Genomic DNA, 55,120 nt, shown 5'->3' with positions numbered 1-55,120 from the left:
GGCTTCATTTTTCTTACCTATTGTCAAGTGTTTTTTTATTAATTTTTCATATTTCCTTAAGTTGACGACATTGAGCGTCTGCCCCCTTACATACATGTAAAGGTTCAGTCTGACCTACAAAGTACTTTCCTTCTATAGATTTAGATAAAGAAACTGGAATACTAACCACTTCACGTGTTTTCATAGCCCTACTTAATAAATAATTAGTTTTATCTTCTGACATAAATATATCTCCTTAATTCTTTTTGGAAATTAAATATAGAATATAATATGATTTAAGTCGAAGATTGTTACAAAATTAGTTTGGAAAATGTAATTTGTCGAAAGTACAGTTCCATAGATAATAATAAAAACAAATCCCTATACAGTAGATTTCTTAGGTCTAAGGTATAGGGATCTTTATTTTAAAGAACTAGATCATATCACGTGAGCTTTTTTCAGTAACCTTAGCTTTAGACGGACTTAATAATGAGCCATTTTTAGTAAGAAAGATATTATTTGATATAATAACATCCATCAATGCCTTAACTTGTTCTTTAGTTAAGCCGTCTTTAACACCTTGTATAGTTAAAGTTGCCTTGCTGCCATTTGATGTCACGAAGGTTAGGGTTAAAGATCTCTCCATAACTTACACCCCCTATTCTTCATCTGGAGTTTTTTCAATGCTTATAATCTTGTTAAGCAAAAACTCTCCAGTTTCTGTTTCTAAAATCTCTGAAATTGCATCTGCCACGTTATAAATATTTTCATAGGGGGCATCTAGTCTTATACCGGAGAATGTTCTTTTCTTAAAAACTTTTTCTCCTTTTGAGTCTACGCCATTTTCAATTTCGATGGTTAAAGATAATGATTTTAAATTATCAATTATCATTTTAACGACCTCCTAATAATTATTTATAAGATTATATTATGTTTTAAGTCGAAGATTGCTACAAAATTAACTAATAAAATAGAATTTGTCGGTTTTAGGGCGGTATTAAGAGATAAAAGGAGTTTAATGAAGCTGAGAATAAAAGTGTGAAAATGTCAAAATAGCTAAGTGTCAAAATGTCAAAATGTCAAAGTGTCAAAGTGTCAAAGTGTCAAAATGTCCAAATGTAGAAATTATTTCAATATGTTCACATAGAATATAGAGAGTAAAGAAATTGGGGACTTAAGGAAGTTTTTTATGGGAAAGAATAAAAAAGAAATGGATACACAAATAGGTGTCGATAATGGTAGTGATATTTTAAGTGAGGCACATTGGCATGATACTGATGAAGTTAAGGGTGAAATTATAGATGAGTTTTACTTTGGAGAGAAACCTAAAGAAGAGTCAAAGAAAGTTGATAAAAGCAAAGAGGATGAAACACTTACAAGGGTTGATTATAATGATATAAATAGTGAAAATTTATATAAACAAGTAGATCTGAATATATTTGATATAGGAAATGAAGCAGAAGTATATAATGTGAGTAAAAATATTAAACTTAGAAAATCTACTGCTAATATGGTTAGTGATTTAAGAATGATGCATCCTAATGCTAATGTTCGAATTAGCAGAATAATAGATGATTCCATAAGACATTATTATAAATTTATAAAGGATCAAGGAGGATTTGTTGTAGAGAAGATTGAGTTGAATGCTTCTAGAAGTGCAGGTTTAGCTAAGGCGACTAGAGATATTATCTATGATGAAAATTATGTGATTCCCTTTGACGACAAGGTAAATATTAATGGAGGAATTGAAGAGCTCAGTGGAGATTTGATTAAGGAATATTTTAGAGTATCAGAAAGTGAGCTTTATTGGGAAGCTAGTAAGTTTTCATTAGAAGCTTTAGGGAAAAAGCTTAGAATAGTTGAAAATTCTAAAGCGGGATTAAAAGTTAAAAATGTAGGTTTGCTTATGTTTAGTAATTCTCCTCAAAAGTTTTTTCCTATGTGTCAGATTGAAGTAATAGATTTTACAAAGAAATCTTTTGAAGCAGATTTTACGGAGAAGATTTTTACAGGGTCAATATATACTCAGTTAATAGGTGCTTTAGTATACATTAGCAATTCAGTTATAAAAGAAAAATTTATAAAAGTTAATGATAAGTCTGAAGAGGTAAGAATATTTAGCTACCCTTATGAGGCTATTAAAGAAGCTTTGGTTAATAGCGTTTATCACAGAGATTACTTAGGAAATGATCCTATTGAGGTCAGAATATATAAAGATGAAATAGTAATAATTAATTATCCAGGTGCAGACAAGTCCATAAAGCTTGAGGATATTAATGCAGGAAGAGTTTTTGCAAGAAGATATAGAAACAGAAAAATAGGTGAGTTTTTAAAAGCTATGAAATTAGCACAAGGAAAAGCTACAGGTTTATCTAAAATTATTGATGTTATGAAAAAGAATTATTCACCAAGGCCTGTTTTTGAGATGGATGATGAGAGAAGCTACTTTTTGGTTAGGTTAGCTATAAATAGTTATTTTTAGCCTAATTATTTGGTTAGCTCCTCTGTAAATTCTTTTATATAACTTACCACTTCATCAGAATTTGACCAATGAATATAATGTTGTGAGTCTTTAAGTTTTATATGGCGGCTATCTGTTGACCAAGATGAAAGCTCTTCTTGCACTTTTGTCCACTCTTCTCCACTATCAGAGGATAATACAAGTATTGGGACATTGATAGTAGAACCATAATTAAGAACTGTTTTTGCATTTTCATTTATAGATTTTAAATTGCTTAAGTTTATTGAAGACCCTGTATATTTATAGTACATTGACTTATCAACTTCTTTTAAGTTTTCTAGAAGGTTTTTATTTCTTATATTTTCACCATACAGTGGAAGAAGTAAAGAGAAATTACCTAAAAGTCTGTTGATTCCTAAAACACGAAGAAGGGATGTTCCTCTATTAAAAGCTATAGAGGATATTTCAGAAGAGGTGCTATAAAATTCAGGGCTTCCCCCATCTAGAAACACTATTCCAGCAACTTTATCTTTATATCTTTGAGCAAAATTAATTGCTTCTAGTGATCCTAAAGAATGACATACTAATATTAGGGGGTTAGTTTCTTTGCTCAAAGAATCCACTATAGTTGATAATTCATAAGTCAAATTATCTATATCCCTACTAGCCTTTGTTTTAGAACTCCAACCATACCCAGCATGGTCAAAAGAAATTGTTTTTGAGTATTTAGCTAAAGTGTCTTGTAAATAATAAAAATCTGTATAAGCAGAAGGTGTGCCTGAGCCTGTAATGAAAACTAAAGTGCTATCACCATCACCTTTAACATAACAATGAGCATCATAATTACCAGTGTTAACATATGTTCCAGGAGCTTGATATTTATTGTTTTCATACTTTTGCATGACTCCTTGCCAAACAATACCTATAAAAAGTAGGAATATTATAATAAATCTCTTTGATTTTAGTATCTTTTTCATATATTCTCCCATAATTAGCTTTATTTTATTATTTAAATTATACCATATCATTTATAGGAGCAATAAAAATAAAAACAGCAGTATATTTAAGATATAACCGCTGTTTAGCTATAATATTATTTTTTAGCTCTAACTTCATTTTTAAATACACCTTTATGGGCACCAGAACAAAATGGAGGATTTGTTGTTAAGCCGCATCTACATAAATAACATCTTCCCTCTGGCCATACACCTTGAGGTTTTTCCATAACATTTCCTTCACCATCGAGTATTTCTACATCATCTAAATCCCCTGTAATAAGTAATGGAGCATTGTCTATAGCTTGAATTTTAATTTTACCCATATTGCTACCTTCTTTCTAAAATTTTTAATATCTTAGTGTAGTATATGTACATAACTAAGTTTTATTATAAATTTATGCTTTAAAGATAGCTTGTTAAAATAAAATTTTTTAGTAGCTTCTACTAAATATAATCTCATTGATTTAATGGCTAAATTTAGATTATAATCATCAATATATTGGGATGATTAAAAGGAGAGAGATATGAAGCTAAAAGTGTTAGTAGATAATAATACATATATTGATCAATATTATTGTGGAGAACCAGCGGTGTCATATTACATTGAAGATGAAGGTATTAGATTATTATTTGATTTAGGATATTCAGAGTTATTTATCAAAAATTCTAAGGCACTAGGTATAGATTTAAGTGATTTGGACCATATAGTAATTTCCCATGGGCATGATGATCATACTGGTGGTTTAAAACATTATTTTGAAGAAAATAATAAAGATAAAATAACTATTACAGCACATCCAGATGCTTTTAACGAAAAATCTTTAGGCAATATTAAAATCTGTTCACCTATTTTAAAGGAAGACTTAAAAGAAAAGTGTAATCTGAACTTATCAAAGGAACCAGTTAAGGTTAGTGAAAATATAACTTTCTTAGGAGAGATACCACAAATGAATTCCTTTGAATCTAGAAAATTAATTGGGAAACAGGTAGTTGATAACAAATTAATTGATGATTATGTTGTTGATGATAGTGCAATTGTTTATAAAAATAAGAAGGGAATATTTATAATTACAGGATGTTCTCATAGTGGAATATGTAATATTATTGAGTATGCCAAAAAAGTCTGTAAAGATGATAGAGTTCTAGGGGTAATAGGTGGGTTCCATCTATTCGAGGTAGATGAGCAAGTTAGAAATACAATTAATTACTTAAATGAGAATAATATTAATGAACTATATCCTTGTCACTGTACTTCTTTTGAGGTTAGAGCAGAAATGTATAAGAGTTTGCCAGTGAAGGAAGTGGGTGTGGGGTTAGAATTAATTTGGTGAGAAAAAGAAATAGATTAGAGTTACATCCTTCTATTTAAATATTTTGTTCAAAACAGTATAATATATAATTATGGATATAAAGTATATATAAATGAGAAAGGATAAGAAGATGAATAAGAAAATACTAACGATGGAGCTATTAGTGGGTATATATGGGGTATGTAGATTAGATAAAAATGAGTTGATTCCTAATTGGGCACAAAACGGAGATTTTTTTTCTATAACAAGAACAGCTGATGAGTTATCAATAGTTTGTAGTGAAGAATTCATTCCTTCTGATGTAAAGTGTGAAGGGGATTGGAGAATTCTTAAAATAAAGGGTCCGTTAGTTTTTTCTTTAGTAGGAATACTGGCATCTATCAGTACAATTTTGGCTCAAAAGGGCATAACTATATTTGCGATTTCTACTTATGATACAGATTATATCCTTGTTAAAAACAAAGATATAGATAATACTGTAGAAGCCCTTGTTAATGAAAGATATGAAGTTATTTGTTAGTTATACCATATTGAAAAGCTGGAGTGTTAAATTACTTTAGCTTTTTATTTTTTTCTTTTTTTGCAAAGTATACTTTACAAATAATGCAAAGTATACTATACTGAAATTGTAAAGCGAACTTTGCAAGGAGGAGACTAATGAAGACTAGAATTCAAGAGTTAAGAAAAAAGCATAAAATGTCGCAAGAAGAATTAGCTATGGCGGTTGGAGTTACAAGGCAGACTATTACATCATTAGAAGGTGAAAAGTATACAGCTTCTTTAATTCTAGCCTATAAAATAGCTAAAAATTTTGGGCTTACAATAGAAGAAGTATTTGATTTTTCGGAAGTGGAGGAAGTGTAAAAATGGAAAAGTTTAAAAATGTGTTGAGTAAAAGAATTGTTGTTATGAATACTTTTAATCTTTTAGCTGTTAGTTTTATAGCTCTATCAAATATTTATAGGTCTACTATTTATACAAAAAACGTTGATATAGCTGATATGATTCATGGATTTCAGGTGGGAATATTTATAGGACTAGAGTTCATGATGGTTATGTTTGTTTTTAGATATAGAAAAGCACTTAGGAGTGAAACAGAACTTAAAAAGTTATATATTGAAGAAATGGATGAGAGAAGAAAGCTTATTAAAGACAAAATAGGAGGGACAGGACTTAATATTTGTTTAGGTGGAATTGCAACGGCAACTATTATTTCTGGATTTTTTAATGAAGTAGTATTTTTATCATTAATGGGAGCATTGATCTTTATGGCATCAGTAAAGGGAATTTTAAAAGTTTATTATAGAAATAAATTTTAAGGAGGGTTTTTTATGAGAGGAATGAAGTCTAATAAATATTTACTTTTTGCTAATTTAGCAGCTTTGATATATTTTTTGGGAAGAGGGTTTATAAATATTCCTGATGTGGTTGAAGGATTTTGTGTAGGGCTTTCGATTGTTTTATATTTAGTTGGGTTTTATGCGTTAAATCATGATATTAATAAGTTTAAGGATAAGAAGAGAAACTTATTTAAAAAAATTATTAAATATTAAAAATAAAAATGTTTAAGAATGTCCGAATTTATGAACATTCTTAAACCTACATATTGGTGCAAGGAATATCGGACTCATAGTTTATATTTCCTTTAAGATTAATATGAAAGGGGAGATGGATTTGGACTGGATTGAGAGAATGAACGCTGCTTTAGAATATATAGAAACAAATATTCAAGGCGAGATTATTTATTCAGAAATTGCAAAAAGGGCCTATTGTTCTGAATATCATTTTTCTAGAATGTTTTCGGCAATTAGTGGAATAACTTTATCAGAATACATAAGGCGTAGAAGATTGACTCTTGCTGCCTTTGAAATTCAAAAAACTGATATGCGTATACTAGATATAGCTGTTAAATATGGATATGAATCTGGGGATTCATTTTCAAGAACATTTCAAAAAACTCATGGAATAAAACCTTCAGAGGCACGTAATTCAGGAGCCCAATTAAAAGCTTTTCCAAAAATCTCTTTTCAAATATCTATAAAAGGAGATAAGGAAATGGAGTATAGGATTGAGAATATTGATTTCGAGATTAGAATAGTAGGGAAGAAAGGGTTAGTAAAGACCAATAGAGCCTTTAAAACTATACCTACTCTTTGGAGCAAATCCAAAAAAGAAGGTTTCACTCAAAGATTAATTGATATGTCATGGGAGAATCCTAAATGTAAAATGGAAGGTCTACTTGGAGTTTGTGGAAAAGAAGCTGCCATTATGGATGATGAATTTGAGTATTTTATGGGAGTAAGGTATACGGAAGATAAACAAGAAGACTTGGAAGAACTTATAATTCCATCAAGCACTTGGGCAGTTTTCCCTAATATCGTGGAAGCCTGGAAGAGATTATATTCTGAATGGATTCCTACGTCAGGTTATGAACTTGGGAATCTTCCATGTATAGAATGTTATTATGGCGCTGGTCATAAACCAAGACATGAACTTTGGGTTCCTGTTGTACCTAAATAAGTACCTTCTATCACTTGACTTTTAGAGAAGTGGCGCTAGCCACTTTTTTTATCGTCAATAAGCCTATACTTACCTTTTTCCAGTCTTTCTAAAAGCTTTTTTTCAACAAGACTTTTTAATATTCTTTGTATCTGACGTGTACTAATATTAAAGGTTAACGCTATATCTCCCATGTGTTCAATTACTTTATCAGTATAATTTAGTTTAAAATATTCAAAAATACGGTCTTCTAATGAAGCACTATATTTATTATCAGTAGAAGAGTGGTTCATTTTATCAGCAAGGGACTTAATTATGAATCTTAAAAAACTATTGTCATTTTGTAAAAGATTTTTATATTTATGAAAAGAGATCCCAATGCAATATACATCACTAAGTGCTTCTACATAATTTTGTGAAATAGTGTAACCTGCAAATTCCATATCACCAAGTGCGCAGAAATCATTTTGTTTATGAATTGAGTAAATCATACCATTATCAAGTATTGAATAAATTCGTATAGAACCGCTTACTAGAAAAAGAAAATAATTCAAAGGATTTATTGAGTTAACAATAGTTTCTCCTTTTTTATATTCAAATAAGAAAAACTCTAGGTTAGGAGTATCAAATAATGACAGTATATTATATTTATTTAGGTACTCATTTAATTTTTCTTGGGATTTGATTGTTTTCATATAATACCTCCATTTTGTATATGATTATGACACGTGTCACAACTAAAAGCAATTTAAATTGATATTATATTTTTGGAGGCGGTGAAAAATATGGAAAATGAAGTATTTGAGAAATTTAGTGTTCCTAAAGCTGTACTTACACTTGCAATCCCTACGATGTTGGGACAACTATCAACTATAATATATAATGTTACAGATACATATTTTGTATCATTAACTAATGATGAGTATCAGATTGCTGCTGTTACTTTGGCATTGCCAGTATCATTGATAATTATGTCTTTAGGAGCTGTATTTGGTTATGGGGGAAGTAGCTATATATCTCGTTTGTTAGGACAAAAAGAAGATGAAAAAATAAAAAATGTATCTGCTTTTTGTGTTTATAGTGGTTTAATATTGTGTTTATTAGTATTAATTGTTGGTATTGTAGGGTTAAGGCCCATAACTTATTTGACTGGTGCAGGGGATGAAAACTTTATTCATACTTATAACTATTTAAAAATCATCATACTTGGAGCGCCATTCATATTTTACAGTAATATGCTGATTCATATAATTCGTTCTACAGGTATGGCAAAAGAAGCGTCTATGGGGCTAATAATTGGAACAGTAACTAATATTATTTTAGATTATATATTTATTGTGCCCTTAAGTATGGGGGTAGCAGGAGCAGCCCTAGCAACTATTATTGGAAACATTATGAATGTATTATACTATTTATATCTTTTTGGCAGAAAGAAATTAGTTTTATCTATTTCTCCTAAGTATTTTAAAATATCCAAGGAAATAGTGTCTAATGTAATAGGGGTTGGTATACCTGGTGCTATGGTAACTGTGCTGCTATCAATTTCAAATATTATACTTAATAATACTATCTCAACCTATGGATCAATAGTAATTGCAGCTTATGGAATTGCAAGCAAGGTGAACTCTTTTGCAGTAATGCTAACTGTTGGTTTGGCTCAGGGGGTAGCACCCTTAATTGGATACTATTATGGTGCCAAGAATTACAAGAAATTGAAGGAAACTATTAGATTTACTACAGGAGTTTCTATTACAATGGGGTTATGTTTTACTATTATATTCATATTAGCTAGAAATCCTATAGCGGCATTATTTATAAAAGATGCTGAATTTATTGGTGTCACAACTACTTTTTTATGTATCATTACATTGTCTAATCCTATACTAGGTATAAGCAATCTTGTTAATGCTATGTTCCAAGCGGTAGGAAAACCAATGCAGTCCCTGATGATTACATTATCTAGACAATTAATAGTATTTATCCCGGTTCTAATTATTACTAGTAAACTTTTTGGAGTAAATGCGGTTATTGGCTCTCAAGTCATATCTGATGTTATTGTTACTGTTATTGCACTATTGCTTTATAAAAAGTTTATTTCATCAAATTTAGTTAATGAAAATATTGTTGTAGAAGCGTAATTCTATACAAATAATTTTCTAGTATTTTCATAACATTATTATGGAGCTGGTCATAAGCCAAGACGTGAACTTTGGGTACCAGTTATAGCTAAAAAATGAGGTCATGCTTTATAAAGGCATGACCTTAAATCTTTATAGACTATTTGTTTTTAATTATGATTTTGAATTCATCTAGATTTATTTTGTATTCTGTAAGCATTTCTATAACTGTGTCTCTAAAAGAATTTTGAGGAGATTTTTTCTCAAGCGGTTGGATATTTTTTACGATTTTATTACTATTTTTATTTGATCTGTATTGCTTTGTTAGGATTGCTGCAGTTTTTACGAGTAAGTCGTCCCAGTCTTCAACTAAAACATTGTGATTGTGAAGTGTAAATCCTTTAGGATCTTTTAGTGAAAAGTCTTTATATATTTCTATTTGTTCTTCTGTAGTAGCTTGAGAGGGAGAAGTTTCTTTAGCAGTATTTACTGATTCTTCTTTAATTTCATTAGTTATGCTTGCTGCTTTAGAAACTTCAGTAGGAGCTTCTTTTCTCATGTTGCTTTCATATTCATCTTGCATCCAACTAACATAGTTGTTTATGTTTTGAACAACGTCGTAGATAGCTATTGCAGTATCTCTGTGCTCCTGGCTTGTTGTAAATTCTCTGTTCTTTTTGATTATTTCGCTTGACCTATCTTCAATGTAGTTTATAGTATCTTCTAAAATATCAGCTAAATTGTTAAGACCATTTTGAATCTCTATAGACATAGTTGGAAAATTCTCTATTAGGTATTTAACAGTATCTCCTTCAAATAAGGATAGATTCCTTCTTTGAGATAAACTTTTTTTCTGAGAAAAGCTTGGCTCAATTTCTTTAACTTCTACTTTAGGTTCTGGCATAATAGGCACCTCTTTTTCTTTAATTTCATTTCTTTTTAAAAATCCCATTAATTAATAACCTCCTGTTTTGTAAATTAAATATTTGTATACTACTTTATCAGCAGTATAAGTTTGTACATATACATGAGTACTCACAAAGTGGTCTATTTATTTCTTAAATATAAAAAACTTTAGAAGAAATCAGTTTGTCTATACTTATAATTGTATTTGTAATGCTACTGCAATACAATAGCAATATGTGAAAATTATGGAATGTTGGAGGGGCAATAATGATTAAGAAGGTATTGGCATTTTGTGTAAGGGAAAAAGAGAATAAATATGAGATTTTAGTGTTAAGCAAGATAAATGGAAAAGGAACTGAGGTTCCAGGAGGATCTGTAGAAGAGGGGGAATCTTTAGAGGAGTCTGTGAAAAGAGAATTGTTTGAAGAAACAGGAATAGATGTTATAAAAGATATACAGCATATTTTAACTATTCCATTTCATGCAAAATGGAGAGGAGAGTGGCAAGAAAGAAATATATTTAAAGTAGAGCTTAAAGATAATATAAAAAATGAGTGGATACATGAAATTTCAGATGGGGTAGAGGATAAAGGTAAAAAAGCTAAAATTTATTGGCTGGATAGTGAGTTAGCTAAAAAAGAATTGTTGTGGGGGCAAGGAGCTTTTATTGAGGAAATTTTGAAGAATTAGTAGTATTAAAAAGAAGTATCAGAATGCTGGTATTTCTTTTTTTTGGGAAATTATATAAATTTGTTGCAAATATCGAGTATCGATAATATAATAATATTATCGATACTCGATATTAAAGAGGTGATAAGAAATGGCAAGAGAACAGCTTCAGACTCTGACTGAACCAATGTATTATATATTGATGGCTTTACTTAAAGAAAGATGTGGGGTAGACATCATGGAAGCTGTATTAGAAATATCTAATGGTCGTGTAAAGGTTGGACCGGGAACTTTATATGCTCTCCTTGGAAAGTTTGAAAAGGAAAATATAATAATGGAGACAGAAGTTCAAGGTAGAAAAAGAAGTTATATAATCACAGATAAAGGCAAGGAGATACTTGTAGAAGAATATAAAAGATTAGTTACTATGGTGAATGATGGGTTATTAAATATGGAGGGAGAACTATGAGAAATAAAAAAACTGTTTTTTTTCTTTATGAACCATATGAATGTTCTGCATTAGAAGAATATTTTGAGGCTATGGCTGAATCAAGATGGTTAATCAAATCTATAAATAGACCATTTCTAAAATTTGAAAAAATAGAATCTAAGAAACTAAAATTTTCAGTTGATATATTAAATAAGATTTCAGCTTATGATCCAGAGGACAGTGAGGATGCATTAGATTACAGGGAATACTGCGAAGCTGCTGGATGGAAGTATATATGTCAAGATAAGAAAATTCAGGTATTTTATGCTGATGAATATAACAAGGCTATAGATATTCATACAGATGAGAGTGAGAAATTTAAGTCGGTGGTTAAGGCGTCAGTGGGAAATGTATTTTCATATATTACTACTGTTGCTTTATGGATTTTTCTTATTTGGATTAGTTTAAGGAGAGGTGATATAAGTTATGATATAACCTCAAATTTAATGATTGCAACTTTAGTGTCAGTATGTATCGGAATAGTAATATATGTTAGTAAAATAATGAGTTTTATTATATGGTTTTTTAAGGCAAAGAGACAATTAAAAGATAATAAATCTATGCCCTATAATAATTATAAACAAGTAAAAATAAAAAATAGTTTATCGATTTTTCATATACTGATTTGGTTCGGTTTATATTGTTTTTTATTAATTCGTGATGAAAGTAACTATGAAAAAGGGAATAGTGTATTAGTAATCTTAATGATATCAGCAGTTATAATATCTGTATTTGTAGTGAGATACATTAGAAATAAAAGATACTCTAGGGAAAAGAATATTACCTTAACTATAAGTGGAGCAGTTGTAGCAATATTTATATGGCTAATACTTGCAGGGATATCAATTTCAATAGATGCTTTAAATGAAGATAATATAAATGAAATGGCAAAGACTAGGAGTAAACTTACAATTAGTGATTTTGGATATAAGGAAAATGAGAGTGATTTTTATGGGGATTATCAGAAGAGCTTACTTGCAGAACGAGTATATTACTCAAATCGTGATGAAAACAATAGTTTAAGTTATACAGTTTTAAATAGTAAGTATCCTTGGATTGTTGAGTTACAAGAAAATAGGATAATAGAGTGGGTTAGTAGATTTGAAGAAGATTTAAAGATAACTAATACGAACCTTTCAAGTGATATTAAGGTATATTCTGATAAAGAAAATAAAGCATATATCTTTGTGACAAAAAACAAGGTAGTTGATATGTATAGAAATCTTTCTGAAACTGATGATGACGAGTTTTTAGATGTAGTATATGAGAAACTGTTAAAGGAGAAGTAGGGTATGAGAAACAAAAAGACGGTTTATTTTCTTTATGAGCCTTATGAGTGTTCAGCACTAGAAGAATATTTTGAGGCTATGGCTGAATCAGGGTGGCTAATTAAATCTATAAATAGACCATTTCTTAAATTTGAAAGAATAGAACCTAAGAAACTAAAGTTTTCAGTGGATATATTAAATAAAATATCAAAATATGATCCCGATGATAGTGATGATGCACTAGATTACAGAGAGTACTGCGAAGTTGCTGGATGGAAGTATGTATGTCAAGATAAAAAGATTCAAGTGTTTTATACTGAGGAATATAACAAGGCTATAGATATTCATACAGATGAGAGTGAGAAGTTTAAATCAGTGGTTAAAGCTTCATTAGGAAATATGTTTTTGTATTTTTTTCTTGTGTTGTCATGGGGATTTAATATTAAAATGCTAGTCTATGGAGATATAAGTCATGCAGCAACATCTAATTTTTTTATATTTTCATTGCCGCTAATATTTAGCCTTATATTAATATACTCTTCTAAGCCAATTAACTTTATTATATGGGTTTTAAAATCAAGAAAAAGATTAAGAGAGAACAAATCTATAAAATATAATGATTACAAGCAAGTAAGGTTAAAAAATATCTTGATATCTTCAATTACTATGATTCATACTGTGCTATTTGTAGTATTTATACTTAGTGATGATAATGTCACTATAGGTGGTAGCGTAGTATCTTTAATACTAATTTTTAGTGCAATTATAGGACCTATATTTATTACTAGATATATTAGAAAGAAAAGATACTCTAGACAGACTAATATTACTTTAGCTATAGGTGGGGGATTTGCATTTATATTTATATTTATGTTTATAGGCATTACTGGAGTAATATTTTCATTTGGTACTTTAGATAATTACGATAGAAATAAGGTTCCAGAGGATAAGATTGAACTTACTATTAGTGATTTTGGATATGAGGAAAATAATGATGATATGTATGTTGATTACAGTAGAAGTATGGTCGCTGAAAAATTAGTATATTTTACGTCTAGTAATGAGGAGGATGGATTAGATTATACATTGTTTAAAAGTAAGTACAGTTTTTTGATTAAGCTTCAAGAAAAGAGTTTGGTAAAGCAGATTGGTAAGATTATGGATGACCTAGAGTTGTTGGATACTAATCTTCCAAAAGATATTAATGTGTATACCTATAGAAATAAAGAGGCATATATATTTGTGTCAAAAGATAAAGTATTGCAAGTAGATGATGATTTTAAGGATATGAACAAAGATACATTTATAGATGTAGTATATGAGAAGTTATTAAGGGAGAGTTAGGGTATGAGAGATAAAAAAACAACTTTATTTATATATTCTCCTTATGAATGTTCAGCAGTAGAGGAATATCTAGAGATAATGGCGGAAAAGGGATGGATGATAGAATCACTAAGAAAGCCCTTCTTTAAGTTTAAGAGAATAGAATCTAGGAGATTAAAATTTTCAGTTGATATATTTGAAGGGATTTCTGCTATTGATCCAAGAAATAGTGAAAAAGCTTTAGATTATAGAGAATATTGCGAGGCTGCTGGTTGGGAATATGTATGTCAACAGGATAAAATTCAGGTGTTTTATACTGAGGATTATGATAAAACCATTGATATAAAGACTGATAATAATGAAAAATTTAAGACGATAGTTAAATCATCTATGGCAGGAATATCAAATACATTATTTATTGCAATTTTAGCTATTTTGAACATTTGTATACAAGCACTTTTTAATATTGATGGTATGCTCACTTCAAATATTGGCGTACTTGCAGTAATTTTGACTATTGCTTTGATTATTTATAGCTTTATAAGCTTGGCCAGTTTCTCTAAATGGGCTATAAAAACCAAAAAGGTATTAGAGGGTGGTAGATATATAGAATATAATACCTACAAGCAATTAAAAAGCAAAAATATTTTTATAAAAGCATATGCTGTTTTGATTGCTTTAGGGGTTCCGTTATTTATGATCTTTGAAAAAAACGGAGATAAAACTGTAAATATTGGGACGGCAATAGCTTTTATAGTTGTAATTATTCTTCTAAGATGGGTTAAATATATTAAGGATAATGAGAGATTTTCTAAGGGTACTAATATTGTACTTAGAATTGGAGCAGAGGCTCTTACAGTTGTTATTACTTTAGCGTTTTTTGTGGGGCTAGTGGTTTTGGTTATAAGTAGAATTGATGAGCAGAAAAATGTAACTGAAGAGTTTAATCTTAGAGTAAGTGATTTTGGATATGAAGAGCATGATGATAGATTAATATCCTACACTAATTCAAGTATAGTTGCTGAAAAATTAAATTATAACTATGGAGATTTATTAGATTATACAGTTTTTAATAGCAATTATAAACTAGCTATTAAAACACATGAAGTTTGGCTAAAGAATAGGTTAAAGGAATTTGACCTAGAGCCTATGGAGACAAAGCTACCTAAAGAGGTTAGAGTTTATGGGAATGAAGGTAGGACAAGATATATAATTACTTCAGATAATAGGGTTTTAGAATTGTACAATAGAATGAAAACAGATGATGAGGGTGCGTTTTTAGATATAGTATATGAGAAGTTATTAAAGGAGAATTAGGAATGAAGGAGATAAAGACAAGGTATTTTACTTTTGAGCCTTATGAATGTTTAGCTGTGGAAGAATATCTAGAGAGTATGGCGAAACAAGGATGGTTATTAGATACTATAAATAGACCTTTCTTTAGATTTAAAAGAATAGAGCCTCAAAACCTAAGGTTTTACGTAGATATACCTAATGTAAGGGAAGATAGACTTGGAGATTATATAGATTATTGTAGAGCAGCAGGGTGGAGATACTTAGATAAACTAGATAGCAATTTTATATTTTATACAGAAGATAATGGCAAGTCTATTGATATTCATACAGATCAGAAGGAAAAGTTTAGGGTGGTTTCTAAAATGTCCCTATCCAATATTGTTCTTAAAATAATACTAATATTGATGTGCGCTTATTGGGTTTATACGTGTTTATTTGTGATGGATGATTTTTTAGCTTCTAATTTATCGATAATAACCTTTTTAGCAATAAGCGTTGGAGGAATTAGCAGTACTATTAAAGTAATTAACTTTTTCTTATGGAGAGTAAAAGCAAAAAGAAGTTTAAGCAAAAATGAATTTATGCCATACAATAATTATAAACAGCTTAAAAGGAAAAATATATTTTCTAACCTAGGTGCTTTTGGCTTAATATTTTTTAATCTTTTAGCTGTTATTAATGAAAATATACACAATACAAAAGTCATAACTATATTTTTTATATCATTAGCAATATTTGTGGCAGTTATGGGGGTTATTATACACTTTTTTAACTCTAAAAAATATTATAAGTATTCTAATGGAATATTGACTTTAGGATATTCAGTAGCAATTATATATATTATAGGGGTAACAATTTCTTTAGGGTTATTTTCTACGGTTAAAAAATTTACTGGAGTAGATCAAGTTAAAATGAGCATTGAAGATTTTGGGTATAAACAAGAGAAAGATCCATTCAATGTGCATGATAAAAGTATAATAGCTGAAAAGCTAGATTATAGTTATTATGGGGATGAAAATAGTTTTAGTTATACATCCTTTAAAAGCAAATCTTTCGCTGTAATTAAGTTTCAAGAGGTAACACTTTTAAGAAAACTGAAAGGTTATGGAAGTGATTTAGAGTTAAAGAAAACTAAACTTCCTGAGGACATTAGAGTTTATAGCGATGATGAGAAAAAATCATATGTTGTAGTGTCAGAAGATAGAGTAATAGATACAAGAAAAGAAATGGACAACATTAGCGAAGATGAATTTTTAGAAAAGATTTATGAAAAGTTAATATTAGAATAAACATAAAAAGCTCTTGCAAATTAAAGTGAATTTGCAAGAGCTTTTAATTAATCTAGTAATCTTTATTTCCCCAAGTTTCAAAGTGGATATTGTCCTCATTAAACCTGTCAGTTGTAGCTCTATTTTCATCAGGATACCCTATAGAAATAACAGCCAAAGGAGTAATAGTTTCTGGAAGATTAAAAATTTTCTTTAAGCCTTTAACTCTACCTTCTTCTGGGTAAATTCCAAGCCAAACTCCACCAAGACCAATTTCTTCAGCTCTTAAAAGTAGGTTTTCTGTAGCAGCAGAACAATCTTGAACCCAATAGCCAGGGAACTTTTCTTTATCCTTATTACCACATACTATTATTGCAACAGAAGCTGTTTTTAAAGGCGTTGAATATTTACTAATTTTCATGATTTCTTCAAAGGTATCTTTATTTCTAACTACTATGAAATCCCAAGGTTGAGCATTACCAGCAGAAGGAGCAGCCATAGCAGCTTTTAATAAATCTTTAACTTGGTCGTCACTTACCTGTTCATTAGTATATTTTCTAATACTTTTTCTGTTATAAATTATACTCATGGATAAATCTCCTTTTTAAATAGATTATTTACTTTATGTTATCATATAGGGATATTTAGCTCAAATATGATTATTTCTATAGATACCACAGTAAATCATAATAATTGTATAGCATCCAGTTTAAAATTATTAGAAATTTTCCCATCAACTATAGTGACAATACTTCTGCACTTTTTTGCTACGTTTATGTCGTGAGTTACAACTATTATAGTTTTACCTTGTTCATTTATTTTGCATAAAAGGTTTATTATCTCTTCACCAGTTTTCTGATCAAGGTTACCAGTAGGTTCATCTGCTAGAATCAAGCTTTGTTCGCCTACTAAAGCTCTAGCGATTGCGACTCTTTGCTGCTGTCCTCCTGATAATTCACCTGGGACTTTGTTTGCGTGATCGCTAAGCCCAACTTTATGGATATACTCTTTTGCTTTAATAATTCTTTCTTTATGAGGCATTTTTCTATAAGTTAATGGAAGCAGAACATTATCAAGTACTGTATAATCCTTTAATAAGGCAAAATATTGAAATATAAAACCTATATGTTTATTCCTAAACTTATGTATGGTACTAGGTTTTATTTTTTCAAAATAATGACCTGCTAAGGAGTAATAACCGCTGGTTGGAATGTCGATTAGACCCAATATATTTAACAGAGTACTCTTACCTGAGCCAGATGGTCCCATTACTGCAACCATATCGCCTTCCTCAATACTTATATTTATTCCATCTAATGCATAAGTTTTAGTCTGCTTACTATTATATATTTTCTTTATATCTTTAATCTCAATAAATGACACTATTCCATTCCCCCTATCAAATCTTTTAACTGAAGTTTTTTTATGAATAACTGAAAGACAATAATATTTGATACCATAACTATAGAAAAAGTAATTAAAAACAGTATAAGTAAAATAGGAGGAGTTAATTTCACATCAAAAACACCTGCAATTCCACTTATATCTGCATACTTAAAAACATCTGCATATTTTATACGAAAATATGCTAAAGATAATAAAAATCCTATAGATACTGATATAAAGTTTTCAGTTATTATTTGTTTAAATAGACCTTGCATACTTTCTCCAAAAGCTAATTTTATACCAAACTCTCTTTTCCTAAGGAGAATTGAATATAATGTAGTGATGACTATCCCTAGAATAAAGAAAATTGTAATGATTATTTCCATTACTACCATAGGTTTTTCTGTTTCATTTTCTTGTGTAGAGGTATCATTTATAGATTCACCTAAATTTTTTATATATAGTTGCAAGTCTTGTCCTTTATCAGTAAGCATCTTATTTATTTTATCTGCAGTTTCCTTGTTTTTTATTTTTAACATAGTTTCTTGGACTAATTCCAGATAGTAATCTTCAGGAGTAGGATTAGTTTCAGAGGTTTTAGGAATAAACATTCTTTTATCAAATTTTGAATATATATACCCATCATTTTGAGTAGGGATAAATTTTTCTTTTTTTATAAAACCATAAACTATATATTTATCGTTTATAACATCCCCTATTTCAAAATATTTTTCAAAAAATGAACCTAATATTACTCCTCGTTTTCCAGAGACTTTCGATTTGAAATCTTCAGAAGTAAATCCCTTTCCCTTATAGATAAAGTTTTTCAACATATCATAATAACCTTTATTTATTGTTATAGTTTCAAAGGTTGGTTTATCTCTATGAATTTCTGGGCTAGTAAGAGTATCTTTTAAATCTTCAGTAATTTTTCTTGAGCTATTAAGTAGCTCTTCTTGCATAACAGAATAGGTACCGTAATTATCTATTAAGTTACTATTATTGAGTTCTTTATATACATCCTGCACTTTATTTTTAATATTTTCTTCTAATACCATAGAGCTCATTCTATTATTAGTACGAAGTATATAGGTTGTATTCATATCTAACAAGCTGTTATTATTATTTTTCAAATAATTCATTGAATAATAAACATTAACTGATAGGATAATATGAAATAAACCTAAGGCAAGCTGTAAAATTATTAAAAAAGTTAATATTTTTCTATTCCATAATTCTTTTAATGAACTTTTAAATCTTATCATTTCTCTACCCTTTTTCCTTTAATGCTTCAGCTGGCTGAAGTTTTATTATATTATTTATAGGAAATGCGCAGGTAATCAGTGATAATATTAATGAAAAAACTAACCCTATCAAAATATTTTCAGGGTCTATTTGAATATTAAAATTCTTTATATTTATATCAGCAATATTTAATATAGATTGAAATAGTAAGGTTATTAAAACAGCCGCTAAAGAGCAGACTAAAAGCTGACCCCATATATAGATAAAAATATTAAGATTACTCCCGCCAAGGGCTTTTCTTAAAGAAATATCTTTTCTTTTAGTATGAATCCATAAAAAACTTATTATTATTAAGTTAATCATTGATATCAGTAAGAGTCTTATGGGAGCACCTAAAAGTTCTTGCAAATTTCTATAGGCAAATTTATTCTTTTCAACTTTTTCTTCTATTATCTCAACATTCTGATTCAAGTTAGAAATAAAATTAGCTATTTCAGTTTTAGGATCCTTATTACTTCTTATGGAAATGCTTAAAGAAGACTGACTTTTTATATTTTGAAGAATTTCATCAGGAAGGTTATCTAATTTCATAAAGATTTTATTATTATATCCTATAGTATCCTCAAAGCCGCTTATTCCAACAATATTATAGCTCGTATCGTTAATTCTAAAAGTATCAGAACAATTAAGACTATATATATCTTTTCCCACCAGTAAAGCATCTTTTTCACTCTTATTAAAATATCTGCCTTCAATTATAGGAGGTTTCCAATTATTATCACTTAATAATACTATTAATGAAATAGGAGGGAAACCCTCTTTATTTAAATTAATATTTTCAATAATTGCACTGGATTTAACAAAATTTTTTTCTGAAATTTTTTGTAAAAAGTTTATATCTATGTTACTAGGATTATTTACTTGAAGTGTATAATAGTGCTCAAATTTTCCATTTTTATTTTCATAAGCTTTTTGAAGAAAGCTATTTCTAGTAGAAATAGCTATTGAAGCTGGAAGTATAGAAAATATAAAGCCTATAAGCAACAAAATAAATATTATCTTAGTATTTTTAATATCCTTAAATAAGGTTCGCATTTAAACCTCCTTAAAAGGCAACAACAAATTATATGAATTCATTGCTGCCCCAATATTTAATTACTAATAAATAGAAATATTTAATGTTCTATATGTCTCAGTATCTCCAGGATAACTCCACTCATGACTTGAGTAAGCACTAGAAGTCGGACTAGAACCATATACCGTACTCATACATACAGCAGTTCCACCGGGATATGATGAAAAAAATGAATTTAACTGACTACTATTCATTTGATTAAAAGAATTTTGTCCGTTACTAAAATGATTACCAGAAGCAATATATCTAATTGCAGTCTCATTTGTTTTTGTATAAGCAGTATTATTTATACGTCCTCCACCTAAACGAGTAGTATCATTATAATAATTCACGCTTGCAAAGGTTGGTATAGCTGTACAAATAAGACATGTAGCGGTAATAATAGAAGTTCCAATTAGTTTTTTTATTGATTTATTCATTTATATTCTCATCTTATTTATCTTTATATAAGATCCTATATATAAATTTTGTATACAAAATGAGTATAACTAAAAGAATAGGACAAGTATACCTAATTTACCATACATTAACTTTCAATTAACATAAAAAGTAAATTGAGTATAAAAGCAATTTGATGCAGTCACTTAAAGGGAATTTAATGATTAATATAAAACTAATGAATCTAATGCAGTCACTGCGTGACATGCTACAGCAATATGGTTAAAAGGAATTTAATGCAACCACTACGTGGTATGCTACAGCAATATGGTGCACTACTATTCGGTAGAAGCGGTTCTCAGCTTCAGTCTAATCCTTTTTTGTTTGTAAAAAACTAATGAATTTAATGAGTAATATAAAACTAATGAATCTAATGCAGTCACTGCGTGACGTGCTACAGCAATATGGTGTATAATTTAGTTAATATATACAGTTTTGGGGAGGTAAATATGATGAATGGATTTGGAATGTTTAATTTAATGTCATTTATATTTCCGTTATTCTTTTTAGTGTTTTTTGGGTTACTTATTTTTAGTGTTGTTAGAGGTGTTAAACAATGGAGTTATAATAATAAACAACCTATAATTCCAGTTCAAGCAACTATAGTTTCAAAGAGGATGTCAGTAAGTCATCATAATCATCATGATGCAAATACTAATATGAATTCAACTTCTACTTCAACTACCTATTATATTACTTTTGAGTTTTCTAATGGGGAGAGAGTAGAATTTGTAGTTTCAGGTTATGATTATGGAATGATGGTTGAGGGGGATAAAGGAACATTAACTTTTCAAGGGACTAGATTTAAAGGGTTTGTTAGGGAATTTTAGACGTAGAGGCAGAGGGGGGACTTTTATGAAACTATTAGTTTTAGGGGGAAGCGAGTTTGTAAGTGAAGCCGTATCAAAATACCTTATATCTAAGGGATATATTGTTGATATACTTACAAGAGGGATAAAAAGTTTAGGTTACGATGGTTATAATAAGCACATTAAGTGTGATAGAAAAGATTCTAACAATATGAAAATACAGCTTAATGAAGAATTATATGACTATATTTTTGATATATCAGCATATACAGAAGATGACGTGAAGGTAGCTTTAGAATCCATAAATAAAGAAAAACTTAAAAAATATATCTTTTGCTCAAGTGGAGCTGTGTATAAACCTTCTGATGAAATAATAGCTGAGGATTTTACAAAAGAAGAAAATCCGTTTTGGGGACAATATGGATTAGATAAAAAAGCTGCTGAGGATTATATAATAAATAGCGGAATAAATTATTGTATTTTAAGACCTACTTACATATATGGGGAAGGTAATAATCTATATAGGGAGTCTTATTTCTTTGATAGAATAGTAAATAAAAAAATTATACAGGTACCTTCTGGAGATGAAGTAAGAACTCAGTTTCTTCATATAGATGATTTGGTTAGAATATTTGAAAGTGCAATGTATTCTAATGAAAGTAAAGAAATCTACAATGTTACAAATGATGAGATAGTAACATGGAAAGAATACATCAATATTTGTGGAGAAGTAATAGGAGAATTACCTATCATTAAAGAGGTACATAGGTCAAAATCTATACAGGAGGTTAGAACCTATTTTCCATTTAGGAATACAACTTATACTCTAAGTATAGACAAGCTAAAAAGTAGTAGACTTCATGTACCTAAGATAGGATTAAAGGCAGGACTTGAGAAAACTTACAGAGGGTACAAAGAGAATGATATTAAATTAGAAGATAAAAAGATGGTTAATATTGATAATTTATTAGAATAAATTTTATTGAAAAAGTTCTACTTCTTTAAGAGATGGAGAGCTTTTTTATTTTAGTTAAAATACTAACTGGTATCAAAAGTAAGTCTAGGAATTAATTTTATGCACTTAAATTGAGTGCAATGTGATAATATAGATACATATGAAAAATAATTTAGAAGGTGAAAAAATGATTGATATAAATTATGAAGGATTAACAGGAAAAGTTGTAACTAATAAGAGTACTTCTTATGATGTGGATAGACAAGCTTGGAATAGGGCAATAGAAAAGCATCCACTAGTAATTATTTATTGTTACGAGAAGGAAGATGTTATAAATGCAGTAAGATGGGCTAGAGAAAAGTCCTTAGATATAAGAATAAGGTCGGGAGCACATCATTATGAAGGGTATTCAACTGGGGATGGCGTAGTAGTTATTGACGTTAGTCAAATGCAGGAGATAAATATAGATGAAGAAAATAAGCTTGTAAAAATATCTGGTGGTGTTAGAAATAGAGAGATATATGAAGCATTAGGAGAGAAAGAATATCCTTTTCCAGGGGGAGGATGTCCTACAGTTGGAGTTGCTGGTTTAGTTTTAGGTGGAGGCTGGGGATATTCTAGCAGACTTTTTGGATTAGCTTCGGATAGTTTAATTGAATTAGAAATGGTTGATTATAAGGGCGATTTAATAATTGCAAATGAATCTATAAATGAAGATTTATTTTGGGCTTGCAGAGGTGGAGGTGGAGGAAACTTTGGAATAGTTGTCAGTATGACCTTTGCACTTTCAGAAAAAAGAAAGATGACAACCCTAATAAATATAGAATATTTACATATAACAAAAGAAGAAAATATAAAGATTATTGAGGTTTTGCAAAACTCATTTAAAACTTGGGGAAGAAATATCAATATAAAAACAGCCATATATAACTCTAAAGAAAAAGGAAGAGGAGTAAAAATCACAGGTTTGATGCATGGAAGTCTAGAAGAGACAAACATAGCATTAAAGGATTTTAAAAATATTTCAGATAAAGCTATTTTTAAGTTAGAACATATGCCTTTATTAGAAGCAAATAGAGTAATACAGGATAGTCATCCTGATTTTGAAAAATACAAGTCTACAGGAAGATTTGTTTATAAAGATTATAGCAGAGAAGAGATTGAAAAAATCATAAAAACTGTTGAGAATGTAGCAGAAGGTTCAACTTATGCGGCTATTTCCTTTTATGGGTTAGGTGGAGCTGTAGAAGATAAAGATAAACAAAGCACAGCATTTTATTATAGAGATGCAAAGTTTATAATGGGAATTCAATCCGTCTGGGAAGAAGATGAGTATTCAGAGGAAAATAAGAGTTGGATCATAGATAGGTTTGAATTCATAAAAACTATAACAGAAGGTTCATATATTAACTTTCCTCTTGGAGAGCTTGAGGATTATGAAACTGAGTATTATGGAGAGAATAAGTACAAGCTTGGAGAAGTAAAAGCTAAGTATGATCCTTATAATATTTTTACTTTTAAGCAGGGAATTAAAATAGAAAAAGAACAGTTATTAAATTGTATGTAGAGATACGTAATTTAGCATCAACTTTAAGAGTTGGTGCTTTTGTTTTATAGTCAAAAGATTTTCAAATTATGAAACTTTGAGTTTTATTATAGTGATAATTAAAGCATAATGGTAAAATTTATATTAAGGGTAATAATATATTCAAAGGAGATGAAGGGAATGACAAAAGAAACAAAGAATATAATTCCAGAGAACTTTATGTGGGGAGGGGCAGTTACATCTTTTCAGAGTGAAGGAGCTTGGAGTGAAGGTGGAAAAGGAGTATCTATAGTAGATACCAGAGAGATTAAGGAAGGCTTTTCTGATTGGAAAGTAGCAGTTGATTTTTACCACAAGTATAAAGAAGATATAGCACTTTTTAAGGAATTAGGTATAAATACTTATCGTACCAGCATTTCTTGGAGCAGAATATTTCCAGAGGGTGAAGGGGACGTTAACGAAGAAGGAATAGAATTTTATAATAATATATTTGATGAGTTGCTTTCAAATGGAATACAACCTGTTATAACTCTATACCATTTTGATATTCCAAAAGCTTTAGCAGATAAATATAATGGTTTTTCATCAAGGAAAGTTGTAGATTTGTTTGAAAACTACGCTAGAACAGTATTTGAAAGATTTAAAGATAAGGTTAAATATTGGATTACTTTTAATGAGCAAAACCTAGTTCTTATGCATTTACAAGCATGGGGAGCTACTCCTAAAGAGGGAGATAACATAGAAGAGTTTTCTTTTCAAGTGTGTCATAATGTTTTTATAGCTCATGCAAAAGCAACTAAAGCACTTCATGAAATCATACCAGATGGTAAAATGGGTGGAATGGTTACATATCTAACCATGTATCCAAATAGCTGCAAGCCAGAAGATGCCTTAGCAACATTAAAGGCTAAGGAATTATTTAATGATTTATATTTTGATGTTTTTGCAAATGGAGAATATCCATCTTACGTAACTAGTAGTTTGAAAAAGAAAAATATAATGCCTGTATTTGAAGCTGGTGATGAAGAACTATTAAAAGAAAATACTGTTGATTATTTAACTTTTAGCTATTATCAAAGCCAAACTGTTAAGTTTGTTGGAGAAAGCCCAGAAGAGGTAATGAAGGGCATGGTACCAAATCCAACTCTAAAAGCAAATGAATGGGGATGGTCTATAGATCCTATAGGGATTAGAGTAGCATTAAAAGAAATATATGCACGCTATAGAATGCCTATATTTATTACTGAAAATGGAATTGGCGTTAGAGAAGAATTGAATGAAAATAATACTGTAGAAGATGATTATAGAATAGATTATTTAAAGGCTCATATTGAACAAATGAAACTTGCAATGGAAGAGGGCGTAGAGGTTATAGGATATCTAATGTGGGGATGTACAGATATATTAAGCTCTCAAGGAGAAATGAAAAAAAGATACGGGGTTATTTTTGTAAACCGTGATGAAACAGATTTAAAAGACTTAAAAAGGTATAAGAAAAAGAGCTTTAACTGGTTTAAGAAAGTAATAGAAAGTAATGGAGAAATTCTATAGTTCTGCTAAAATAATAGGTAGAGGTGATATAAAATGATAAAACATATAGTAACTTGGAAATTAAAAGAGGAAGCTGAAGGAAACACTAAAGTAGAAAATGCTAAAAAGATAAAAGAGATTCTTGAAGCTTTAGATGGAAAGATAGAGACACTAAAGGCTATTGAAGTGGGAATTAATTTTAATGATAGTACGCAAGCTTATGATGTAGTTTTATATTCTGAGTTTGATACAGTAGAAGGACTAAACATTTATCAAAATCATCCAGAACACGTTAAAGCTGGTACCTTTATAAAGGCAGTTGTAACTGATAGAATAGTAGTAGATTATGAAGTATAATTAATTATAAGAGCACGATAGTTTAAAAGCTAAGTGCTCTTTAATTTATATCAGAATTAAGGAGAAAATTATGAGATTTATTGAGGATATAAAAAACTATAAACCCAACAATGAACAAGAAGAAAAAGATAAAAAACTGATAGAATATTATATAGATAATTTTAAGGACATTCTTACAAGAGAAAATGAATTAGCTCACTTAACAAGTTCAGCTTTTATACTAAATAAGGATAAAAGTAAAGCTCTTATGATTTATCATAATATTTATGATTCATGGGCATGGACAGGTGGTCATGCAGATGGTGAAGAAGACTTGTTAGCTGTAGCACTAAAAGAAGCAAAAGAAGAGACTGGAATTAAAAAGGTAAGACCTATAACTTCAGATATATTTTCTTTAGAGATATTACCTGTGGTAGGACACTATAAAAGAGGGCAGTATGTATCTGCACATCTCCATTTATCAGTGACCTACTTACTAGAAGCAGATGAAAGTGAAGAACTTATTATAAAACCTGATGAAAACAGTGGAGTAAAATGGATTCCTATAGATGAAGTGGCTAAGGTATCTAATGAATCTCATATGAGAGTGATTTATGAGAAGATAATTTCTAAGATAAAGGATGTTTATAAGTAGCAAGAAAATAGCAAGTAGCTTTATGATAAGTTACTTGCTATTTTTTTATTTAGTAAGTTTAAAACGTATAAGAAAGCTATTTCTAAGTATCTACAGAGTAGCAGTTATTAAGATATTAAAGGGATTTAATGGAGCTGAGGGGCGCTCCTACAGATTAAAAGTTAACAGGAATATAATGAGACTTGAGGAGAAGTCTCTACAGTATAAAAGTTAACAGGAATTTGATGGAGCTTGAGGGGAAGCTCCTACAGGGCAGAAGTGATAAGGAATTTGATGGAGCTTGAGGGGAAGCTCCTACAGGGCAGAAGTGCATACTTAATTATCTAAGTAGGTAATTAGATAAGCAAATAATTAAGTAATTAGGTAATTAAATAAACAGATAATTAGGTAAGCAAGTAATTAGATAAGTAAATAATTATCTATGCAGTTTAGATGAATGAAATAATAAGAGGACTAGGATTATTTAATTGTGGTAAAATATAGGTGAATTTGAGAGGGTTAGTAGGAGGGAAGTATGAAGATATATATTAGTGCAGATATTGAGGGGATAACAGGGGTTACTAGTTGGAGTGAAACGGAGAAAGGGCATGGAGATTTTTCAGTTTTTGCAGCTCAGATGACTAAGGAAGTTAAGGCCGCTTGTGAGGGAGCTTATGAAGCTGGAGCAACTGAGATATATGTAAAAGATGCACATGATAGTGCAAGAAATATTGATATTAATGAGTTACCTGAGTATGTGAAGCTTCAAAGTGGATGGGCAGGAGACCCTATGTGTATGGTAAGTGGGTTGGACGAAAGTTTTGATGGAGTTATTTTTATAGGATATCATTCAAGAGCAGGGAGTGGAACTAGTCCTCTTGCACATACTTTAGATACAGGAATGGCATATATAAAAATAAATGGGGTTTATGCAAGTGAGTTTTTGATTAATGCTTATGCAGCGGCACTTCACAATGTATCAGTTGTATTTGTAAGTGGAGATAAAGGCCTTATAGATGAAGTTAAACAAACAAATGGAAGTATTAAGACCTTAGCAGTTAAAGAGGGCGTGGGACAATGTACTATAAATATTCATCCAAACAAAGCTATAAAAGATATTAAAACTTTAGTTAATGAAGCCTTGGTGACAGATTATAGTTTATGCAAAATTACTTTGCCAAAAACTTTTAATATAGAGCTAGCTTATGAAAGACATGAAAAAGCATATAGAAATTCTTTTTATCCTGGAGCAAAACTGATTGAACCAAGGGTTATTTCTTATACTACAGATAGCTATTATGAAGTTTTAAGATTGTTTCATTTCTTAACTTAGGAGAAGTATATGAATATTAATATACCAAAAGAAAGTAAGGAACAAATTAATAAAATACTTGATTTGTGTAAGAGTAAGTTAAAAGAAAAGTTAGTTGGGGTTTATTTGCATGGATCATTAGCCATGGGATGTTTTAACAAAGATAAAAGTGATATAGATATTATAGTAGTAATGAATGAAGCTGCAAATGACAAGGATGGGATAATAAAAGAACTAATGAAAATATCGCTAAATCCATCACCTATTGAAATAAGTTTTCTATTAGAAGATAAACTTAAAAATCCCAATTCAATTTGTCATTATGATTTACATTATAGTGAGTATTGGAGAGAAAAGTATACGAATATGTTTCTAGAAAACAAAGAGATAGAAAAAAATATTTTAGAAGATGGAGACTTACCTGCTCACATGAGAGTTATTAATGAAAGAGGAATTACTTTATGGGGAAAAGATAAAGATTTGATTTTCCCTAAGATTAGTAATGAAGAATATCTAAAGTCAATAATCTATGATTTTGAAGATGCTTGGGAGAATTTCTCTAATAAGCAAGAGTATTATATTTTGAATACTTGTAGAATATTAAATTTTCTAGAAACAAATAAAGTAACATCTAAGAGAGAGGCTGGAGAATGGGCTTTAGATATTTTATCAGCTAGATTTAGATCTATTATAGAGTCAGCATTGGATATTTATGATGGAAGGAAGATGGTTACTAGTTGTAATAATAAGTTAATTGAAAGTTTTTTAGCTTATTCCAATAAGAATATAATGAAGAATATTGAGGAGAAAAAATATGTATAAAGAAGCTATGTTTATAATCTACGTTAAAGATCAAGAAAAATCTAAAAAGTTTTATGAGTCACTTTTAAAATTAAGTCCTAGACTGCATGTACTTGGAATGACAGAATTTCATGTCTCAGAAACAACTATATTAGGGTTGATGCCAGAAGAAGGTATCGCAAAAATTCTTGGCAGTAAGATAACTCATCCAAAGGAGAGTAATGGTGCATCTAGATGTGAGCTTTATTTATATGTAGATAATCCAGATGAATATTTAGATAGGTTAGTGGAACTAGGTGGTAAAGAAGTAAGTAAAGGTGAAATAAGAAACTGGGGAGACTATGTATCTTATGGATTAGATTTAGATGGACATGTTATTGCATTTGCTAAAAGAGATTAGATAATAAAAGGATAAGTAGATGTAACTATTTATCCTTTCATCACTTTAAGAATTTGCAAATGATTTTGCTGTATCAAATAAACTGTCATGTTTAACAGCTTTTACATTAAAGCGTAGTAGTTTAAAAGTATATTGAATAATAAAACCTATCCCAAATACAGATATTATTGTTCCAATACCAACTTTAGCCCCAAGTAACCATCCTATTATTAGAGCAGTTCCTTCAATTCCCCCACGTATTACCCCTATAGAAACATTGGGAAGACGCTTGCTAAGAGCAATCATAAGAGAATCTCTTGGACCTGAACCAAGCCCTTGTCCTATATAAAAGTAACTTCCAAAAGAAATAACTATTTGTCCAACTAAAAGCATTATTAAACCAAAGAAAAAGTTGTCCATAACAGGAATGATTTTTAAACCTAATAAAACATCTGACATTGCCCCGATTAAAACAGTATTTAGGATTGTTCCTAAACCTATCTTTTCTTTAAGTAATACAATAAATATAAGAATACCCACTCCAGTAAGTATCACAACATTTCCATAAGTAATTCCTGTAATATTAGATACTCCAACACTAAAAGCATCCCAAGGAGCAAGTCCAATATTAGCTTGAATTGTTAGTACTACACCTAAAGCAAATAAAAAAAGTCCCCAAATAAGCTTTAGGGTTCTCAAAGATAATTGTTTCATTTTAAAATACCCCCTTGTATTGTCTGATGTCTAGCCACTGTAAATCTCCCATCCTATATTAAGGTGAGAGATAACAGTGGCACGACCCTAGATAAGTTCAACTATACCCACAAGGGGCACAAGTGATTCAGTTGGGATAAAAACTCCAACTGAATCAAGTTTCACTTAATTACAATGATTTTAAGTGATTAAACTCAGATTGTCAAATTTAAAGAGTATTTTACAACTATGCAACAACTAGATGAAAGTTTTGATATGTCTACTCCTTATACTTAGTTTCATTGAAAGGTGTATAAGGTAGTAGAGAAAGAATATGTAAGTAGAAAATATTTACAATAAATAAGTATTTTGTTAATATATAAATTGGAGAAAGGGATGAATTTTATGTTTGATAAGATACTTTTTATCGTAACAATGCTGTTGTTATTATTTGTATTAGGTAGGGATTTCTTTTTAGGATTTTTGGATAACACAAGTTTAGGAAGATATTTATTAATGAATGAAATTAGAGATATCAAAAAAAGATATACTATAGTTGATGAAGATAAATTTTTAATAATATTTAAAAAGAATAGAAAAATATCAATGATACTATTGTTAATATTTTCTGTAATAGTAATTTATTTTAAAAGTAATATTTCAAATATATTAGCACTTGTAGTTTTAATAATTTTGTTCATCTTTAAAAGCAGAGAGAAGAAGTATTTAGAACCTATAGAAGAAAGCATTTAAGTGAAAAGCTTATTTATAAAGTGACTGCTCATTTAGTAGATATATAATGAAAGTACCCTCCATGAGTCATAATTCATGGAGGGTACTATTACGTTAATATATTTATGCCTTTTTCTACTATTTATCAAATATACTTTTAGAGTATAATTCTATTCAGCTGTTTCAAAATGATAGTCAACTTTAGATAATTGATATGTTGGATATCCAGATGTTCCACCAGTTCCAGTTCCCCAACCAGTGAATTTATAAGTTGAAACTGCAATAATACACCAATCTGAGTGTTGATCAGCTTGAGCTAAGAAACTTTTTAAAATTTGAACTTCAACTTCTGCAGCGGCTTTAGCAATGGTATAAGTAATACCAATAGGGGCTACTTGTTTTATTCCCGAAGCTATAAGTCCTAAAAGTGTATCGATTTGAGTAGCATTCATGTTAGCGAACCCATCAGCTTTATTAAGTTTGGCCACAACATCCTGCCTTCCAGTAAAAGAATATTGAACAATACTATCTGTTATATTAGACATAGAAATCTCTCCTTTTTGTTAAAATATGTTAAACCATTATTTTCGTTAGCTAACATTTGGTTTACATTAACTTAAAGGCATTTATTTATTAATTTGTAAACTTAACTAAGTAAGTTTTTTATATAAATTTTTATTCGTTAATAAAAATGACTCGCTATTAAAATAAGGTTTTATATATTTTTCTTATTCTAATAGAAGATGAAATTTTTAACATTAATTGAATTACTTCATTAGATGAATTTTAAAAGTACATTTAAAATTGGGTATAGGCTTGAAGATTAAAAAGGGTAGGAGCTTGGTGTTAATGAGCTTCTACCTTTTTAATTATGGCTTAAGAAAGCCATTTATGAGACTTTGAAAAATTATTATGTTTAATAACCATATAACTGGTTAACTGGAAAACCAGAAATACAGAAATCTGGATATCCAGATATCCAGTTAAATGGGGGAAATATTTTATTAGATTCATTTTAAGTATTAAATTATCAGTATCAAAAAATATATGGTAAAATATTAACAAATACTAATATATCTGGAGGGAAGAAAGCTATGATTAAGAAAATCACTAAAGAGATTGTTGATTCTTTTAATGAGATAATAAAGTATTTAGCTAAAAGAGATATTAAAGAGATTTCAAAAGAAGAATTACTTAAGAAATATAATATAGATAAAGTGGATTTATTAATAATATTAGGAAGTGCAATTCCATATATAGCTGAAGAGGGAGGCCGAGCTTATAAAAGTAATTTAGCAAAAGAGATTATGATAGTAGGGGGAATCGGACATTCAACTATATATTTAGAAGAAAACATACTCAATAATTTAAAATATGAAGGTATAGAAGTCAAAGATAGGGCAGAGGCAGATATTCTAAAAGATGTTTTAGTTAAGAATCTAAGTATAAAAGAGGAAGACATAATTATTGAAAATAAATCTACTAATTGTGGATCTAATGCCCATGAAACCTTTAAAGTTATAAAAGAATTAAACAAAAAGCCGAAGACAATTTTAATTCTTCAAGATCCAACCATGCAGTTAAGAACAGATGAATGTTTTAAGAAGGAATGGAAGGATAAACAAGTGGAATTTATTAATTATTCTTGTTTTGTACCATTAATCAAAGAAGAGAATGGAGAAATGAAGTTTATAGATAATGATATTTATGGGCTTTGGGATATGCACAGATTCATTTCTTTAATTATGGGAGAGATACCTAGACTTAAGGATGACGAAAATGGATATGGACCTAGGGGAAAAGGATTTATAGGTCATGTGGATATTCCTAAAGAAGTTTTGGAGGCTTATGAGGTGTTGCTTCCTTATTATAGTGAGTATTTGAGATAAACTTTTGGATGTTATATAAAATAAGGGGTGGTGTAAATGAAAAAGAAGCTAATAATCATAAATGGAACTATGGGTGTAGGAAAGAGCACCATTTCAAAAGCTTTATATAAAAGTCTTGAAAACTCTATTTGGCTTGATGGGGATTGGTGTTGGATGATGAACCCTTTTGTAGTCAATGATGAAAATAAGAAGATGGTTGAAGATAACATAGTTTATCTTTTGAGTAATTTTTTAAGGAATTCATCCCTAGAATATGTTGTTTTTAACTGGGTGATTCATGAAGAGAGTATTTTTGATCTTCTATTAAATAGACTTAAAGATTTTGATTTTGAGTTATATAAGATAACTCTTATATGTTCAGAGGAAGTTTTGAGAAATAGGATTGTTGAGGATTTTAAGAATGGAAGAGGAGACAGAAATTTAGAGAATAGTCTTAAAAGGCTTGAGCTTTATAGAAATATGGATACTATAAAGATAGATACAAGTAATAAGAAGATAGATGAAACTATAGAGGAGATTATAAATATTATAAATCCCTAGTTATTTGAGAGTATTTTTATGATGCTCTCATTTTTATTTCAATAATGTTATAATAAATTATCGAATTTGGTTTTAAGGTATGTATTTTATAAATAAACTTATAATATAAATGGATAATCTCATTTGACGTTAGGGGGCTTGGGCGTGAAAAAGAGTAAGGACAGGGATTTTAAAAAGCTTAAAGAACAGATTAGTAACATTGAAACTATTGCGAGAAATTCCAAAAACAATGCTTTGTGGGAGCAGGAGGCCTCTTTAAGAAAGAAAATAAAGATTTTAAAAGGTATGCAGGATAAAGGTTTTAAAGGGTTTAAGGATGTATATTATAGATATATAGATTTATTTAAGTATGTGTCTGAGAGAATAATAGAAGATTATAATAGAAGAAATGGAACTGAATTTAGTTTTAATAAAATAATAAAGGATGACTATGAAGGATTTATGAAATCTGGGGTGCTGAGTATTTTACTTACGAAGCATATACCTAAGGTTTTGGAAGAAGACTTCAACAGAACTTTTCCTAAGAATCCAAAAGATGAATATAGAGAAACTAGAAAATATAAGAGAAAATTTTATCTTCATTTAGGAGAAACCAATACAGGAAAAACTTATAATGCAATGGAAGCTTTAAAGAAGGCTAATAAGGGGATTTATTTATCTCCCCTGAGAATCCTAGCCCTTGAAAACTATGAAAAGTTAAATAAGCAAGGGGTTCCTTGCGATCTTGTAACTGGTGAAGAAGAGGATTTAGTTGAAAATTCTAGACATATAAGCTGTACTATAGAAAAGCTTAATATTGATGAGGAATATGATGTAGGTATAATTGATGAGATTCAAATGATTAAAGATGACTTTAGAGGTTTTGCGTGGACTCGCGCAGTTTTAGGACTTAAGGCCAGAGAAGTTCATGTATGTGGGGCTTTTAATGCCAAGAATATATTAGTAAAGATTATTGAAGATTGTGGAGAAGATTATGAAATAATAGAATATGTAAGAGAGATGCCTTTAATAGTTGAAGATAAGGCTTTTAAGCTTAAAAATACATCAGCTGGTGATGGGTTAGTTGTTTTTTCTAAGAAAAAGGTGTTGGAGTTAGCTAGTTATTTTGCTGAAAAAGGTGTAAAAGCTAGTCTTATATATGGTGATTTACCTCCAGAGGTTAGAAGAAAACAATATGAGGAATTTGTAACTGGTGAAAATAGCATTTTAATAACAACTGATGCTATTGGTATGGGGGTTAATCTCCCATTAAAAAGAATTGTGTTTATGGATACTAGGAAGTTTGATGGTAATGAGGTAAGAAGTTTAACATCTCAAGAAATTAAGCAGATAGCAGGAAGAGCAGGTAGAAAAGGTATCTATGATAGAGGGTATGTAGCTGCTTATGGAGAGAGTGGAGAGTTTATAAGATATAACTTAGAAACTAAGGATGAGAATATTTATGAAGCTGTTTTGGGTCCTAGCGAGGGGATTGTAAATATAAGAAATATCCCACTTAAAGATAAGCTTGCCCTTTGGAGCACAAGAGAAGTTGATGGTAGTTTATACAGAAAGATGGATGTTAGTGAATATATAATAAAACTTGAAAATATAAAGACCTATAGATTATCTCAAGAAATAGAGTGGAAACTTATGAAGATCCCTTTCGATATTAGTGAAAGAGAACTTATGATAACTTATTTGAGTTATATAGATGAAATATTTATATCTAATAAGAAGGAAATAAGTAAACCTAGATATTTTATGAATGATTTAAAGGAATTAGAGCTTTATTATCAGAGGATAAATATATATTATTCCTTTGGTAAGAATTTTGGGCTGGAAATAGATATAGATTGGATTAAAAAAGAGAGAGTAAAAATAGGAGAGAAAATAAATAGACTTTTAAAGAATATAAGGGAAGAAGCCGAAGATTTAAAATCCTAGGCTTCTTCTATTTTTTGGTGTAGAAAAGGCTTATTTATGCTAATTTAGGGTACTTTGAAAATATGCTTTTACTTTTTTTAGCTTCCTCTAAATCAAATGAGTTTATATACATTTCTTTGATTTCGCTTATAAGAGGATATCTTGGATTAGCTCCTGTGCATTGATCGTCAAAAGCTTGTTCACACATATCATCAAGGTTTCTATAGAAGTTTTCTTTTGATATTCCATATTCTTTTATGCTCATAGGGATATTTATTTTCTTTTTAAGTTCATTTATAGCTTTTATTAATAAATCTACTTTTTCATCCTCAGTATTTCCACCAAGGTTTAGATAATCAGCTATCCTTGCATATCTCATTTTTATATTAGGATATTTATATTGAGGGAATCCTGCTTGTTTTTTAGGATCATCTGCTGCATTAAATTTTATAACTTCATTTATTAGTAAGGCATTAGCTACTCCATGAGGAATATGGTGTTCTGCTCCTAGTTTGTGAGCCATTGAGTGACATACTCCTAAGAAACAGTTTGCAAAAGCCATTCCTGCCATAGTTGAAGCATGAGCCATTTTTTCTCTAGCCTTAATATTAGTTGTTCCTTCCTCATAAGCAAGAGGTAGGTATTTAAATATAAGTCTTATTGATTCCATTGCTAACCCATTAGTATATTCAGAAGCTTGAATAGATGTGTAGGCTTCTAATCCATGGGTTAATGCATCTATTCCTGAAGCACTGGTTAATCCTTTTGGCATATTCATCATTAATTCTGCATCTACTATAGCCATATCAGGTGTTAACTCATAATCTGCAAGTGGATATTTTATACCTGATTTTTCATCAGTAATAACTGCAAAAGGTGTAACCTCAGAGCCTGTACCAGCAGAGGTTGCTATTGCTACCATCATTGCTTTAGTACCTAATTTAGGGAATGGACATATTCTTTTTCTTATATCCATGAATCTCATAGCAACATCTTCGAATTGAATCTCAGGGTGTTCATATAAAACTCTCATTATTTTTGCTGCATCCATAGGAGAGCCTCCCCCTAGGGCTATAATTACATCAGGATTATAGCTTAACATTTCATTTGCACCTTTAAGGGCAGTAGATAGAGTAGGATCAGGTTCAACTTCAGTAAATATTCTAAAGTCTACTCCTATTTCACTAAGAACATCTGTAACTCTATTTGTATATCCTAGATCATTTAATATTCTATCTGTTACTATAAAAGCTTTCTTTTTACCTAAGTCCTTTAGTTCTCTTATAGCAAATGGTAAAGAACCATATTTAAAATAGGTTTTTTGTGGTACTTTAAACCAAAGCATATTTTCTCTCCTCTCAGCTACGTTTTTTATATTTAATAAATGTTTTGGCCCAATGTTATCTGAAACTGAGTTTCCACCCCATGGACCACAGCCTAGTGTAAGTGAAGGGGTTAATCTAAAGTTAAATACATCCCCCATAGCTCCATGAGTAGCTGGAACATTTATTAAAGTTCTAACAGTTTTCATGTTTAAAGTGAATTTATCTAATTTTTCTTGTTGTGTTAAGGTATCTATATAAAGGGTTGAGGTATGTCCTAAACCACCTTGTTCGATTAATCTTGAAGCTTTTTCTATAGCTTCATCAAAGGTTTTAACTCTGTACATTGTTAGTACAGGAGATAATTTTTCATGTGCTAAAGGTTCAGAGAATTCTACAGATTGTGCCTCTGCCACTAAGACTCTTGTATTATCTGGTACAGTAATTCCAGCAAGTTCAGCTATTTTTAAGGCAGATTGTCCTACTATATTTGGATTTATATTACCTTTAACTAATAGTATTTTTTTAAGTTTTTCTGCTTCGAAGAATCTTAATACGTATGCTCCTCTTTCTTCAAATTCCTTCTTTACTTCATCATAAATTGAGTCTAAAACTAATACGGATTGCTCTGAAGCACATATTACGCCGTTGTCAAAGGATTTAGATAAAATGATTGAGCTTACTGCCATTTTTATATGAGCAGTTTCATCTATTATGGCAGGGGTATTACCAGCACCTACACCTATGGCAGGTTTACCAGAAGAGTAAGCAGCCTTAACCATAGCAGGGCCACCAGTTGCTAATATGATATCAGCTTCTTTCATAACAATTTGAGAAAGTTCTATACTAGGTTCATCAATCCATCCAATTATACCCTCTGGAGCTCCAGCTTCAACTGCTGCTTTTAAAACTATTTTTGCAGCTTCAATAGTAGCATTTTTTGCTCTCGGATGAGGAGAGAATATAATTCCGTTTCTTGTTTTTAAAGATATTAAAGCTTTAAATATAGCTGTTGATGTAGGATTGGTGGTAGGAATAATAGCAGCTACAACTCCTATAGGAGAAGCTATTCTTTTAAACCCAGCAGATTCATCATGCTCTAAAACACCACAAGTTTTTTCATCTTTATATTTATTGTAAATATACTCAGCTGCAAAATGATTTTTCATAACCTTATCTTCTAAAACACCCATACCACTTTCTTCTACAGCCATTTTAGCTAATTTAATTCTTGCATTATTTGCAGCTATGGCAGCGTTTCTGAATATTTTATCTACTTGTTCTTGGGTATATGAGGAGAATATCTTTTGAGCTTTTCTTATTTCTTCTAGTTTAACCATTAAATCTTCACTATTAGTAACTTTCATACAAATCCCTTCCTTTAATCCAAATTGTTAATTATTTAACATCTATGTTAATAATATAACGAGAGTTGAATTAAATCAAGACTATTTTCAGAAAATTTTAAATTTACAGTTTAATTAAAGGTTTGGCTATATAAGCAAAATAGCTAATGAAAATGTTTAAATAAGGCGGGAAATTTTATGAGAAAAATAGTAAATTCATAAATAATTGATATTAAAATTGATAATTATTTAACATAAAGATATATAAGAAAAAGTGAGATTTCTCTCACTTTTTCTTAATCTATAACAGTTATATTTTGTCTGCTATAAAGATTTTTGATTTCAGAGCTAATAGAATCAGTTATTAAATAACTCAAATCTTGAGGTGGGCAAACAACTTGATTTGAAACTGTTCCTAATTTATCCGAAGTAACAAGTGCTATTATTTCAGATGAAATTGACACCATTTTTCTTTTGGTCAAACATTCAGAAAGGGTAGGGCAGCTTACTCCTATTTGAGAGTCTATATTGTATATACCCATAATATAGATATCAACCCTCATAGTAGATAACGCCTCAACCGTATCTATTCCAACGTTAATCATTGATTTTTTGTTCAATGTGCCACCAAGCATAATAACTTCTATTTGTTTGTGATTAGCTAAAGCTACAGCTATTGGTGGACTGTTTGTTATTACTGTTGCTTTTAGATTGATAGGTAACTGTTTTGTTAAACATAAATTTGTAGTTCCACCATCAATCAATAAAACCTGATCATCTTTTATAAAGGGTAAAGCTTTTTGAGCTAAACTCATCTTTATATCACTGAAGACTTTTTCTCTAATAGAAAAATCCTCAAGTGGCGGACCTAGTCTAAGAGCACCACTATGAACTCTTCTAATTAATCCTTTATTATCTAGATCTTTTAAATCTCTTCTAATGGTATCTTCCGAAACAGATAATCTATGACTTAAATCACTTGCAATAACCTTTTGCTCAGAGTTTATAATTTTTAAAATTTCCTGTTGACGTTCTTCTTTTAACATAATCACCGTTCCAATCTGCTGAATAGATATACTATAAAGAATATGATAACATATATTTTACAATTATTAAATAAAATATAAACAATTAAATATAAGAAAAAAAACGCAAATAAAAGTAAAAAATATGCGTTAATATACTTTACTTAGCGTGAAAAATAGATTAGAATATAAATGAAGAAGCACAAAACCGCTATAACGGGCAAAAGTAAGAAAATAGCTTCAACAATTGTTGCATGTATTCAGTACATCAGCATTCTTAAAAGAAATCGTATAAAATTTATAAAATCTTTGGCAACAACATGCCAATAAAAAATAAGATTTAAGATAAGATTTAAGGAGGAAAAAAAGTTGAATACAGAAAAACTAAAAGATATAGCAAAAGCTATAAGAGTAGACATCATTGAAATGTTAACAGCATCAAAATCAGGACATCCAGGTGGATCATTATCTATCGCAGATATATTAACAGTATTATATTTCGAGGAAATGAACATAAAGGTAGAAGATCCTAGATGGGAAGACAGAGATAGATTTGTTTTATCAAAAGGTCATGCAGCACCAGGATTATATGCAGCTTTAGCAGAAAGAGGATATTTCCCAAAAGAAGAACTTAAATCTTTAAGAAAATTTGAATCAATACTTCAAGGACACCCAGACATGAAGAAAACTCCAGGAGTAGATATGTCAACAGGATCACTTGGACAAGGATTATCAGCAGCTAATGGAATAGCTTTAGCAGGAAAATTAAATAAAAAAGACTATAGAGTATATACAATAATCGGAGACGGAGAACTTCAAGAAGGACAAATCTGGGAAGCTGCAATGAGTACATCTCATTACAAATTAGATAATGTAGTAGCTTTCATAGATCATAATGGACTTCAAATAGATGGATCAAACGAAGAAGTTATGAACGTAAATCCAGTAGATGCGAAGTTTGAAGCTTTCGGATGGAATGTTTTAGTAATAGATGGACATAATTTAGAAGAAATAAAAGAAGCTTTAGTTAAAGCAAAAGAAGTTAAAGGAAAACCAACAGCAATAATAGCTAAGACAGTTAAAGGAAAAGGCGTTTCCTTCATGGAAAATAAAGCTTCATGGCATGGAACTGCACCAAATGAAGAACAAAAAGTACAAGCTTTAAGTGAGTTACAAGGAGGAGAAAAATAATGAATATAGCAACTAGAGAAGCTTACGGAGAAGCGTTAAAAGAATTAGCATCAAATGAGAACGTAGTAGTATTAGATGCAGACCTTGCAAAAGCAACTAAGAGTGGAGAATTTAAAAATGTTGCACCAGATAGATTCTTTGATATGGGAATAGCAGAAGGTGACATGATTGGAACAGCAGCAGGATTAGCTACATGTGGAAAAATACCATTTGCAACTACTTTTGCTATGTTTGCAGCAGGAAGAGCATTTGAGCAAATCAGAAACTCAGTAGCTTATCCAAAATTAAATGTTAAAATAGCTGTAACTCATGCTGGTATAACAGTAGGAGAAGATGGTGGAAGTCACCAAGCTATAGAAGATATATCTTTAATGAGAAGTATACCAAATATGGTAGTAATAAATCCAGCTGATGCGGTAGAAGCTAAAAAAGCAGTATTTGCAGCAGTAGATTATTATGGACCAGTTTATATAAGATTCGGAAGAGCAGCTACACCTGTAATCCATGATGAAAACTATGAATTCAAAATAGGAAAAGGTGAAGTTTTAAGAGAAGGAAAAGATGTACTTATAGTAGCAACAGGAATAATGGTAGCTAAAGCTTTAGAAGCAGCAGAAACATTAAGCAAAGAAAACATAGAAGCAACTGTTGTAAATATACCAACTATAAAACCATTAGACAATGAACTTATAGTAAACTTAGCTAAAACTATAGGTAAAGTAGTCACAGCTGAAGAACACAGCATAATAGGTGGATTAGGTTCAGCAGTAGCAGAAGTATTAGCTGAAGAAGCTCCAGCTAAACTTAAGAGAATCGGAGTTAAAGACGTATTTGGTCAATCAGGAACTCCAGATGTTCTATTAGCACATTATGGATTAACTGCAAAAGACATAGTTGAAGCAGCTAAATCACTTTAATAGTAATTACTAAGGGGGGAAATAACCATGAGCACAAGTTTATATAATGTAGTAGATGATAATACAAAACTTACATTAAAAAAGCTGAAAAATGGTACGGATATAAGGGGAATAGCTATAGAAACTGAAGAGTACAAAGAAACCCTAAGCCCCGAAATTGTGAAATTACTTGGAGTTGGTTTTGCAAAGTTTTTAAAAAATAAGTCAAATAATAAAGATAATATAAAAGTGGCATTAGGTATGGACTCAAGATTATCAGGTCCTAGTTTAAAATCAGCTTTGACTGAGTCTCTAACTAAAGTTGGAGTAAATGTAGATGATTGTGGAATTACTACCACACCATCTATGTTTATGACTACGGTTTTAGAAGATTATAAATGTGATGGATCAATAATGATAACAGCTAGCCACCTTCCATATTATTATAATGGTCTTAAATTTTTCACTCCACTTGGAGGATGTGAGAAAGAAGATATTGATGAAATAATAAATTTGGCTTTAGAAGATAATGAAGATTATATAGTGGTATCACAAGGAACTGTTTCAGAAATAGATTTAGTAAAAGATTATTCTAAATTACTAGTTGATAAAGTAAGAAATGCTGTAGGGACTGAAAAACCATTGGCAGGAAGCAAAATAATAGTGGATGCAGGAAATGGAGCAGGTGGATTCTTTGCAGATAAGGTATTAAAGGAACTTGGGGCAGACATTGAAGGTAGTCAGTTTTTAGACCCAGATGGAACTTTCCCTAACCATATACCTAACCCAGAAAACAAAGAAGCTATGGAATCTATAAAAAATGCAGTGCTTAATTCAAAAGCAGATTTAGGAATAATATTTGACACCGATGTAGATAGATCAGCAATAGTTGCTAAAACAGGAGAAGAGATAAATAAAAATGCTCTTATAGCATTAATATCTTCTATAGTTTTAAAAGAAAATGAGGGCGCAACTATAGTTACAGATTCTATTACCTCAACAGGATTAGCAGAATTTATAACTAATTTAGGTGGAGTTCATCATAGATTTAAAAGAGGATATAAAAATGTCATAAACGAAGCTAAAAGACTTAATGAAGAAGGCATCGTATCTCCTCTAGCAATAGAAACTTCAGGGCATGCAGCTTTAAAGGAAAACTATTTTCTAGATGATGGGGCTTACCTTATAGTAAAGATCCTTATAGAAATGTCCAAACTAAAAAAAGAAGGCAAGGATATAGATTCCTTAATAAAAGACTTAAAACATCCTTTAGAAACTGAAGAAAAAAGGATAAAAATTAGGTGTGAAGATTTTAGACCTTACGGACAGTCTGTTATAGAAGATTTAAAAGAAAGTGTTTCTACTATAGAAGGCTGGAGTATTGAACCTAAAAACTATGAAGGAATAAAGATTAATTGCTTAAAAGAACAAGGTTGGTTCCTACTTAGATTATCTCTTCATGAGCCTTTACTTGCTTTAAATATAGAAAGTGACTTAACTGGCGGAGCAAAAGATATTTATAGTAAGTTAGCTAAACTTTTGGAGAAATATAAGGAATTAGCATTATAAAGAAATACACAAATAAGGTTAGAGAGTAAAATCTCTGACCTTATTTTTTTTTGCCTCAAAATTGAGAACTTTCTCATTTAAATAAATCTAACTTTAGTATAAAATTTTAAGAAAATGTATACAGAAAACGTAAGTCTATTTTTGAAAATGTATACAGTTTAATTTCTTTTGGCTTAGAAAGGAGGGTTAGGAGATAAATTACAATTAGAAATATGTTTGGCACAGCACTTGCTAAATATATAAACGTAGGAGGATTTAGTATGAATTTAAAAGACAAGTTTATAAACCTAATAAAAAATGAAAACAAAAAAGATCCTTATACTGATGCTAAGCTTGCAAAGATGTTAGCTACATCAAGAGAAAATATCACCGCATTAAGAAAAGAACTTAATATAGGAAATTCTCGAGAAAGAAGAAAGCCGTATCTTGAAAATAAAGTGGAAGAGATTCTAAAAAAGGAGCCTAAGATAAATGTAAGTAAAATAACTAGGAAACTTTTAGAAGATGGCTTTGATATATCGAGGCATGTAGTTGAAGAGCTATTGCAAGAAAATGGCGAAAATATTGAAAAGATAATTGATGGAGATGAATACTCAGATCCTTTTGAACTTTTGATAGGTTATAACGGAAGTTTAAAGAAATGTATTTATCAAGCTAAGTCAGCAATACTATATCCACCTTTTGGACTTCCTACATTAATTACAGGTGAGAGTGGCGTTGGTAAAACACAATTTGCAGAGAGTATGTATAAGTTTGCTAAGAATTATAGAGAAGGTTCAGAAGATATGCCTTTCATAATATTCAACTGTGCAGATTATGGGGACAATCCTCAATTATTATTATCCTTATTATATGGATACAAAAAAGGAGCTTTTACAGGAGCCGATTCAGATAGTGAGGGATTAGTAGAACAAGCAAATAATGGGATACTTTTTTTAGATGAAATTCATAGACTTCCCCCGAAAGGACAAGAAATACTTTTCTCAATATTAGATAGGGGTACATTTAGAAGGCTTGGGGAAACAGGTGTTGAAAGAAAAGTAAATATAATGTTCATAGGTGCCACTACCGAAAACATAGAATCTCAGCTTCTTCTAACATTTAGAAGAAGAATACCTATGATAATTTCTATACCTTCATTAAAAGAAAGATTTTTTGTGGAAAAAATTAATCTTATATATCAGTTTTTTCAAGAGGAATGCGACAGAATCAATTACAAGATTTATATAGAGGCAAGGGTAATTGAAATATTGACACTAAAAAAGTTTAACGGAAATATAGGTCAGCTGAAAAGCATAATAAAAGTCATTTGCGCCAGAGCATTTATGAAGCACATAAATAGAAGCGAAGACATAATTAATATAGGCTATGACGAAGTTTTAGAATCAAACATAGTTGATAATGGTCTTATGCTAGAAGATGTAAATGTAATGGAAGTTAGAAAGTACAGCAAGGATATGATACTCATTCCCTTGTCTGGAAATAAGATAGAGGTTTTAAAAAACAGTAAAAATGATGATGTGTTTTTAGAAGATTTTTATTCTCAAATAGAAAAGAAGTACCATGAACTATTAAATCTAGATATGGAAGCAGAAGAGTGTGAAGAGATACTTTGGACCTTTATAGTAAATAAGTTTAAAGATCTAGAATTTGATGGGGACAAGGATAAATTAGTTACCTTAAATGATTTAGTAAATCTTATTGATGGAGATGTAGTTAATTTAGTTAAAGAGCTAAGAGGGAGTTTGATTAAAAACATTGACTCATCTAATGAAAACGTATTTCTTTATTTAGCTATACATCTTGAAGAAGCTGTTAAGAGGATAATGCTTAAACAGCAGATAATTAACATTAACTTAGCTAAGATAAAGGACGAACTCTTTGAAGAATATAGATCAGCATTATGTTTTGCAGAAAAATTAGAAAAGAAGAAAAACATAAAAATACCAGAGGATGAAGTTGGATTCATTGCCATGTATATAAAGGCAGCTACTGAAAAGAAACCAAATGAGAGCAGAGTAGGGGTAATAGTTTTATCTCATGGACAGATTGCTACAGAGATAGTGAAGGTAACAAAACAACTATTAAATATTAATTTTCCAGTGGCAATAGATATGCCCTTAAGTGAAAATCCATCTGTAATTTATGAAAAGGCACTAGCAGTTTCTAAAATAGTTGATGAAGGAAAAGGAATAATATTTTTAGTTGATATGGGCTCATTAGTTAAGGTTGGGGGAATGATTTCAGAGAAACTTGGAATAAAAACTAGGACAATAGACAGAGTAGATTTATTAAGTGTTATAGAGGCAGCTAGAAAGGCATCTTTACACGACAGCGATTTAGATGAAATTTATTTCAGCTTAACTAGATCTAGAGTAAGTTATCCTAATTTAATTGTAGAGGAAACCTCAAAACCTAAAGCAATAGTTACACTTTGCTTAACTGGTGAAGGAACAGCTTCATTTATAAAAGAATCTTACTTAAAAAATTATCCTAATCTCAATATATTTCAACTAGGTGTTATGGATGAAAAGCTAAGGGAAAAGATTAAAGAAATAGGAATGAATTATAAGATTATAGCAATAGTAGGAACTATAAATCCAGAGATCGAGGGAATAAACTTTATACCTTATGATCCACTACTAATAAATAACGGATCAAGAGAGCTAGAGTTTATATTAAATAAAAGCAAGCTTAACAGTAGCTCAATATATGATGATGATTTAATTCTATTTGAACCAGACATTAAAAACTCTAAGGAGTTAATTGAAATAATGTGCTCCTTACTTATAAATAAAGGATATGTAAATAAAGGTTTTATGAATTCTGTACTAAAAAGAGAAGAAATAGTTCCAACCTTCTTTAAAGGGGGAGTAGCTATGCCTCATGGAGATACGTCAGAAGTAAAAAGATCTTCTATGGTTTTCGTAAAACTCAAAAGACCCATAAGCTGGGGATTTGGTAATGTTCAAATAGTATGTCTACCAACCCTTAGAGTTAATGATAAAAATCTTGTAAAAAGTATGCTAAAGCCATTCTTAAAACAAGAATTTATAGAAGAATTAAAGGCTACTAAAAGCATTAAAGAGTTTAAAGATAAAATTTACTATATATTAAATTAATTAAAGGAGTGAAAATATCATGTTAGATTTAGATTTAATCGAACTAAAATTAAAAGCAAAGTCGTCACAAGAGGTCATAGAAAAGTTAGGAAATCTTATGTTGTCAAAAGGATATGTACTAGATAGTTATGTAGATGCAGTTCTTACTAGGGAGGAAACATTACCAACAGGGTTACCTATAGATGGATTTAGTGTTGCTATACCACATACAGATTCAGGTCATGTAAATGAGTCAACAATAGCAATTGCTACATTAGAGGAACCGGTAGAGTTTAATATGATGATAGACCCTACACAAAAAACAAAAGTGCAATTAGTATTTTTACTTGCAGTAAAAAATCCTAATGCACAGGTTCAATTATTAAAAACATTAATGTCAGTTTTCCAAAACAAAGAATTATTGATGAATCTTCAAAAAGCTTCCTCAAAAGAAGAAGTAAATGAGCTATTACACTGCTTGGCAGTCTAATATAAAAATAATATGAAAAGGGGTAGAATGTAAAATGAAAAAATTCAGTGTTTTATCAGTATGTGGATCAGGAACAGTTACTTCATCAATGATAGCTGAAAAGCTAAAAGATGAACTTGAAGAAAGAGGTATATATATTACAACTAAGGAAGCTAGACCAACAGAAGCTTATAATTTAGTATCGGGAGGAGGGTTTGATTTTATAACTCATACAAGTCCACTACCAGAAGCAGATTATGGTATACCTACTATAAATGCTGTAGGATTCTTAACTGGATTTGGAGAAGAGGAATTCCTTGATGAAGTTATGGCTGTTATTGAAAAATTAAGTAAAAAGTAGAATAAAGGGGAGGGGTCAAGATGTTTTTTCAAACACTAAAACAAATTTTTGATACATTTGGAGCACCAATATTTGTTCCTATAATGATTTTTGTTATAGCAAAAATCTTAAAAGTAAAAACTAAAAAAGCTTTCTTTTCAGCTTTATATGCAGGGGTAGGACTTGAAGGGTTCACGTTATTATTAAATTCATTTACACCAATCATATCACCAATTGTTCAAAAGATGGTAGATACTACAGGAATTCAATTACCTGCTTTCGATGTAGGTTGGCAAGCGACAGCTTTAGTTGCATTCTCAACTGAACCAGGAATGATATTTTTAGCAGTAGGTTTAATAGTTCAGACTTTACTATTTGTTCTTAAAGTAACAAATGTATTCCAACCTTCAGATCTTTGGAATAATTACTCTTATATAGTATGGGGTTCAATGGTATTTGTAGTTACTAAAAACATGTTCTTAGCATTAGCTTGTATGATTTTATTAAACATGTACAGCTTATTAATTGCAGAGCTTATGGCAAAAAGATGGTCAAGTTATTATCAATATCCAAACTGTACAATAATCGCTATGCATAATATAGAAGCAGCAGTATTTACAGCAGCTTTTGATCCAATACTTAATGCAATAGGATTTAATAAAATAAAGTTAAATCCACAAATACTACAAAAGAAACTAGGTTTCTTCGGAGAACCAATTTCTTTAGGTTTATTATTAGGTATGTTTATAGGTGCACTCGGAAACTTAACATCGCTTAACACTTTAGCAGCTTGGGGAGAAATAACTAAGATGGGTATTGCAACAAGTGCAATCATGGCTATATTCCCTAAGATAGCAGGACTTTTTGCTCAAGCATTCCTTCCTATAACTGAAGCTGCTAGAAAGAGTCTTAAAAAAGGTTCTAACTCTACACGTGAATTCTACCTAGGTGTTAATGATGCTACAGGATATGGCGAACCAGCTACATTAATCAGCGGAGTTATATTAATTCCAATCATGGTAGTAGTAGCAATGGTTTTACCAGGAAACAAAGTATTACCAGTTGTAGACTTACTAGCATTGCCTTACATGGTACAAGGTATAGTTGCATTAACAAATGGTAACATGGCTAAAACAATAGTTAACGGAATCATTTGGTTTGGACTTGGACTATTAATGTGTACTTACACAGCACCATTATTTACTGAAATAGCTACAGGTGTAGGAATTGCACTACCAGCAGGAGCTTTAATGATAACAAGCTTTAATATTTTAGGAAAACCACTTATGGGATTAGTATTCTTTGCATTCTTAAGTCAAAATCCTATATTTATCGGTTTAGCAGTAGCTGTATATGTAGTATTACTATTATTATTCAGAAAGAACAAAGATTCAATCTATGATTACCTAGAAAGACAAGCAGCAAAAAATAACCCAGAACCAATAGCAGAAGCAGTTTAATATTTAAAATAGAAATGTAGTGATGGCTTAGTAAAGTCTCACTACATTTTTATTTTGGAAATTATACACCTTCATCCTGTAGAAACTCCTATGAGTTTCATAAAACTCATTTATTGTAATATTAATTCTAAAGGATGAAAAACTGCATACTTAATTATTTAATTATCACCGTACTTATGGTAGTACGGTGATAATTAAGTAATTAGATAATTAAATAAGTAGGTAATTAAATAAGTAGGTAATTAAGTAAGTAGGTAATTAGATAATTAGATAATTAGATAATTAAATTCCCTCTGCTATTCCATATAGAGATGTAGAGCTGTATACCAATAAATAATTGTATAGAGGTAACATCAGTTACAGAAATGAGCTATACAAAGTGATACACTTTAATTAATCACTTATAGAAATTAATGGTAATCAAAAGTGAATAATTATTTTAAGGAGGAGCTTTTTATGAAAGGATTTGTTGATAAGGATGCTTGCATAGGTTGCGGATTATGCGCTGCTGTGTGTCCAGAAGTATTTGAAATGGACGATGAAGGAAAAGCACAAGCAGTAGAAAATGAACTTGAAGGTAACTTAGTTGAAAGTGCAAAAGAAGCTGAAGAGCAATGTCCAGTAAGTGCTATAACAGTAGAGTAATTAACTAAAAACTTAGACACTAATTTTAAACGTATAAAGGTAGACTACATTCTATTTAAATTACAATGATGAGAAGTCATGTGATTTGTGGAGATGTAGTCTTTTTTTGTTCCTTTAAGATACGCTCCTACAGGATAGTAGTTAAAAGGATTAGACTGACGATGTGAAAAGCGTCTACAGAATATAGGCGCCCAAAAAGCATAAACATTTTATGAAAAAGGATAATTTTTAAGAAAATGTAATGAAGATGGAAGTTTTACTGTAAAAATCTGCTTTTACATATGGTATAAATTTATATTTTTGGTTGGCATGGGACTTGCTTTTTATTAATTACAAAAGGTGAACTTTTTAAATAAGGGTATCCTACTAGGAACCTTCTGAAAGGAGTAATAGTTCAATGGAAGGAAAAATGAAAGCAGCAGTTATACATGCATTAAAAGATATTAGATGTGAGATGGTAGATATTCCACAGATTGGATCAGATGATGTTTTAGTTAAAGTTAAATATGCAGGAATATGTGGCTCAGATTTACCAAGAGCAATGGTTAGTGGGGCAAGAAAGTATCCATTAATATTAGGACATGAATTTTGCGGTGAAATAGAGGAAGTTGGAGCAAATGTTACAGGCTTTGAGAAAGGTGATAGAGTTGCTATAGCGCCACTTATACCTTGCGGAGAATGTGAATATTGCAGAGCTGGAAATTATGGTTTATGTGATCATTACAATATTATAGGAACTGGAAGTAACGGAGCTTTTGCTGAATATACTAGGGTTCCAAAGGAACATGTACTTAAGATTCCTGATACTTTAGATTTTGAAACAGCAGCAGGAATAGAACCAGCTACAATAGGTTATCATGGATTAGCTAAGGCAGAAATAACACCTGGAGATACTGTTGTAGTAATGGGATGTGGTCCAATAGGTCAATTCACTATGCAATGGGCTAAGATTTTTGGAGCTTCAAAAATTATAGCAGTTGATATATTTGATGAAAAATTACAGCTTGCAAAAGAATTAGGTGCAGATATAACAGTTAATTCAAAGGATTGTGATGCAGTTAAAGTAATTAGAGAATTAACTAATGGTGGAGCTGATGTAGTTGCAGAAACAGCAGGAAGTAAATTCACACAAGAGCAAGCAATACTAATAGCTAAAAAAAGAGGAAGAGTAGTTTATCTTGGAATATCTCATTCTGAATTACATCTAAAAGAAGAGTCCATAGAAAGTGTATTAAGAGGAGAAATTAAGATACAAGGTTCTTGGAATTCATATACATCACCATATCCAGGAAGAGCTTGGTATGCAACTATAGATTTCATGTCAAAGGGTGAAATTAAATTCAAACCAATGATATCTCATAAGATAAAGGTTGAAGAAGTAGGTAAGTACTTAGAAGATATGGCTGGTAGAAAAATTTACTTCAATAAAGTCCTAGTAGAGTTTTAGAAGTTCAAAATACTAAAGCAAATAGTAAAGGAGAATAGAGATGGGAATAAAAATATCACCTTCAATATTAGGAGCAAACTTTTGTAATTTAGAGAAGGATATAAGATCTTTAGTGGAAAATGGAATAAAATCACTTCATATTGATGTTATGGACGGTAACTTTGTACCTAATATAGCTTTTGGACCAGATCAAATTAAGATGCTTAGGGGTATAAGCAAGGATTTAGAATTTGATGTTCACATGATGGTAAAAAATTCAGATATGTTTATTGAGGCTTTAGTGGAAGCAGGGGCAGATAATATAACAGTTCATGCAGAAACTTGCCCTCATCTCTATAAGACTATTTATACTATAAAAAGCTTTGGTATAAAAGCAGGTGTATCTCTCAATCCAGCTACATCAATAGAGGCAATAAAACATGTGAAGGAAATGTTAAACAAGGTTTTAATTATGACAGTAGAGCCTGGTTTTGGAGGACAAACTTTTATACCATTTATGGGACATAAAATAAAGGAATTACATGAACTTAAATTGGCTAAAGGGCTAGACTTTGATATACAAGTAGATGGTGGAATAAATATAAACAATATTTCAAAGGTTATGGAACTTGGCGCTAATGATATAGTTGTAGGTTCTGCAATGTTTGAAGGTGGAGATATTTCTAAAACTTTAGCTGAATTTAATAAGGTGGTTTCAAAATTCTACTAAGGATTTAGTAGAAGGGGATTTTTCGTGGTAGATAAATTAGGAAACGGATTAGATGTAAGAGAAATAGTTATAGGTATTTATGAGGTGAGAGTATGATAGCAATAGGTTGTGATCATGGCGGTTATGAACTTAAAGAAGCAATAAAGAAGCAATTAGAGAAAAATAATATTGAATATAAAGACTTTGGAAGCTATTCCAGTGAGAGCGTAGATTATCCTAAAGTAGCTTTTGAAGTAGCAACAGAAGTAGCTCTTAAACATTTTGAAAAAGGTATATTATGTTGTGGTACAGGGGTAGGCGTTTCAATTGCAGCTAATAAAGTCCCTGGAATAAGAGCAGCTTTAGTAAGTGATAAATTCACAGCAAAGGCAACTAGAGAACATAATGATTCCAATGTTTTATGTTTAGGGGGAAGAGTTATAGGAGAAGAGCTTGCTTTTATGATAGTTGATATATGGCTAAATACAGAATTTATAGGAAAACATCATACAAGAAGATTAGAACAAATTAAGGATTATGAAGAATCATAAATTAAAATTAGAGAGGAGAAATTTAAAATGTTAGAACAATTAAAAGAGAAGGTATTAAAAGCAAATTTGGATTTACCAGGTTATGGACTTGTAAAATTTACTTGGGGTAATGTGAGTGCAATAGATAGGGAGACAGGCTTAGTTGTAATAAAACCAAGCGGTGTTGAATATGATAATATGACAACCGAGGATTTAGTAGTAGTAGATTTAGATGGAAACATAGTTGAAGGAAAATTAAGACCATCTTCAGATACACCAACTCATTTAGTGTTATATAAGAAGTTTAAGGATATTGGTGGAATCGTTCATACACACTCTCCTTGGGCTACAATATGGGCACAAGCGACTAGAAGTGTACCAGCGTTTGGGACAACTCATGCAGATCATTTTTATGGAACAATTCCATGTACAAGAGCTTTAAATGAAACTGAAATAAAAGGTCAATATGAAGAAGAAACTGGTAATGTAATAGTTGAAACTTTTAAAGATATAGATCCAAGTCAAATGCCAGGAGTACTAGTATATAGTCATGGACCATTTACTTGGGGAAAAGATGCTGATGAAGCAGTTCATAATGCGGTTATATTAGAAGAAGTTTGTAAAATGGCTTACGATACTTTAAATTTAAATACTAATTTAGCATCTATAGACAGTAACTTACTAGATAAACATTTCTTAAGAAAACATGGTGCAAACTCATATTACGGACAAACTAAGTAATTCAATAATTAATAGCATAACTTGTTTTAAGACTTGTTATGCTATTAATTTTATTTGAGGGCTAGTCAATGGAGCACTACTATACTATATTTAAGAGGAGGCGCTATGCCTCTTGTGGGTATAAAGTTAAACTTGATAATTAGGAGGGGGAAAATATGTTAGAGAATTTAAAGAGGGAACTTCTACAAGTAGCCAAAGATGCTGAAAAATCAGGACTTTGCAGGCATAAGTCAGGAAACTTCAGTATAAGAGACAGAAAGAGTAATTTAGTAGTTGTAACTCCAGCAGGAGTTGACAGAAACGAGCTTATTCATGAACAAATTTGTGTAGTTGATATGGAGGCAAATGTAATAGAAAGATTAGGAGATATGAAACCTACAAGCGAACTTTTAATGCATCTACAGATATATAAGACAAGACCAGATGTTAATGTAATAGTTCATACTCATTCAAAATTTGCCACTTCATTTGCAGTGCTTAAAAAGCCTATACCAGCAATAGTGTATGAGTGTTCGGTACTAGGATTAAAAGAAGGGGTAATTCCAGTAGCTGATTATGGAACTCCGGGAACTACAGCACTTTCAAGCAGTTTAATAGAACCTATACAGAAAGCTGATGTAGTACTTTTAGAAAGTCATGGAGTAGTAGCTGTTGATAAAAATAGTAAAGATGCACTTCTTAAAGCTAACTATGTTGAAGAATTAGCAGAGATTTATTATAGAGCGCTTATGATGAATGGTGGAAAAGAACCTAACGCTATAAGTTTAGACGAAATTCAAAAATGGAGATATCCTTCTGAAATAAAGTTCTAGGACTAACGGGAGTTTTATAAAGAGAATAATATAAGTTTAAAAGCCATCTTTTGCGTGAAAGATGGCTTTTATTATCTATAAATCTTCAGTACATTCTTTTAAAACCTTTCCTATAGAGTCATGTATAACTAAATCAGCTTTAGAGTCAGCAGAGGTAGTACTTTTATTTATTAATATTAGATTTTTTCCTTTAAAATAATTAATTAGTCCAGCAGCTGGGTAAACAACTAATGAAGTTCCTCCAATAATTAAAGTGTCAGCATGAGCTATAGCATTAACAGCTCCATTTATAACATCCTCATCCAAACCTTCTTCATATAAAACAACATCTGGTTTTACAGTTCCTCCACAGTCAGTGCAACTAGGAGTTTTAGAAGATTTTAATATAAATTCTACTGGATAAAATTTATGACATTTAGTGCAGTAGTTTCTGTGAACAGATCCATGTAGTTCAAATACAGTCTTAGAACCAGCAGCTTGATGAAGTCCATCTATATTTTGAGTAATAACTGCTTTTAGTTTACCTAGTTTTTCAAGTTTAGCTAATGCTAAGTGAGCATCATTGGGTTTAGCTTCTTCATAAATGAGTTTATCTTTATAAAATTTATAAAAATCCTCAGTATATCTCATAAAGTATGTATGAGAAACTAGTTGTTCAGGAGTAAAAGTTTTATTTAATGTCTCATTGAATAGGCCGCTAGCGCTTCTAAAATCAGGTATTCCAGATTCTGTTGATACACCAGCACCTCCAAAGAATACAATATTATTTGAATTGATAAGTATTTCTTTTAATTTATCTATGCTCATAGAATCTCCTCACATTTAAAGTAAATATAGTTATATTATATCACTTCTATATAAAAAGTACCGAGAACTATTATTCTCGGTACTTACAAAATTTATAAGGATATCCTTACTTTTGTTATTCTTTTTTCCTTAACTTCCTCTATATTAAAAGTTATATTCTCGTAAGTAAGATTATATGTTTCTCCATCTTTAGGTATAGAGCCTAGTAGATTTATTAAGAATCCACCTAAAGTGTCTGTATAACCATCTTCTAGTTCCATATGAAGAGAATCTGATAAGTCATCTAAAGACAATAAACCATTTGCTACATAGGTCTTATTATCTAATTTTTCTATATGAGGTTCTTCATGATCATCTTCATCATTTATATTACCCATAACTTCTTCAATAAGATCTTCTATAGTAAGTATTCCTGAGAAACCACCATATTCATCTATTAATATAGCCATAGTTTTCTTATTAGCCTGAAGTTCTCTAAATAATATATCTATATTTTTAGTTTCTGGTACAAAATAAGGTTGATGAAGAATTTCTCTAATATTAATATTTTCAAAACCAACTTTACGAGCCTGTACTATAAAATCTTTCATATAAAGAATACCTATAATATTATCTATATCATCTTCATAAACAGGTATTCTAGAAAATCTTTCTTCTAATAACTCATCAATGGTTTCTCCTATAGGGGTATCTATATTAAGTAGGTATACATCGGTTCTAGGTGTCATAATTTCTTTTGATATAGTATCATCAAACTCGAATATACTCTCTATCATATCTTTTTCGGTTTCATTTATTACGCCATGTTCTTGTCCAACTTCTATTAAAGAACGTATTTCTTCTTTAGATACTTTCTCCTCTAAATCATCATCATTAAGCTTTGTTATTCTAAGCAATAAATTTGTTGATCCAGAAAGTAGTTTTACATATGGTAAGGCAATTTTAGAAATAAAAATTATAGGTTTAATTGAAAACATTGCTATAGCTTCTGCTTTCTTTAAGGCGATACGTTTAGGAAATAACTCTCCAAATACAAGAGTTACATAAGAAAGTAAGATAGTAACAACAATTTGAGCTACATTACTACTATAAGGAACACTTAGACTATCTAATAGTTTAGCTAATTGTCCTGATACTCCAGTAGCTGCAGATGCACTAGCAAAAAATCCAGCTAAGGTAATACCAACTTGTATAGTAGATAGAAAATTACTAGGTTCGTTCATAAGATCTTCTAGTAATTTAGCTTTTTTGTTGCCTTCTTCGGCAAGGTGTCTGATCTTATTTTTATTAATTGAGACTATTGCCATTTCTGCTGATGCAAAAAAAGCATTGATTAAAGTTAGGATAACTATCAAAACTAATTGAGTCGTGACGCTACCCTCAGGGACTGATTCCATTAAAATTCCTCCTTGTTATTAAACAAAATATGTTATGAAATATATAATACCATATTTAATGATTATATTAAAGTTTTAGTAAGATTGAAAATTTAAATTATAATAAATATTCACAAAACTAAAGGATACAGGCCCTAGTGTATCAATATAAGAAATACTTAGTAAAACAATGAATTATATAGAAATATAGAAATAATATGATAAATATGATAGATTTGTAGAAAAAGGTCGAAATATATGTGTTAAGATATTACTTGTCGCTGCGGTACAGTAGCGAAAAACAAAAAACAAGAAAAATGGTCTTTGAAAATTAAACAGAGGAAACTTAAGAAGTTTTGAATAAAAACGAAACTTACACAACGAAAGTTGTGAAGTAAGTGATTGTGCCAAATGTAAAATTTGGAACAACTACTTATAGTCAACGTAATTCTTAGAGTAAGATTAAACTAAAATTTGTGCACATTAGTGTGACACTTAAATTGAGA

Annotated in this window: 58 protein-coding genes; 40 read left to right on the top strand and 18 right to left on the bottom strand. The window is 30.3% G+C overall.

Going from position 1 to position 55,120, the window contains the following annotated elements; translation table 11 throughout:
* Positions 1 to 46: 46 nt before the first annotated feature.
* The 3 genes from L1S49_RS18310 to L1S49_RS18300 form a co-directional block, all read right to left on the bottom strand.
* Positions 47 to 223 carry a DUF6143 family protein gene (locus tag L1S49_RS18310; RefSeq protein ID WP_238906839.1) on the bottom strand — a complete coding sequence of 59 codons (177 nt, stop codon included), beginning with the start codon at positions 221 to 223 and terminating at the stop codon, positions 47 to 49.
* A gap of 189 nt (positions 224 to 412) precedes the next feature.
* The gene (locus L1S49_RS18305) at positions 413 to 625 is read right to left on the bottom strand and encodes a DUF2922 domain-containing protein (protein WP_238906838.1); all 213 of its coding nucleotides are present in this window, start codon (positions 623 to 625) and stop codon (positions 413 to 415) included.
* A 12-nt stretch (positions 626 to 637) separates the two neighbouring features.
* Positions 638 to 871, bottom strand: a complete 234-nt coding sequence (locus tag L1S49_RS18300) for a DUF1659 domain-containing protein (RefSeq protein WP_238906837.1) — start codon at positions 869 to 871, stop codon at positions 638 to 640.
* A gap of 297 nt (positions 872 to 1,168) precedes the next feature.
* On the opposite strand from L1S49_RS18300, the gene L1S49_RS18295 reads away from it, so the two are divergent.
* On the top strand, positions 1,169 to 2,461 hold the full coding sequence (locus L1S49_RS18295; RefSeq protein ID WP_238906836.1) for an ATP-binding protein: 1,293 nt from the start codon (positions 1,169 to 1,171) through the stop codon (positions 2,459 to 2,461).
* Positions 2,462 to 2,466: 5 nt separating this feature from the next.
* Here L1S49_RS18295 and L1S49_RS18290 read toward each other — a convergent pair whose 3' ends face one another.
* Together L1S49_RS18290 and L1S49_RS18285 are read right to left on the bottom strand one after the other, a co-directional pair.
* Positions 2,467 to 3,417, bottom strand: coding sequence for an alpha/beta hydrolase (locus tag L1S49_RS18290; RefSeq protein WP_238906835.1), 951 nt, complete (start codon positions 3,415 to 3,417; stop codon positions 2,467 to 2,469).
* 116 nt (positions 3,418 to 3,533) lie between these two features.
* The gene (locus L1S49_RS18285) at positions 3,534 to 3,761 is read right to left on the bottom strand and encodes a CDGSH iron-sulfur domain-containing protein (RefSeq protein ID WP_021803747.1); all 228 of its coding nucleotides are present in this window, start codon (positions 3,759 to 3,761) and stop codon (positions 3,534 to 3,536) included.
* Between the two features lie 201 nt (positions 3,762 to 3,962).
* Between L1S49_RS18285 and L1S49_RS18280 the strand changes: the two genes are divergently transcribed.
* From L1S49_RS18280 to L1S49_RS18255, 6 genes are all read left to right on the top strand, one after another.
* Positions 3,963 to 4,769, top strand: a complete 807-nt coding sequence (locus L1S49_RS18280) for an MBL fold metallo-hydrolase (RefSeq protein WP_238906834.1) — start codon at positions 3,963 to 3,965, stop codon at positions 4,767 to 4,769.
* Between the two features lie 109 nt (positions 4,770 to 4,878).
* On the top strand, positions 4,879 to 5,268 hold the full coding sequence (locus tag L1S49_RS18275; RefSeq protein WP_238906833.1) for an ACT domain-containing protein: 390 nt from the start codon (positions 4,879 to 4,881) through the stop codon (positions 5,266 to 5,268).
* Between the two features lie 137 nt (positions 5,269 to 5,405).
* Positions 5,406 to 5,612: a helix-turn-helix transcriptional regulator gene (locus tag L1S49_RS18270; protein WP_021803743.1), complete on the top strand. Its 207-nt coding sequence runs from the start codon at positions 5,406 to 5,408 to the stop codon at positions 5,610 to 5,612.
* A gap of 2 nt (positions 5,613 to 5,614) precedes the next feature.
* Entirely contained in the window at positions 5,615 to 6,067 is a 453-nt protein-coding gene (locus L1S49_RS18265; RefSeq protein WP_238906832.1) for a hypothetical protein, read from the top strand.
* A gap of 12 nt (positions 6,068 to 6,079) precedes the next feature.
* Entirely contained in the window at positions 6,080 to 6,301 is a 222-nt protein-coding gene (locus L1S49_RS18260; RefSeq protein ID WP_238906831.1) for a hypothetical protein, read from the top strand.
* Between the two features lie 121 nt (positions 6,302 to 6,422).
* Positions 6,423 to 7,268, top strand: a complete 846-nt coding sequence (locus tag L1S49_RS18255) for a GyrI-like domain-containing protein (protein ID WP_238906830.1) — start codon at positions 6,423 to 6,425, stop codon at positions 7,266 to 7,268.
* A gap of 35 nt (positions 7,269 to 7,303) precedes the next feature.
* Here L1S49_RS18255 and L1S49_RS18250 read toward each other — a convergent pair whose 3' ends face one another.
* Positions 7,304 to 7,942 (bottom strand): cyclic nucleotide-binding domain-containing protein, encoded by a 639-nt coding sequence (locus tag L1S49_RS18250; RefSeq protein WP_238906829.1) that lies wholly within the window; start codon positions 7,940 to 7,942, stop codon positions 7,304 to 7,306.
* Positions 7,943 to 8,032: 90 nt separating this feature from the next.
* Here L1S49_RS18250 and L1S49_RS18245 point away from each other — a divergent pair, with 90 nt between their 5' ends.
* Complete coding sequence (locus L1S49_RS18245; RefSeq protein WP_238906828.1) at positions 8,033 to 9,385, top strand: MATE family efflux transporter; 1,353 nt, start codon at positions 8,033 to 8,035, stop codon at positions 9,383 to 9,385.
* A gap of 139 nt (positions 9,386 to 9,524) precedes the next feature.
* Here L1S49_RS18245 and L1S49_RS18240 read toward each other — a convergent pair whose 3' ends face one another.
* Positions 9,525 to 10,316 (bottom strand): hypothetical protein, encoded by a 792-nt coding sequence (locus L1S49_RS18240; RefSeq protein WP_073022205.1) that lies wholly within the window; start codon positions 10,314 to 10,316, stop codon positions 9,525 to 9,527.
* Between the two features lie 221 nt (positions 10,317 to 10,537).
* Here L1S49_RS18240 and L1S49_RS18235 point away from each other — a divergent pair, with 221 nt between their 5' ends.
* From L1S49_RS18235 to L1S49_RS18210, 6 genes are all read left to right on the top strand, one after another.
* Complete coding sequence (locus L1S49_RS18235) at positions 10,538 to 10,960, top strand: NUDIX domain-containing protein (protein ID WP_238906827.1); 423 nt, start codon at positions 10,538 to 10,540, stop codon at positions 10,958 to 10,960.
* 130 nt (positions 10,961 to 11,090) lie between these two features.
* Positions 11,091 to 11,408, top strand: a complete 318-nt coding sequence (locus tag L1S49_RS18230; protein WP_238906826.1) for a helix-turn-helix transcriptional regulator — start codon at positions 11,091 to 11,093, stop codon at positions 11,406 to 11,408.
* The gene (locus L1S49_RS18225) at positions 11,405 to 12,718 is read left to right on the top strand and encodes a DUF2812 domain-containing protein (protein ID WP_238906825.1); all 1,314 of its coding nucleotides are present in this window, start codon (positions 11,405 to 11,407) and stop codon (positions 12,716 to 12,718) included. Before L1S49_RS18230 ends, L1S49_RS18225 begins: the two co-directional genes overlap by 4 nt.
* Positions 12,719 to 12,721: 3 nt before the next feature.
* Positions 12,722 to 14,041, top strand: coding sequence for a DUF2812 domain-containing protein (locus L1S49_RS18220; RefSeq protein ID WP_238906824.1), 1,320 nt, complete (start codon positions 12,722 to 12,724; stop codon positions 14,039 to 14,041).
* Positions 14,042 to 14,044: 3 nt separating this feature from the next.
* Entirely contained in the window at positions 14,045 to 15,337 is a 1,293-nt protein-coding gene (locus tag L1S49_RS18215; RefSeq protein ID WP_238906823.1) for a DUF2812 domain-containing protein, read from the top strand.
* Between the two features lie 2 nt (positions 15,338 to 15,339).
* Positions 15,340 to 16,605, top strand: coding sequence for a DUF2812 domain-containing protein (locus L1S49_RS18210; protein WP_238906822.1), 1,266 nt, complete (start codon positions 15,340 to 15,342; stop codon positions 16,603 to 16,605).
* 52 nt (positions 16,606 to 16,657) lie between these two features.
* Here the strand turns inward: L1S49_RS18210 and L1S49_RS18205 are convergent, their stop codons facing one another.
* From L1S49_RS18205 to L1S49_RS18185, 5 genes are all read right to left on the bottom strand, one after another.
* Positions 16,658 to 17,173, bottom strand: a complete 516-nt coding sequence (locus tag L1S49_RS18205; protein WP_238906821.1) for a nitroreductase family protein — start codon at positions 17,171 to 17,173, stop codon at positions 16,658 to 16,660.
* A 95-nt stretch (positions 17,174 to 17,268) separates the two neighbouring features.
* Complete coding sequence (locus tag L1S49_RS18200; protein ID WP_238906820.1) at positions 17,269 to 17,967, bottom strand: ABC transporter ATP-binding protein; 699 nt, start codon at positions 17,965 to 17,967, stop codon at positions 17,269 to 17,271.
* Positions 17,967 to 19,235 (bottom strand): ABC transporter permease, encoded by a 1,269-nt coding sequence (locus L1S49_RS18195; protein ID WP_238906819.1) that lies wholly within the window; start codon positions 19,233 to 19,235, stop codon positions 17,967 to 17,969. The genes L1S49_RS18200 and L1S49_RS18195 overlap by 1 nt, the downstream gene beginning before the upstream one ends.
* A gap of 4 nt (positions 19,236 to 19,239) precedes the next feature.
* Positions 19,240 to 20,310: an FtsX-like permease family protein gene (locus L1S49_RS18190; RefSeq protein ID WP_238906818.1), complete on the bottom strand. Its 1,071-nt coding sequence runs from the start codon at positions 20,308 to 20,310 to the stop codon at positions 19,240 to 19,242.
* A 63-nt stretch (positions 20,311 to 20,373) separates the two neighbouring features.
* Positions 20,374 to 20,769 carry a hypothetical protein gene (locus tag L1S49_RS18185; RefSeq protein ID WP_238906817.1) on the bottom strand — a complete coding sequence of 132 codons (396 nt, stop codon included), beginning with the start codon at positions 20,767 to 20,769 and terminating at the stop codon, positions 20,374 to 20,376.
* Positions 20,770 to 21,240: 471 nt separating this feature from the next.
* Here L1S49_RS18185 and L1S49_RS18180 point away from each other — a divergent pair, with 471 nt between their 5' ends.
* From L1S49_RS18180 to L1S49_RS18140, 9 genes are all read left to right on the top strand, one after another.
* Positions 21,241 to 21,618, top strand: coding sequence for a DUF2500 domain-containing protein (locus tag L1S49_RS18180; RefSeq protein ID WP_238906816.1), 378 nt, complete (start codon positions 21,241 to 21,243; stop codon positions 21,616 to 21,618).
* Between the two features lie 25 nt (positions 21,619 to 21,643).
* Complete coding sequence (locus tag L1S49_RS18175; protein ID WP_238906815.1) at positions 21,644 to 22,573, top strand: NAD-dependent epimerase/dehydratase family protein; 930 nt, start codon at positions 21,644 to 21,646, stop codon at positions 22,571 to 22,573.
* A gap of 166 nt (positions 22,574 to 22,739) precedes the next feature.
* Positions 22,740 to 24,119, top strand: coding sequence for an FAD-binding oxidoreductase (locus L1S49_RS18170; protein WP_238906840.1), 1,380 nt, complete (start codon positions 22,740 to 22,742; stop codon positions 24,117 to 24,119).
* A gap of 159 nt (positions 24,120 to 24,278) precedes the next feature.
* Positions 24,279 to 25,649 carry a glycoside hydrolase family 1 protein gene (locus tag L1S49_RS18165; protein WP_238906814.1) on the top strand — a complete coding sequence of 457 codons (1,371 nt, stop codon included), beginning with the start codon at positions 24,279 to 24,281 and terminating at the stop codon, positions 25,647 to 25,649.
* Between the two features lie 33 nt (positions 25,650 to 25,682).
* Positions 25,683 to 25,985, top strand: coding sequence for a Dabb family protein (locus tag L1S49_RS18160; protein WP_021803720.1), 303 nt, complete (start codon positions 25,683 to 25,685; stop codon positions 25,983 to 25,985).
* Between the two features lie 70 nt (positions 25,986 to 26,055).
* On the top strand, positions 26,056 to 26,619 hold the full coding sequence (locus L1S49_RS18155; protein ID WP_238906813.1) for an NUDIX hydrolase: 564 nt from the start codon (positions 26,056 to 26,058) through the stop codon (positions 26,617 to 26,619).
* Positions 26,620 to 27,133: 514 nt separating this feature from the next.
* Positions 27,134 to 27,931, top strand: coding sequence for a M55 family metallopeptidase (locus tag L1S49_RS18150; protein ID WP_238906812.1), 798 nt, complete (start codon positions 27,134 to 27,136; stop codon positions 27,929 to 27,931).
* 9 nt (positions 27,932 to 27,940) lie between these two features.
* Positions 27,941 to 28,732 carry an aminoglycoside adenylyltransferase domain-containing protein gene (locus L1S49_RS18145; protein ID WP_238906811.1) on the top strand — a complete coding sequence of 264 codons (792 nt, stop codon included), beginning with the start codon at positions 27,941 to 27,943 and terminating at the stop codon, positions 28,730 to 28,732.
* A complete protein-coding gene (locus L1S49_RS18140) occupies positions 28,725 to 29,111 on the top strand; it encodes a VOC family protein (protein ID WP_238906810.1) in 387 nt (128 codons plus the stop codon). The genes L1S49_RS18145 and L1S49_RS18140 overlap by 8 nt, the downstream gene beginning before the upstream one ends.
* Positions 29,112 to 29,156: 45 nt before the next feature.
* Here the strand turns inward: L1S49_RS18140 and L1S49_RS18135 are convergent, their stop codons facing one another.
* A complete protein-coding gene (locus tag L1S49_RS18135; RefSeq protein ID WP_238906809.1) occupies positions 29,157 to 29,804 on the bottom strand; it encodes a hypothetical protein in 648 nt (215 codons plus the stop codon).
* A gap of 384 nt (positions 29,805 to 30,188) precedes the next feature.
* On the opposite strand from L1S49_RS18135, the gene L1S49_RS18130 reads away from it, so the two are divergent.
* Positions 30,189 to 30,536, top strand: a complete 348-nt coding sequence (locus tag L1S49_RS18130; RefSeq protein ID WP_238906808.1) for a hypothetical protein — start codon at positions 30,189 to 30,191, stop codon at positions 30,534 to 30,536.
* A gap of 149 nt (positions 30,537 to 30,685) precedes the next feature.
* Here the strand turns inward: L1S49_RS18130 and L1S49_RS18125 are convergent, their stop codons facing one another.
* Entirely contained in the window at positions 30,686 to 31,060 is a 375-nt protein-coding gene (locus tag L1S49_RS18125) for a hypothetical protein (RefSeq protein WP_238906807.1), read from the bottom strand.
* Between the two features lie 549 nt (positions 31,061 to 31,609).
* On the opposite strand from L1S49_RS18125, the gene L1S49_RS18120 reads away from it, so the two are divergent.
* The 3 genes from L1S49_RS18120 (at position 31,610) to L1S49_RS18110 (ending at position 34,870) form a co-directional block, all read left to right on the top strand.
* Entirely contained in the window at positions 31,610 to 32,404 is a 795-nt protein-coding gene (locus L1S49_RS18120) for a YdcF family protein (protein WP_238906806.1), read from the top strand.
* 36 nt (positions 32,405 to 32,440) lie between these two features.
* Positions 32,441 to 32,944, top strand: a complete 504-nt coding sequence (locus L1S49_RS18115; RefSeq protein WP_238906805.1) for an AAA family ATPase — start codon at positions 32,441 to 32,443, stop codon at positions 32,942 to 32,944.
* A gap of 144 nt (positions 32,945 to 33,088) precedes the next feature.
* On the top strand, positions 33,089 to 34,870 hold the full coding sequence (locus tag L1S49_RS18110) for a DEAD/DEAH box helicase (RefSeq protein ID WP_238906804.1): 1,782 nt from the start codon (positions 33,089 to 33,091) through the stop codon (positions 34,868 to 34,870).
* 34 nt (positions 34,871 to 34,904) lie between these two features.
* Here the strand turns inward: L1S49_RS18110 and adhE are convergent, their stop codons facing one another.
* Together adhE and L1S49_RS18100 are read right to left on the bottom strand one after the other, a co-directional pair.
* Positions 34,905 to 37,538, bottom strand: coding sequence for a bifunctional acetaldehyde-CoA/alcohol dehydrogenase (adhE, locus tag L1S49_RS18105; protein ID WP_238906803.1), 2,634 nt, complete (start codon positions 37,536 to 37,538; stop codon positions 34,905 to 34,907).
* Between the two features lie 275 nt (positions 37,539 to 37,813).
* A complete protein-coding gene (locus L1S49_RS18100; protein WP_034856372.1) occupies positions 37,814 to 38,563 on the bottom strand; it encodes a DeoR/GlpR family DNA-binding transcription regulator in 750 nt (249 codons plus the stop codon).
* Positions 38,564 to 38,911: 348 nt separating this feature from the next.
* On the opposite strand from L1S49_RS18100, the gene L1S49_RS18095 reads away from it, so the two are divergent.
* From L1S49_RS18095 to L1S49_RS18035, 13 genes are all read left to right on the top strand, one after another.
* On the top strand, positions 38,912 to 39,733 hold the full coding sequence (locus tag L1S49_RS18095) for a transketolase (RefSeq protein WP_021803690.1): 822 nt from the start codon (positions 38,912 to 38,914) through the stop codon (positions 39,731 to 39,733).
* Positions 39,733 to 40,650 carry a transketolase family protein gene (locus tag L1S49_RS18090; protein WP_238906802.1) on the top strand — a complete coding sequence of 306 codons (918 nt, stop codon included), beginning with the start codon at positions 39,733 to 39,735 and terminating at the stop codon, positions 40,648 to 40,650. Before L1S49_RS18095 ends, L1S49_RS18090 begins: the two co-directional genes overlap by 1 nt.
* A 27-nt stretch (positions 40,651 to 40,677) precedes the next feature.
* The gene (locus L1S49_RS18085; protein WP_238906801.1) at positions 40,678 to 42,198 is read left to right on the top strand and encodes a phosphomannomutase/phosphoglucomutase; all 1,521 of its coding nucleotides are present in this window, start codon (positions 40,678 to 40,680) and stop codon (positions 42,196 to 42,198) included.
* A gap of 212 nt (positions 42,199 to 42,410) precedes the next feature.
* Positions 42,411 to 45,320, top strand: coding sequence for a sigma 54-interacting transcriptional regulator (locus tag L1S49_RS18080; protein ID WP_343073994.1), 2,910 nt, complete (start codon positions 42,411 to 42,413; stop codon positions 45,318 to 45,320).
* Between the two features lie 19 nt (positions 45,321 to 45,339).
* Positions 45,340 to 45,789, top strand: coding sequence for a PTS sugar transporter subunit IIA (locus tag L1S49_RS18075; RefSeq protein ID WP_238906799.1), 450 nt, complete (start codon positions 45,340 to 45,342; stop codon positions 45,787 to 45,789).
* Positions 45,790 to 45,823: 34 nt separating this feature from the next.
* Positions 45,824 to 46,129, top strand: coding sequence for a PTS sugar transporter subunit IIB (locus tag L1S49_RS18070; RefSeq protein ID WP_021803685.1), 306 nt, complete (start codon positions 45,824 to 45,826; stop codon positions 46,127 to 46,129).
* Between the two features lie 20 nt (positions 46,130 to 46,149).
* Positions 46,150 to 47,568 (top strand): PTS transporter subunit IIC, encoded by a 1,419-nt coding sequence (locus L1S49_RS18065; RefSeq protein WP_238906798.1) that lies wholly within the window; start codon positions 46,150 to 46,152, stop codon positions 47,566 to 47,568.
* Positions 47,569 to 48,024: 456 nt separating this feature from the next.
* On the top strand, positions 48,025 to 48,213 hold the full coding sequence (locus L1S49_RS18060) for a ferredoxin (RefSeq protein ID WP_073022236.1): 189 nt from the start codon (positions 48,025 to 48,027) through the stop codon (positions 48,211 to 48,213).
* A 397-nt stretch (positions 48,214 to 48,610) separates the two neighbouring features.
* A complete protein-coding gene (locus tag L1S49_RS18055; RefSeq protein ID WP_238906797.1) occupies positions 48,611 to 49,660 on the top strand; it encodes a galactitol-1-phosphate 5-dehydrogenase in 1,050 nt (349 codons plus the stop codon).
* A 40-nt stretch (positions 49,661 to 49,700) separates the two neighbouring features.
* Positions 49,701 to 50,369, top strand: a complete 669-nt coding sequence (gene rpe / locus L1S49_RS18050; RefSeq protein ID WP_238906796.1) for a ribulose-phosphate 3-epimerase — start codon at positions 49,701 to 49,703, stop codon at positions 50,367 to 50,369.
* A 92-nt stretch (positions 50,370 to 50,461) separates the two neighbouring features.
* Positions 50,462 to 50,899 (top strand): ribose 5-phosphate isomerase B, encoded by a 438-nt coding sequence (gene rpiB / locus L1S49_RS18045; protein WP_238906795.1) that lies wholly within the window; start codon positions 50,462 to 50,464, stop codon positions 50,897 to 50,899.
* 27 nt (positions 50,900 to 50,926) lie between these two features.
* Positions 50,927 to 51,619 (top strand): L-ribulose-5-phosphate 4-epimerase, encoded by a 693-nt coding sequence (gene araD / locus L1S49_RS18040; RefSeq protein WP_238906794.1) that lies wholly within the window; start codon positions 50,927 to 50,929, stop codon positions 51,617 to 51,619.
* 155 nt (positions 51,620 to 51,774) lie between these two features.
* A complete protein-coding gene (locus tag L1S49_RS18035; protein WP_238906793.1) occupies positions 51,775 to 52,431 on the top strand; it encodes a class II aldolase/adducin family protein in 657 nt (218 codons plus the stop codon).
* Between the two features lie 75 nt (positions 52,432 to 52,506).
* Here L1S49_RS18035 and L1S49_RS18030 read toward each other — a convergent pair whose 3' ends face one another.
* Both L1S49_RS18030 and L1S49_RS18025 read right to left on the bottom strand, forming a co-directional pair.
* Positions 52,507 to 53,238 (bottom strand): NAD-dependent protein deacylase, encoded by a 732-nt coding sequence (locus L1S49_RS18030; protein WP_238906792.1) that lies wholly within the window; start codon positions 53,236 to 53,238, stop codon positions 52,507 to 52,509.
* A 92-nt stretch (positions 53,239 to 53,330) separates the two neighbouring features.
* Positions 53,331 to 54,635, bottom strand: a complete 1,305-nt coding sequence (locus L1S49_RS18025; RefSeq protein ID WP_238906791.1) for a hemolysin family protein — start codon at positions 54,633 to 54,635, stop codon at positions 53,331 to 53,333.
* Positions 54,636 to 55,120: the final 485 nt, after the last annotated feature.

The organism is Clostridium sp. YIM B02506 (assembly GCF_022324845.1).
GTDB lineage: Bacteria > Bacillota > Clostridia > Clostridiales > Clostridiaceae > Clostridium_T > Clostridium_T intestinale.
This window is presented reverse-complemented; position numbering and strand designations above follow the sequence as displayed.

Bases quoted from the DNA above. Each gene is read 5' to 3' on its own strand.
- L1S49_RS18140 (WP_238906810.1), top strand. From the start codon at position 28,725: ATGTATAAAGAAGCTATGTTTATAATCTACGTTAAAGATCAAGAAAAA.
- L1S49_RS18265 (WP_238906832.1), top strand. From the start codon at position 5,615: ATGGAAAAGTTTAAAAATGTGTTGAGTAAAAGAATTGTTGTTATGAAT.
- L1S49_RS18205 (WP_238906821.1), bottom strand. From the start codon at position 17,173: ATGAGTATAATTTATAACAGAAAAAGTATTAGAAAATATACTAATGAA.
- L1S49_RS18285 (WP_021803747.1), bottom strand. From the start codon at position 3,761: ATGGGTAAAATTAAAATTCAAGCTATAGACAATGCTCCATTACTTATT.
- L1S49_RS18250 (WP_238906829.1), bottom strand. From the start codon at position 7,942: ATGAAAACAATCAAATCCCAAGAAAAATTAAATGAGTACCTAAATAAA.
- L1S49_RS18295 (WP_238906836.1), top strand. From the start codon at position 1,169: ATGGGAAAGAATAAAAAAGAAATGGATACACAAATAGGTGTCGATAAT.
- L1S49_RS18090 (WP_238906802.1), top strand. From the start codon at position 39,733: ATGAATATAGCAACTAGAGAAGCTTACGGAGAAGCGTTAAAAGAATTA.
- L1S49_RS18115 (WP_238906805.1), top strand. From the start codon at position 32,441: ATGAAAAAGAAGCTAATAATCATAAATGGAACTATGGGTGTAGGAAAG.
- L1S49_RS18145 (WP_238906811.1), top strand. From the start codon at position 27,941: ATGAATATTAATATACCAAAAGAAAGTAAGGAACAAATTAATAAAATA.
- L1S49_RS18275 (WP_238906833.1), top strand. From the start codon at position 4,879: ATGAATAAGAAAATACTAACGATGGAGCTATTAGTGGGTATATATGGG.
- L1S49_RS18280 (WP_238906834.1), top strand. From the start codon at position 3,963: ATGAAGCTAAAAGTGTTAGTAGATAATAATACATATATTGATCAATAT.
- L1S49_RS18055 (WP_238906797.1), top strand. From the start codon at position 48,611: ATGGAAGGAAAAATGAAAGCAGCAGTTATACATGCATTAAAAGATATT.
- L1S49_RS18190 (WP_238906818.1), bottom strand. From the start codon at position 20,310: ATGCGAACCTTATTTAAGGATATTAAAAATACTAAGATAATATTTATT.
- L1S49_RS18175 (WP_238906815.1), top strand. From the start codon at position 21,644: ATGAAACTATTAGTTTTAGGGGGAAGCGAGTTTGTAAGTGAAGCCGTA.
- L1S49_RS18220 (WP_238906824.1), top strand. From the start codon at position 12,722: ATGAGAAACAAAAAGACGGTTTATTTTCTTTATGAGCCTTATGAGTGT.
- L1S49_RS18125 (WP_238906807.1), bottom strand. From the start codon at position 31,060: ATGTCTAATATAACAGATAGTATTGTTCAATATTCTTTTACTGGAAGG.
- L1S49_RS18080 (WP_343073994.1), top strand. From the start codon at position 42,411: ATGTTTGGCACAGCACTTGCTAAATATATAAACGTAGGAGGATTTAGT.
- L1S49_RS18225 (WP_238906825.1), top strand. From the start codon at position 11,405: ATGAGAAATAAAAAAACTGTTTTTTTTCTTTATGAACCATATGAATGT.
- L1S49_RS18305 (WP_238906838.1), bottom strand. From the start codon at position 625: ATGGAGAGATCTTTAACCCTAACCTTCGTGACATCAAATGGCAGCAAG.
- rpiB (WP_238906795.1), top strand. From the start codon at position 50,462: ATGATAGCAATAGGTTGTGATCATGGCGGTTATGAACTTAAAGAAGCA.
- L1S49_RS18160 (WP_021803720.1), top strand. From the start codon at position 25,683: ATGATAAAACATATAGTAACTTGGAAATTAAAAGAGGAAGCTGAAGGA.
- L1S49_RS18075 (WP_238906799.1), top strand. From the start codon at position 45,340: ATGTTAGATTTAGATTTAATCGAACTAAAATTAAAAGCAAAGTCGTCA.
- L1S49_RS18230 (WP_238906826.1), top strand. From the start codon at position 11,091: ATGGCAAGAGAACAGCTTCAGACTCTGACTGAACCAATGTATTATATA.
- L1S49_RS18235 (WP_238906827.1), top strand. From the start codon at position 10,538: ATGATTAAGAAGGTATTGGCATTTTGTGTAAGGGAAAAAGAGAATAAA.
- L1S49_RS18180 (WP_238906816.1), top strand. From the start codon at position 21,241: ATGAATGGATTTGGAATGTTTAATTTAATGTCATTTATATTTCCGTTA.
- L1S49_RS18185 (WP_238906817.1), bottom strand. From the start codon at position 20,769: ATGAATAAATCAATAAAAAAACTAATTGGAACTTCTATTATTACCGCT.
- L1S49_RS18155 (WP_238906813.1), top strand. From the start codon at position 26,056: ATGAGATTTATTGAGGATATAAAAAACTATAAACCCAACAATGAACAA.
- L1S49_RS18215 (WP_238906823.1), top strand. From the start codon at position 14,045: ATGAGAGATAAAAAAACAACTTTATTTATATATTCTCCTTATGAATGT.
- L1S49_RS18025 (WP_238906791.1), bottom strand. From the start codon at position 54,635: ATGGAATCAGTCCCTGAGGGTAGCGTCACGACTCAATTAGTTTTGATA.
- L1S49_RS18070 (WP_021803685.1), top strand. From the start codon at position 45,824: ATGAAAAAATTCAGTGTTTTATCAGTATGTGGATCAGGAACAGTTACT.
- L1S49_RS18150 (WP_238906812.1), top strand. From the start codon at position 27,134: ATGAAGATATATATTAGTGCAGATATTGAGGGGATAACAGGGGTTACT.
- L1S49_RS18290 (WP_238906835.1), bottom strand. From the start codon at position 3,417: ATGAAAAAGATACTAAAATCAAAGAGATTTATTATAATATTCCTACTT.
- L1S49_RS18030 (WP_238906792.1), bottom strand. From the start codon at position 53,238: ATGAGCATAGATAAATTAAAAGAAATACTTATCAATTCAAATAATATT.
- L1S49_RS18120 (WP_238906806.1), top strand. From the start codon at position 31,610: ATGATTAAGAAAATCACTAAAGAGATTGTTGATTCTTTTAATGAGATA.
- L1S49_RS18035 (WP_238906793.1), top strand. From the start codon at position 51,775: ATGTTAGAGAATTTAAAGAGGGAACTTCTACAAGTAGCCAAAGATGCT.
- L1S49_RS18270 (WP_021803743.1), top strand. From the start codon at position 5,406: ATGAAGACTAGAATTCAAGAGTTAAGAAAAAAGCATAAAATGTCGCAA.
- L1S49_RS18165 (WP_238906814.1), top strand. From the start codon at position 24,279: ATGACAAAAGAAACAAAGAATATAATTCCAGAGAACTTTATGTGGGGA.
- L1S49_RS18100 (WP_034856372.1), bottom strand. From the start codon at position 38,563: ATGTTAAAAGAAGAACGTCAACAGGAAATTTTAAAAATTATAAACTCT.
- L1S49_RS18300 (WP_238906837.1), bottom strand. From the start codon at position 871: ATGATAATTGATAATTTAAAATCATTATCTTTAACCATCGAAATTGAA.
- L1S49_RS18195 (WP_238906819.1), bottom strand. From the start codon at position 19,235: ATGATAAGATTTAAAAGTTCATTAAAAGAATTATGGAATAGAAAAATA.
- L1S49_RS18210 (WP_238906822.1), top strand. From the start codon at position 15,340: ATGAAGGAGATAAAGACAAGGTATTTTACTTTTGAGCCTTATGAATGT.
- araD (WP_238906794.1), top strand. From the start codon at position 50,927: ATGTTAGAACAATTAAAAGAGAAGGTATTAAAAGCAAATTTGGATTTA.
- L1S49_RS18065 (WP_238906798.1), top strand. From the start codon at position 46,150: ATGTTTTTTCAAACACTAAAACAAATTTTTGATACATTTGGAGCACCA.
- L1S49_RS18310 (WP_238906839.1), bottom strand. From the start codon at position 223: ATGTCAGAAGATAAAACTAATTATTTATTAAGTAGGGCTATGAAAACA.
- L1S49_RS18240 (WP_073022205.1), bottom strand. From the start codon at position 10,316: ATGGGATTTTTAAAAAGAAATGAAATTAAAGAAAAAGAGGTGCCTATT.
- L1S49_RS18135 (WP_238906809.1), bottom strand. From the start codon at position 29,804: ATGAAACAATTATCTTTGAGAACCCTAAAGCTTATTTGGGGACTTTTT.
- adhE (WP_238906803.1), bottom strand. From the start codon at position 37,538: ATGAAAGTTACTAATAGTGAAGATTTAATGGTTAAACTAGAAGAAATA.
- rpe (WP_238906796.1), top strand. From the start codon at position 49,701: ATGGGAATAAAAATATCACCTTCAATATTAGGAGCAAACTTTTGTAAT.
- L1S49_RS18260 (WP_238906831.1), top strand. From the start codon at position 6,080: ATGAGAGGAATGAAGTCTAATAAATATTTACTTTTTGCTAATTTAGCA.
- L1S49_RS18085 (WP_238906801.1), top strand. From the start codon at position 40,678: ATGAGCACAAGTTTATATAATGTAGTAGATGATAATACAAAACTTACA.
- L1S49_RS18170 (WP_238906840.1), top strand. From the start codon at position 22,740: ATGATTGATATAAATTATGAAGGATTAACAGGAAAAGTTGTAACTAAT.
- L1S49_RS18245 (WP_238906828.1), top strand. From the start codon at position 8,033: ATGGAAAATGAAGTATTTGAGAAATTTAGTGTTCCTAAAGCTGTACTT.
- L1S49_RS18060 (WP_073022236.1), top strand. From the start codon at position 48,025: ATGAAAGGATTTGTTGATAAGGATGCTTGCATAGGTTGCGGATTATGC.
- L1S49_RS18130 (WP_238906808.1), top strand. From the start codon at position 30,189: ATGTTTGATAAGATACTTTTTATCGTAACAATGCTGTTGTTATTATTT.